Annotated in this window: 24 protein-coding genes; 18 read left to right on the top strand and 6 right to left on the bottom strand. The window is 67.5% G+C overall.

The features are described from left to right. Positions 1 to 405 precede the first annotated feature (405 nt). From G5C50_RS29410 to G5C50_RS29380, 7 genes are all read left to right on the top strand, one after another. A complete protein-coding gene (locus G5C50_RS29410) occupies positions 406 to 1,509 on the top strand; it encodes a patatin-like phospholipase family protein (protein ID WP_165074916.1) in 1,104 nt (367 codons plus the stop codon). An 88-nt stretch (positions 1,510 to 1,597) separates the two neighbouring features. Next, entirely contained in the window at positions 1,598 to 5,392 is a 3,795-nt protein-coding gene (locus tag G5C50_RS29405; protein ID WP_165074914.1) for a hypothetical protein, read from the top strand. Positions 5,393 to 5,602: 210 nt separating this feature from the next. Then, entirely contained in the window at positions 5,603 to 6,940 is a 1,338-nt protein-coding gene (locus tag G5C50_RS29400; protein WP_240907412.1) for a glycosyltransferase family 4 protein, read from the top strand. Between the two features lie 245 nt (positions 6,941 to 7,185). Next, entirely contained in the window at positions 7,186 to 8,622 is a 1,437-nt protein-coding gene (locus tag G5C50_RS29395; RefSeq protein ID WP_165074911.1) for a hypothetical protein, read from the top strand. Between the two features lie 41 nt (positions 8,623 to 8,663). Continuing rightward, the gene (locus G5C50_RS29390) at positions 8,664 to 9,836 is read left to right on the top strand and encodes a glycosyltransferase family 4 protein (RefSeq protein ID WP_165074909.1); all 1,173 of its coding nucleotides are present in this window, start codon (positions 8,664 to 8,666) and stop codon (positions 9,834 to 9,836) included. Between the two features lie 215 nt (positions 9,837 to 10,051). Continuing rightward, positions 10,052 to 11,233: a glycosyltransferase gene (locus G5C50_RS29385; protein ID WP_165074907.1), complete on the top strand. Its 1,182-nt coding sequence runs from the start codon at positions 10,052 to 10,054 to the stop codon at positions 11,231 to 11,233. 344 nt (positions 11,234 to 11,577) lie between these two features. Next, positions 11,578 to 12,492, top strand: coding sequence for a glycosyltransferase family 2 protein (locus G5C50_RS29380; RefSeq protein ID WP_165074905.1), 915 nt, complete (start codon positions 11,578 to 11,580; stop codon positions 12,490 to 12,492). Positions 12,493 to 12,507: 15 nt separating this feature from the next. Here G5C50_RS29380 and G5C50_RS29375 read toward each other — a convergent pair whose 3' ends face one another. The 3 genes from G5C50_RS29375 to G5C50_RS33060 all read right to left on the bottom strand — a co-directional run bounded on the left by G5C50_RS29375 (position 12,508) and on the right by G5C50_RS33060 (position 16,657). Beyond that, positions 12,508 to 13,356: a hypothetical protein gene (locus G5C50_RS29375; RefSeq protein WP_165074903.1), complete on the bottom strand. Its 849-nt coding sequence runs from the start codon at positions 13,354 to 13,356 to the stop codon at positions 12,508 to 12,510. A gap of 168 nt (positions 13,357 to 13,524) precedes the next feature. Beyond that, a complete protein-coding gene (locus tag G5C50_RS29370; protein WP_165074901.1) occupies positions 13,525 to 14,241 on the bottom strand; it encodes a PEP-CTERM sorting domain-containing protein in 717 nt (238 codons plus the stop codon). A 214-nt stretch (positions 14,242 to 14,455) separates the two neighbouring features. Further along, positions 14,456 to 16,657 carry a mechanosensitive ion channel family protein gene (locus G5C50_RS33060; protein WP_165074899.1) on the bottom strand — a complete coding sequence of 734 codons (2,202 nt, stop codon included), beginning with the start codon at positions 16,655 to 16,657 and terminating at the stop codon, positions 14,456 to 14,458. Between the two features lie 284 nt (positions 16,658 to 16,941). Between G5C50_RS33060 and G5C50_RS29360 the strand changes: the two genes are divergently transcribed. From G5C50_RS29360 to G5C50_RS29320, 9 genes are all read left to right on the top strand, one after another. Then, the gene (locus G5C50_RS29360) at positions 16,942 to 17,487 is read left to right on the top strand and encodes a hypothetical protein (RefSeq protein ID WP_165074897.1); all 546 of its coding nucleotides are present in this window, start codon (positions 16,942 to 16,944) and stop codon (positions 17,485 to 17,487) included. A 45-nt stretch (positions 17,488 to 17,532) separates the two neighbouring features. Next, the gene (locus tag G5C50_RS29355; RefSeq protein WP_165074895.1) at positions 17,533 to 18,009 is read left to right on the top strand and encodes a hypothetical protein; all 477 of its coding nucleotides are present in this window, start codon (positions 17,533 to 17,535) and stop codon (positions 18,007 to 18,009) included. A 437-nt stretch (positions 18,010 to 18,446) separates the two neighbouring features. Next, positions 18,447 to 21,686: a carbamoyl-phosphate synthase large subunit gene (gene carB, locus G5C50_RS29350; RefSeq protein ID WP_165074893.1), complete on the top strand. Its 3,240-nt coding sequence runs from the start codon at positions 18,447 to 18,449 to the stop codon at positions 21,684 to 21,686. 104 nt (positions 21,687 to 21,790) lie between these two features. Further along, positions 21,791 to 22,153 carry an endonuclease domain-containing protein gene (locus tag G5C50_RS29345; RefSeq protein ID WP_165074891.1) on the top strand — a complete coding sequence of 121 codons (363 nt, stop codon included), beginning with the start codon at positions 21,791 to 21,793 and terminating at the stop codon, positions 22,151 to 22,153. A gap of 1,027 nt (positions 22,154 to 23,180) precedes the next feature. Further along, a complete protein-coding gene (locus G5C50_RS29340; protein ID WP_165074889.1) occupies positions 23,181 to 23,573 on the top strand; it encodes a hypothetical protein in 393 nt (130 codons plus the stop codon). Positions 23,574 to 23,767: 194 nt separating this feature from the next. After that, entirely contained in the window at positions 23,768 to 25,609 is a 1,842-nt protein-coding gene (locus tag G5C50_RS29335; protein ID WP_165074887.1) for a glycerophosphodiester phosphodiesterase family protein, read from the top strand. A 113-nt stretch (positions 25,610 to 25,722) separates the two neighbouring features. Next, positions 25,723 to 26,412 (top strand): GntR family transcriptional regulator, encoded by a 690-nt coding sequence (locus G5C50_RS29330; RefSeq protein WP_165074884.1) that lies wholly within the window; start codon positions 25,723 to 25,725, stop codon positions 26,410 to 26,412. Positions 26,413 to 26,447: 35 nt separating this feature from the next. Next, entirely contained in the window at positions 26,448 to 27,524 is a 1,077-nt protein-coding gene (locus tag G5C50_RS29325; protein WP_165074882.1) for an SDR family oxidoreductase, read from the top strand. 48 nt (positions 27,525 to 27,572) lie between these two features. Continuing rightward, positions 27,573 to 28,613: an aldo/keto reductase gene (locus G5C50_RS29320; RefSeq protein ID WP_165074880.1), complete on the top strand. Its 1,041-nt coding sequence runs from the start codon at positions 27,573 to 27,575 to the stop codon at positions 28,611 to 28,613. A gap of 233 nt (positions 28,614 to 28,846) precedes the next feature. Here the strand turns inward: G5C50_RS29320 and G5C50_RS29315 are convergent, their stop codons facing one another. The 3 genes from G5C50_RS29315 to G5C50_RS29305 all read right to left on the bottom strand — a co-directional run bounded on the left by G5C50_RS29315 (position 28,847) and on the right by G5C50_RS29305 (position 34,493). Continuing rightward, entirely contained in the window at positions 28,847 to 30,202 is a 1,356-nt protein-coding gene (locus tag G5C50_RS29315) for a hypothetical protein (protein WP_165074878.1), read from the bottom strand. A gap of 326 nt (positions 30,203 to 30,528) precedes the next feature. After that, positions 30,529 to 32,073 (bottom strand): hypothetical protein, encoded by a 1,545-nt coding sequence (locus G5C50_RS29310; protein WP_165074876.1) that lies wholly within the window; start codon positions 32,071 to 32,073, stop codon positions 30,529 to 30,531. Positions 32,074 to 32,987: 914 nt separating this feature from the next. Continuing rightward, on the bottom strand, positions 32,988 to 34,493 hold the full coding sequence (locus G5C50_RS29305) for a rhamnulokinase (RefSeq protein ID WP_165074874.1): 1,506 nt from the start codon (positions 34,491 to 34,493) through the stop codon (positions 32,988 to 32,990). A gap of 223 nt (positions 34,494 to 34,716) precedes the next feature. Between G5C50_RS29305 and G5C50_RS29300 the strand changes: the two genes are divergently transcribed. Together G5C50_RS29300 and G5C50_RS29295 are read left to right on the top strand one after the other, a co-directional pair. Then, positions 34,717 to 36,030, top strand: coding sequence for an L-lactate MFS transporter (locus G5C50_RS29300; RefSeq protein WP_206107910.1), 1,314 nt, complete (start codon positions 34,717 to 34,719; stop codon positions 36,028 to 36,030). Between the two features lie 364 nt (positions 36,031 to 36,394). Further along, positions 36,395 to 40,372 carry a serine/threonine-protein kinase gene (locus tag G5C50_RS29295; RefSeq protein WP_165074872.1) on the top strand — a complete coding sequence of 1,326 codons (3,978 nt, stop codon included), beginning with the start codon at positions 36,395 to 36,397 and terminating at the stop codon, positions 40,370 to 40,372. The last annotated feature ends 377 nt before the right edge of the window (positions 40,373 to 40,749 follow it).

The following is a 40,749-nucleotide window of genomic DNA, read 5'->3' as shown; positions in this document are numbered from 1 at the left end:
AAGGTCCTACTACGTCGATGCCGCCACCATATCCAGTGGTCCCCCCTCCGCAACGCCGCGGACGAGTCTAATCGTCCGGTCGACTTGCCGGCCATCGCCGGCTGCGCCTTCATCGCCGGGGCCGACTCCCACGAAACCGTCGCCGAGCACACCCGGCCCCGGGCGCTCCTCTCGATGCGTGCGACGGCCGCACCCAGCCTGTGGGAAATTCGGACGTCGTTCCGTTGCCTCGACGGTCGCCGATGTCCAGTGCGCCGAGCCGCCTCCTCAGCAAGCGTGGACGCGCAGATTCGACGTCACAAAACTTTTTAATGGCGAGCACGCAAATTAGACCATAAAACAACCATATAGGCCTTATCCACAAAGGCATCCTATGGCCCATTTACTGGCACAAGGAGGCAACCGATGGCTCTTCCCAACCCCGCGACGGGCGGTTGGAGCCCCGTTCGGGTTCGCGACGAGTTCGGGCTTAAGTTGAGCTCGACCGAGCGGGAGACAATCAGGGCGAAATTTCCGAAAAGCTCTTCTCCCGAACCCGGCGTCTTCCTGGCCGACGGGGTCTTCGAGGGAGGCGGGGTGCTTGGGCTGGCGTTTCTGGGAGCCGCCAGGTGCTGCGCCGACATCGGGATCCGCTGGATGGGGCTGGCGGGGACTTCGGCGGGTGCCATCACGGCCTCGTTGATGGCCGCCATCCCCGATATCGATGAGCTCGAGAGGCTCTTCGGATCGGTCGACTTCAAGGATTTCATCGGCGAGAAATCGAGCCCTTTCATCGTCGACTTCGATCCGACGAAGGACCTGGACCACCCGGCGCATATGCTTGTGAAGCTGCTCGTCGCCGGACGACTGGGCCAATATTCTTCAGCCCCTTTCCTGAACTGGATCCAGAACTCGCTTAAGGACGCTGGCGTATCTACTTTCGCCGACGTTAGCGTCGGGAACTCGGAACGCCAGCTGAAGGTGGTGGTTTCGAACCTCACGCGCGGGCAGATGCTCGTCCTTCCGGACGACCTCCCGGAGAAGGAACGGGATTCCTTCCCGGTCGCCGAGGCCGTGCGGCTGTCGATGAGCATCCCGCTTTTCTTCGAGCCGGGTCAGTTGAACGGCGATTGCATCGTCGATGGCGGCATTCTGAGCAACTACCCGGTGTGGATCTTCGACGAGGAAGATCCGCTGAAGGAACCTCGATGGCCAACGTTCGGCTTCCGCCTCTTCAATTCGCGGGAAGAAAAGCCCCTGCGGATCAATACGGCGCCGGACATACTCAAGGGCATGTTCAAGACAATGATGTGCGCCCATGATCGTCACAATTTGAGCCGCGCCAAGCGCACCCGGACCATCAACGTAGACGTCACGATGGCGGGCGTCTCGACGACCCAGTTCGGCCTGTCCGACGAACACAAGGACGTACTCTATCGGCACGGCTACGAGAGCACAAAGCGGTACCTGCTCGAGGAGTGGAGCTGGGAAGTCCAACTCGAATCGCGCGGCTTCGCAAACGCGTCGTAGACGATCGTGTCCCGCCCCGGCGTGATGATGGTTGCCGGTTCCGAGCGCCGAAGCTCTGCGCGTTGCGACCTCAGAGTGGATGGGAGCCATGCCCGAGACCGATCGCAGATCGTCCCCAAGTTTATGGATGCTGATCCTCTTCATGCTCGGGCTCTACACGATCCCCCGAGGCTCGTCCGACGCCCCCCCGCCCGGCGCTTCGAAGGAGGAAAGTAAGCCGTCGGACTCGGGAAACCGCCGAGATTCTGATGCGACCGAGGATCTCGTGGGGGCGAGGACGGTGGATGGGCTCCTGCTCGACTACTTCTCTAACGGCAGGCGAAGCGTCCCCCGGAAACCGTCCGAGGGTCCGTCGCAACCCCGATCCCTCGACGAGGTCCTCGGAGAAGATGTCCCAGCGGAGGGACGGTCGCGGATCCGCTGCCTGATCGCCACGCTCGCCGACCCGATCCACACCACCAGCGACTACCACTTCGACGAGGCGTTGACGGCAATCCTTCGCGGGATCGAGGCGTCGGATTACGTCCTCGACCGCTACTTGCTCCCCTGGCAACCGGGCTCCTCCGCGAAGGTCCCCGAGCCGCCGACCTCCGGCCAGTCCGGCTTGCTTGTCTGCCGCCATGCGTTGAAGCCAGGCGACTACCCGCTGCTGCTGGTTTTCCTCGTCCCCGAGTCTCCAACCTCAGGCCTCGACAAGGTCGCGCTGGCCGAGAGCCTCAAGTGGTCCGAAGCGCTCGACGATCGACAGCCTTGCAACCCGTGTGCCTCCGCACCGTTCAATATCCTGGGACCGGCTTTCTCGGGCTCGCAGGCGTCGCTGGAGCAGGCGCTCCGGGTCTGGATCGCTCAGAGGCCGCCCGATACTCCGACACCCTGCTTCGATGTCGTGTCCGGCTCGGCGTCAGCGATCGACGCCGGATCTCTGGAAAAAAGCGTTGCACCGGGTCGCGCTTGTCTCCGTTATCGAACGACGGTCCACGGCCAGAATGTCGTCGAGGTCGCGATGCACAGATTCCTCAAGGGCCAAAGCAAGGCAGAGGGGCGGGTGGAGGTCGCCTTACTCTATGAGTCGAACACTGGCTTCGGGCAGTTGTACTTCGATAAGACGAAGCCCGATAAGGAGAATGCCAATAAACCCGAGGGTCAGGGCTTCGTGGCTCACTACTATTCATTTCCGCAGAACATTGCGCGAATCCGGTCCATGTACGAGGGGCAGGAGAAATCGGGCGGCCCCGCTCAATTCCTGCCGCCGAGCGAGCGGCTGGTCCCGGGTTCGGACGTCGTGAAACGGCCGTTGGACCTGATCGCACCGCAGACGCCCAAGTATACGACGCCGCTCGACGAACTGATCGTCGACGAGATCCTGATGGACATCAGCCATCGAGAAATCCGGACCATCGGGATCACCGCCACCGATGTGCGCGACGTAATCTTTCTCGTGGGCAAGATACGTCGCATGATCCCCGACGCCCGGATCTTCACGACTGACAACGACTTGGTCTTCACGCATCCCGAGCACATCGCCGATCTTCGGGGGATGTTCGTCGCCTCCACCTATCCGCTCTTGCCGCGGAACCAGTCGTGGAGCACTGCTCCCCAGCTCGATAACAAGGACCGAAGCTGGGACAAGCGCATCTTCTTCTCGAGCAATGATGCACAGGGCATTTACAACGCCTCGGTCCTTCAACTCCACAACGTGCTCGACGTAGTTGCGACCGACGCAGTCTTCACAAGGCATCTCATCGAGTACGGACGTCCGTTCCAGCAGGCGCGCGCCGACGAAGAAACGCCCCCAGTGTGGATCGGCGTCGTCGGGAACCACGGGATTTATCCGCTCCACGTCGATAAGGCCGCTCCTGCCCAGGACGCCCCCATCTACCCCGCGCCAAAACCCACGGGCGGCAATGCCGAACCTGCGTCCGACGGGAATGACGGCGCACAGCTCCAGCCCACGTTCCGCAGGGGCTGGCTCTTTTTTTTCTCCGGGCTTTGCATGGTTTGCGTTGCGCTGGCGGGGTTGGCGATTTTCCAGCTCGGTTGGGACCGCTCGGCCAGCAGGGGCGTGGAAGCGCCGGTTGCCGCGAATCGGCTGTCCCTCCCACGGCTGGCGGAGTGGCTGAATTGGATTCCAGCTAGAGGATCGACCAGGCGAGGACGCCTTGACGGCCCCCGCGGCTATCTCCTAGTCGCCTTGCTCTTCATGATCGCCGTCCTCCATATGGCGGCCCGCCCGATCTTGCGACTCCGTGCGATCGCAGTCGTCCCCTGGGCCCCCGGCGGTTGGGCCTCCCGCCTGATCGTCGTCGCCGTCGCCGTCCAGATCCTCATGGCAGTCGGGGCGGCCGCAGCCCTGGTCGTCCTTTGCGCTGCCCCGAGGACCGGCGCGGGCGAGTCGCCTCGACCGCCGGTGGATTCCGAGAATTCGCCCCGCCGTGGCGAGGGGGACCGATTCGCGCGCCTCCTCGCAGCGGGTTTCACAGCCCTGCTCATCCTCCTCGTCGCCGCCGTGGTCCTGTATGGCGGAGGCCGAGCCGTGGGAGTACAACCTCTGGACGTGGGATCTCAGGACGAGGCGTTAAGCCAGACCGACGACCTCTTGGCGTTCTATCGTACAAACGCTCTCTCGAGCGGCGTCTCGCCCGTCTTCCCGCTCCTGTTCCTGAGCCTCGCCTGGCTCGGCTGGGTGCTCACACGCCTCTACAGCCGCTACCTGCAGAAGCAGGCCACGCCGCGGAGCCCGATGCTGGAACGCCCCGTCGGCGCATTGCCACCGGAGTCCTGCCCGAACTTCGGGAGATTCATGTCTAAGCCTTGGCGGTGCCTCCTCGAGCGACGCCCTATCGCCCTGGCCATGATCCTGGCCTTTGATGCGTACATCCTAGCCGCCCCAATCTCGCAGCCGTTCTTGCAGCCCGCACTCCCTTCCGTGGACGAGCCGCTGTTCGTATGGGGGCTGTCCATCCTGTTCGCCCTAGTGTTGGGGAGCCTGACCTTCGAATGGCTCCAGCTTCTGCTGCTCTGGCAGGAGATGCGCAGGTGCCTCCACAAGATCGAGCGGCTGCCCTTCGTTGGCGCGTTCGACCGGCTCCCCCCTCGCGTAGCCCGCTGGGTCTATGAAGCCCCCAAACCGAGGGGAGGGCGGTACGAAGCGGTCAGGCGTCAGGCGGAAGCCCTGTCTTCAACGAGCACGGATGCCATCCCAGTCGAACTCTGCCAAGCGGGCGTCATTGTAACCGCCGAGGAATGGTCCGATATGAAGGCCCGCCTGCTCGAACTCGATCCCTCGATGAGGAACGCTCCGCTCACGCGACTTTGCGAGATCCTCTTTCGCTACCGGCATGAGCAAACCCCGGTTTCCAGACCCGACGAACCGCTTGAGCCCGAGGCGACCAAGTCGGTCGAGAAAAAAGGGGGTTCGCGGCGGAGGAATTCAAGATCATCGATTCAGGAGCATCCGGGACCAGACAAGGCCCTCCCCCAGTGGATCAAGGCATCGGAAGACTTCCTCGCCTTGGTAATCATCCGCTGGCTAGCCGCCTGGTTCTCGCAGATCTGGTTGAAGATCGGGTATCTGGTCAGCGGCACGCTCTGCGCCATCCTCGCAGTCAGCTCATATCCGTTCCCGTGGCAGGCGCGATTGATTACGGGCCTTGGGTGGCTCGCGCTGCTGATCGTCACCACGATCATCTTCGTCGTGTTCGGGGTGAATCGAGATGAGGTCGTCAGTCGAGTCGCCGACACCACCCCAAACCGGATCACGGTCGACCAACCGTTGATGGCGAACCTCTTCAGCTACGTCGTTCCACTCCTGGGTAGCCTGGCGTTCCTCTCCTTCGACGTCTCGGACGTCCTCCGCACCTGGTTCGACCCTCTCATGCGATAGATGGCCCGACTTTACGGGACCATCCGCCGCCGAGGGACGCCGAGTTCGGAGCCCCGTCCACGCGCGGACAGCCTTCAGCGGGCGGCTACCTATCCGGCCACACTGCTCAAGCGTTGCCTCGGGCTTGCTCCTCGGGGCGACTTCTGGTCTACTTCGACGTGACGACTAGAGACGAGCCACCAGGGAAGGTCGGTCGGAGGCGCCATGGACGTGCCGTCTTGGATATATCGGGATTCCGTGGTCGTGGCCTGCCCGGACGCCCGTCCCCCCGCCTATCAGGCTGTCGTCGGGCTCGCCCGCGCGGGGATGCTGCGGCGGTTCGTGACCTCGTTCTATCACGACCCCGACGGCCTGAGCACCGCGATGGCTCGTCGGCTGACGCCCCGGTTGTACGACCGCTGCCGCCGGTTCCTGGAGCGTCGGCACCATGAGGAGATCCCGGCCGACCGCGTCGTCGGCGTGCCGAGCGTCGACCTGGCGTTGAAGCTGGAATCCCGCCTGGCGGGCTCGCGACCGCAGCTCAAACGCCTCGCGGCTCGGGCTCGAACCCACTGGTTCGACCGCCGCACCGCCGGCGAGTTGGCGGGCTCTCGACCCGAGGCGCTGCTGGCCTTCAGCGACGTGGCCTCGGCCGTGGCGTTGCCCTACTGCCGACGCCGGGGGATCGCCACGATCTTGAGCATGGTCCACGGCGACGTCCGCGAGGAGGCCCGCGTCCTCCGCGACGAGGAGGCCCACGCGCCGGACTTCTTCCCGCTCTACCTGGGCGACGCCAGCCTCGACCGCGAGGAGATGGACTGGCTCCACGCCCGTCGCCTCCGCGACCTTGAGCAGGCCGACCGAATCCTCGTCCCCTCGGAGCACATCGCCGCGACCCTGGAACGCGAGGGGATCGCCCGCGACCGGATCCGAGTCATCCCCTACGCGGCCGACTGCCGCCGCTTCCACCCGCTCACCCAGCGTCGGTCGGACGACTCCTGCACGTTCCTCTTCGCCGGCGGGGTCAGCCAGCGGAAGGGGATCAAGTATCTTCTGGAAGCCTGGGCGAAGGTCCGCCGCCCCGGTTGGCGGCTGCAATTGCTCGGCCCCATGCCGCGCCGGCTGGGACCGATCCAGGGACTCATGGAAGGCGTGGAACCCCTCGGCCGGGTGGGGCACCCGGAGGTCCCCTCGCACATGGCGGCGGCCGACGTCTTCGTGTTTCCGTCGCTCTTCGAGGGCTCGGCCGTGGTGACGTATGAGGCGCTCGCCTGCGGCCTGCCGTCGATCGTCACGCGAGAGGCCGGCTCGGTCGTCCGCGACGGCGTCGAGGGCCTGATCGTCCCGGCGCGGAGCGTCGACGCCCTGGCGGCCGCGATGACCCGGTTGGGAACCGACGCCGTCCTCCGCGCCCGGATGGCCGCAGCCGCCAGAGGCCGGGCGATGGACTTCGACTGGCCCCGCTATCACGTGAGCGTCGTCGAGGCCGTCGCCGGACTCGTCGAAGCCCGCCGCGCCGAGGCTCGCGCCGGCGGCGCATCACCGATCCTGGCTCCGGCGGGGGGATGAGGCGTACTGGATGGAGGATCATAACGGCCTTCCCCCCTCGCGGGGGAAGGTGGCCCGAAGGGCCGGATGAGGGGGGATCGGCTTCGCGTTGAGGACGAAACGTCGGACGGACATCCGACGCCGATCATCCCCCTCATCTGATCGCTTCGCGATCTGTCTTCCCCCGCGAGGGGGGAAGACGAAGTTCATCGAAGACTTGCACCAGGGAAGGCACGAGAGGGGACGCGCGGAGAGCGTCGAACATCATGGACGAATTCTTTTACGTCTACGCGACAGCCGGCTTGATGGCCGCGTACTTCGTCTGGCAGGTCGCGACGAAGCGGTTCGACCCGTTCGCGCCGGTCTGGATGTTCTTCGTCGGGTACATCCAGGTGTACGTGATCCAGCCGATCTCGTTCCACGACTGGGCGGTGAACGTCCGCGGGGTGGAGTTGGTGACGCTGGCGAACTACCGGGCGTTCCTGGCGCTGGCGTGGTTCCTGCTGGTTTACCATTCCGGGATCGGGGGCCTGATCGCCCGCCGACTTCCGGAATCGCCGCGCGGGTGGTCGACCGAGACGGTCGCGCTGATCAGCCCCGTGCTGATCGTCTGGGGCATGTTCTGCGCGGGGGTCTTCGGCGGCGGCGTCCCGGCCGAGGAGCGTTCCGCGGAGGAGGCGCTGCTCCGCTCGTTCCCGTTCGTGATGATGACGGCGGCCGTCCTGCTGATGGCGACGGGCCGGCGGGCGGACTCGCCGCGGCCGGCCTATTTCTACGTCGGGCTGATGACGGCGGCGGCCTACGTGGTCATCTGGATGTTCAACGGCAAGCGCTCGCATTCGTTGATGGGCGTGCTGGCGACGGTCGCCGTGATCTACACCACCAAAGGGAAGCGGCCGTCGTGGAGCGTCCTGGGCGGGACCGCGTTCGCCGGGGCGCTCGTCGTCACGCTGGCGATCGGCTGGCGGAACAACCCGGACTACGAGCGCTCGTTCTCCGGCTTCGTGGAGTACGTCGGCGATTTCGACCCCGCGAAGATGCTCGTGAGCATGGACGTCGTGGGCGAGTACGACGATCCCGACGCCTCCTACGAGACCAAGGAGTACGGCGGCTACCTGCTGATGCTGGCCACCGTCCCGGAGAAGGCGGGCTACGATTACGGCCAGAGCTACTTCCGGGTCGTCTCCACGTTCATTCCCCGGATCGTCTGGCCGACGAAGCCGCTCTTCGGCCGCGACCAGTGGCGCGCCGCCTGGGTCGCCGGCTCAGAGTACGACCGCGAGGAGGACTTCGCCGGGCCGGCCATCGGCATCCTGGGCGCGGCGCAGCTCAACGGCGGCGACCTCGGCACGATCCTCGTGATGGCCGGCGTCGCGATCTTCCTGCGGCTGCTCTACGACTACTTCCTGCTCTACGCCCACACGACCTGGGCGCAGTTCTTCTGGTCCATCTTCTTCTTCAACGCCTGGTTCATGGTGGTCACCGACGACCCGATGGTCTGGTTCTACTACAACTGGGCCTTCTCCGCCTTCCCGGTCGTCGTCTTCACCTGGATCGTGGCCCGCTGGTGCCGTGCGCCGCAGGTGCAGCCGCAACCGCAGGCCGCCGCGCCGCAGGGGTTCGGCTGGGCCGGCGCGCCGGCGGCCGGCTTCCCCGCTCACTCCATGAAAGCCTCGCACGCCCCCACTGGCGTGAGCCTCTGAGAGACGTTGAAAGAGACGTCGGGACGCCCGGAGACCTCAACTTGAAATACGCCGTCTGCTTCACCAACTTCGGCCCGTACCACCTGGCGAGGCTCCGCGCCCTGGCCGCGAGGCTCTCGGCGCGGGGCGACCGCCTGATCGCCTATGAGACGGCCGGCGGCGAGCGTCTTTACCCCTGGACCCGCGCCGAGGGCGAGGAGCCGTTCGACCGCGTCGTCCTGTTCCCCGGCCGGGCGCTCGAGGACATCCCCGCCGGCGCCTGCACCGAGGCGATGACCGAGGCCCTCGACCGCGACCGTCCCGACGCCGTGGCCGCCGTGGGGTACGTCCGGCCCGAGTCGCTGGCCCTCGCCCGTTGGGGCCGCCGCCGACGCATCCCGACGATCCTCATGTCCGAGTCGCAGGCCGTCGACCGCCCCCGGGCCTGGTACAAGGAGATCATCAAGTCGCGACGGCTCCGGCTCTTCGACGCGGCCCTCTGCGGCGGGCCCTCGCACCGCGAGTATCTCGTCGACCTGGGCCTCCCCGCCGATCGGATCGCCCTGGGTTACAACGCCGTCGACCACGACTTCTTCGCCAATCAGGCCGACGCCTGGCGCAGGCTGCCGGGCTCGCGGGCGGAGATGCCGGAGGGGCCCTTCTTCCTCTCGGTCAGCCGGTTCGCCCCGGAAAAGAACCTGCCGAAGCTGATCGAGGCGTTCGGCCTCTACCGCGCCCAGGGAGGCTCATGGGACCTGGTCCTCTGCGGCGACGGTCCCCAGGCGAATGAGGTCGCCGAGTCGATCGCGAAATCAGGCTGCGAGGGATCGATCCACCGCCCAGGCTTCCTCCAGGCCGACGCCCTGGCGCGCTGGTACGCCCACGCGGGGGCCTTCGTGCTGGCGAGCGTCTCCGAGCCCTGGGGCCTGGTCGCCAACGAGGCCGCCGCCGCCGGTTTGCCGCTCTTGCTCTCCTCGCGGTGCGGCTGCGCCCGAACGCTCGTCCCCGACCCGCAGGGAGAGACCGGCGCGCGGTTCGACCCGAACGACGCCCGCGACATCTCCGCCAAGCTCGAATGGGCCGCCACACTCTCCGAGCCCGACCGCCAGACCGTCGCCCGCCGCTCACGAGAAGTCGCCGCTGAGTGGGGCCCGGAGCGCTTCGCCATCGGAGCGACCGAAGCCTGGGAGATCGCCGCGAGCCGGCCGAGGCGACGGAGGTTCGCAAGGGTTTAAGCAAGCGAGAAGCCCCCGCAATCGTCCCTTCTCCCCTTGTGGGAGAAGGTGGCCGCAGGCCGGATGAGGGGGGTCTCGAAGTCCACCGGCGGTTATGGCCCCCTCATCCGCCCCTGCGGGGCACCTTCTCCCACAAGGGGAGAAGGGAGGAGATGAGCCTCCCGAATGAGTTGCAACAGTTGATCTGACAACACGCTTCACGGAAGGAGCCCCCGATGACAACCGCAACCGCGACTCGCTCCCAAACGACGCCGCGCGCGGCCGCCGCGCGTTGGCTCCACCTTTGCAACGGGCTGGACCCGGTCCGCGACGGCGGCATGGTCCCCAGCATCCTGGGGATGACCGGGGCGCTCCGAAAAGCCGGCGGCGACGTCCGGATCCTGACGCCCACCGAATCGCGACACGACCTGTTGAACGCCCCCGAAGACCTGCCCATCGACGGCCCCGACGCCGACCTGGAGGCCGCCGTCCGCTCGGCGCAGGTCGTCCACATGCACGGCCTGTGGCAGGGGCACTCGCGACGCGGCGCGGCGGCCGCTCGCAATGCGAAGGTCCCCTACGTCATGGCCGCGCACGGCATGGCTGAGCCCTGGGCCCTGCGACACAAGCGCTGGAAGAAAAAGCTGTACCTGGCGCTGGTGGAGTCGAAGAACCTGCGGCGAGCGTCTTGCCTGCACGCGCTGTCGCGGCCCGAGATCGGCCACCTCCGCGACCTGGCCCCATGGGCGCCGGTTTGCTTCGTCCCCAACGGCGTCGACCTCTCGGCGTTCGACGACCTGCCGCCGCGTGAGGCGCTGGAGGCGGAGCACCCCGAACTGAAGGACAAGTTCGTCCTCCTCTTCTACGGCCGGGTCCACGCCAAGAAAGGGCTCGACCTGCTAGCCGAGGCCATGGGCCGCCTCGCCGCCGACTTCCCCCAGCTCCACCTGCTGATCGCCGGCAAGGACGACGGTGCGCTCGCGCCGTTCGCCGCGAGGGTCGGCGAACTCGGCCTGAACCGCCGGACGACGTACGTCGGCCACGTCGCGGGCGAGCAAGCCCGACGCGTCTGGGCGGCGGCCGACGCCTTCACGCTGCCCAGCTACAGCGAGGGCTTCAGCATGGCGATCCTGGAGGCGATGGCGCGGTCGCTCCCCTGCGTCTTCACCACCGCCTGCCACTTCCCCGAAGCCGCCGCCTCCGAAGCAGCCGTCGTCGTCGATCCCGAAGCCGACGCCCTCACCCAGGCCCTCCGCGACCTGCTCGAACGCACCCCCGACCAGCGCGCGACCCTCGGCGCCAACGGCCGCAGGCTCGTCGAAACCAACTACACCTGGGAACAACAAGCCGCCCGCCTGACCGCCGTGTACGAGTGGCTCGCCGGCGGCGGAACGCCGCCGGAATGCGTTATTCCGTGAACGAATTTCGGAGAGCCCATCGAACGCGAACCAGACCATAACGGCCTTCCCCCCTTGAGGGGGAAGGTGCCCCGAAGGGGCGGATGAGGGGTGGGAGATCCAGAAGGCCGTGGCCTCGAAGCGTTTTCAGATGCCCGCCGCCGGTCGTCCCCCTCATCTGACCGCTTCGCGGTCTGTCTTCCCCCTCCAGGGGGGAAGACGATTATGCCTCCGACTCGCTCCGTCCGAAACGCGACAACCCTCATCCGCCCCTTCGGGGCACCTTCTCCCGGGGGGAGAAGGGACGACTTCATCGCCCTGCGTGCTGATCCATCAAAGTCATCCTTCCCCGTGAGCCCCCACCCATGACCGTCCTCGACCAGACCCGGACCACAAGACGCGACGCCCCGACGACCGCCAGGGCGCCCGTCAGCGTCATCGTCCCCGTGAAGAACGAGGCGGAGAACCTCCGCCGCTGCCTGCCGGCGCTGGCGTGGGCGGACGAGGTCTACGTCGTCGACAGCCGGAGCACCGACGAGACGGCCGCCGTCGCCGCCGAGCACGGGGCGCAGGTCGTCCAGTTCGCGTTCAACGGGGTCTATCCCAAGAAGAAGAACTGGGCGCTCGACAATCTGCCGTTCCGCAACGAGTGGGTCCTGATCGTCGACGCCGACGAGATCGTCGTCCCCGATCTGGCCCGCGAGATCGCCGCCAGGATCGAGGCCGACGAGGCCGAGGGATACTACCTCAACAGCAAGTACTTCTTCCTCGGCCGGCGGATCAAGCACTGCGGCTATTCCGAGTGCTGGAACCTCCGCCTGTTCAAGCACAAGCTCGGCCGCTACGAGCGCATGCCCGACCACTCCGGCGGGCGCTCCGGCGACAACGAGGCCCACGAGCACGTCGAGCTGCAGGGCCGCGTCGGCCGGCTCACGCACGAGCTGGACCACCACGCGTACCCGACCATCGCCGCCTGGGTCGAGAAGCACAACCGCTACGCCGTCTGGGAGGCCGCCCAGTACGAGCGGTTCCTCTCGGAGCCGATCCCCACGACCATCGGCCGAGGCAAGCGCTTCAAGCGAATGCTCAAGAAAGTGTATCTCCGCCTGCCGATGCGTCCGGCCGTGCGGTTCCTCTACTCGTACGTCGCGCGCCTGGGCTTCCTCGACGGCAAGCCGGGGCTGGTCTTCTGCACCTTGCTCTCGTTCTACGACTTCCTGTCGTGGGCGAACGTCTACGAGCGGAAGGTGACGGAGCAGGGGGGACGTTCGGATCGCTGATCGACGCCCCGCGTCTCACGGGGCTGCGGGCAAGAGGCCGGGGGCGACGTCGATCAGGCGATAGCCGACGATCTTGCCCGACTGCGTGTCGAGGAGTTCGAGGTAGCGGCCGTAGGACTCGTTGCCGTACACGATCAGGTGGTGGTCGTCGACTTCCAGATTGATGCGGTTGCTGTATTGCGAATGGTTCCCTTGGGGTGTGGTCCAGAGGGCCGTCCTCCAGAGCAGCTTCCCCTCCGTCAGGTCGTAGGCGAGTACGGTGCATCCAGCGCCGTGGTCGCTGAAGTCGGGATAATAGAGCACGTCGCGGGCGACGACGAAGACCGAGTAATCATGCCCTCGCCAGGAATAGACGTCCTTGCCCTCGCGGGTCAGGGTGATCGTCGGGATCCGTGAATTCTCCTGGATCGGCTCGATCCGCGCCTGGTAGCCGCCGCCCAACTCTCGCACGCTGGTCTTCGCCAGGGCCCGTTCGTCGGACCAGCGCCAGGGCATCTCCTCGGCGGCGGTCTGGTCGCGGAGACGGGAGGTAAATTCGAACCTCGGGGACCGGTGTCCCTGTTGTTGTCCCAGGGCTTGCCGCGGACGGCCGGCCTCGGGATCGCCTTCCAGTTCGCCCAGCAGCGCCCGGGCCCGCGCCAGGCTGGACTCGGTGCTTTGGAGCTGGCGGCGTTGCTGTTCGGCGTTGATCTCCAGTTCCGCGACCAGCCCTTGGATCTCACGGATCGTCCGCGAAGGGCCTTGCTCGCGCGCCGGGCCCCCGGGTCGAGCCGGGGGTTCCTGCGCGAGGACGCCTCCATCCCCTGCGAGAACCATCGCGGCCGCCGCGACGAGAACTGAAATGCCGGAGATTCGCGTGGACATGCCTCGACTCCCGGATGACGGAGCGATCGGAAACTACGACAAGTGTCGAAGTCGATTATATCGACGCCTCGGCGCGAGGTCTTCATCGGCCGCGGGAGTGTGAGGATTCGGGAAGTGACTCGAAGGAAGCGCCGGGGAGGAAGAGGAGATCCCCGGGCTCGCTGGAAGTCAACGGCGGGAGCGAGCGAGGCGGGCGCGGAGGGCGAGGACGCCCAGCGGGGCGAGGCCCAGCAGGACGATCGAGGAAGGTTCGGGGACGGCGGTCGCCGTAACGCTGCCTGTGAAGCTCGTGGCGGTGTAAACCTGGGTGGAGGAGTCGTAGTAGTCGCTGATCCGGAACGTGCCGCCGCTACCGATGGCGCCGCCGTTCGCCGCCACCGGGTTGGAAAGATTGACGACGAACCGGATCACCAGGCTGGAGTAGACCGTCAGGTTCAGGTTCAGCAGGGTGTTGACGTAATCATTGGTCGTCTGAGTCAGGGTTGCAAACGTCGTGAAGGCGCCGCCGTCCACCGAGATGTTGACGTTCACCGAGCCCGGCCCCGTGGCCGAGGTTCGCGTCGCGATGTAGAACTGGTCCACGCTCGCCACGTAGCCCGAGTCCACGTTGAACCCGAACTGGACGTAGTCGATGCTGGGGTCGAGGCTGTTCCAACCCGTCGAGGTGAACGTGTTGGCCGCGGTGGTCGTGGTCAGCCCGGAGCCCCGGGTCATGTCCAGGCCGGCAACGCCCGTGGCGGTCGTCGTCGGCGAAAACGTCGCCTGGTTCCCGGGCTGCCCGAGTAGTTCATAGGCCACGATCGGGTCCGCCCACGCCCGCCCCGGCGCGAACGCCGCCGCGAGGCAGACGACGGCGGCCGTCCAAATTCGTCTCGTTCGAGACACTTCGCTCCTCCATTGAGTACTTCAAGGACGTCGATTCGTCGCGAACGGTCCGTCCCCGTTCGCGGGAAGTCCTCGAAAGATAGCAGGCCGGCCTCGACGAATCCAATGAAGATTGCTTGATGACGCCTGCAAAAGTTCTCAACGGTTGGCGAGCCCAGCCTCGCCAGGAAGCCGGAGGGGGGCGCGGTCGCCCGACGCCCCCCACGGCGGGAATTCAGGAGCGGACGGCCTGGAGAATCCGAGGTTGGCCCTGGACCTGGTCGGACAGAGGCCCCTGGCCGGCCTGGTCGCTGTGGTAGAAGACGGTTCGCTGGGGGAGGGGGATCTGGATGCCCAGCTCGTCGAACCGGTTCTTGATCCGGCGGAGCATCTCGCGCTTGACGCTCCACTGCTGGAGCGGCCGGGTCTTGATGTAGAACTTGATGACGACCGACCATTCGGCGAGGGCGTCGACGCCGAGCATCGTCACGTCCTCCAGGATCATGGGCCCGTACAGCGGATCGTTCCGCATCTGCTGGGCGAGCGCCGTGACGACCGCGATGACGTGGTCGACGTTCTCCCGGTAGTCGACGCCTAGCTCGAAAAGAGCGCGGGACCAGCCGTGGGTGAAGTTGGTGACGGCCGTCACCTGGCCGTTGGGGAGGAAGTGGACCCGCCCCTCCAGGTCGCGGAGGACCGTCATCCGCAGGGTGATCTTCTCAACCTGGCCGGAAAGGTCGCCGATCTGGACGACGTCGTTGAGCTTGTACTGGTTCTCCAGCAGGATCACGAAGCCGTAGAAGTAGTCTCGGATGAGGTTCTGGGCGCCGAAGGCGACGGCCAAACCGAAGACGGCGGCTCCGCCGAGCAAGGGGGCGATGGGGATGCCCGCCTCCTGCAAAAGCATCATCCCGCCGCCGACGATGACGGCCACGGAGACCGCATTGTGAAAGACGCCCACCAGCGTCCGGGCGCGGGCCTCGTGCTCGACGCTGGAGCCCCGGACGCCGCTGTGAGCCAGCAGCCGGATCACCCGCTCGGCGAAGAACCGCGAGAGCACCTGAGCGAGAGCCATCACGGCCAGCACCACGAGCATCCTGGGGCCGTGGTCGACCAGCCAGAGCATGATGTTGTGCAGGCTGAACGGATTCTCCAGGCGACGGATGGCGTCCTCCGCCTTCACCACCTGCTCGCGGGCGGTCTCGGCCTTCTTCAGTGTGGCGATGCGTTCAGCCTGAAGCTCGGCGCGCATCGAATGGATCTCGTTGACCCGATCGGTGTGGTCGCCGACGTCCTTGACGGCCGCCTTGAGCCGCTCCTCGACCTCATGGACCTTGGAGAGGAGTGAGTCCAGCTCCTCACGAGGAGCGCCGGCCAGCGAGCGCTCGCGGAAGGCGGCGGTCAGCGCGGCGCGGCTCTCGGTGGCGTTCTCGCGGCGTTTGCGGGCCGTCTCCAGCATCTTCTGTTCGAAGGCAAGGTCTTTCTCAAGGCTCGCCAGCCGGTCGGTGATCGAGCGAGCCTCGGCCTCGGCCTCCTGGGAGGCCTTGGCCTTCACCTGGACGTCTTCCCGGGCCTCCACAAGCTCCTTGTCGACGGGCTTCTTCGGGTCGCCGGCCGCCGCCGGAGCGGGGGACTCGGTCGTCGCGGGGGCGGGCGTCGTCCCCAGGATGCCCGGCAGGGCGGGCGTCGCGGCGGCCTCCGGCGCGGGCGCCGGTTGGGCGGCGGGAGCGGCCGCCGGGGACGAGGCGGGCGCCGCGGCCGGCGGCGATCCCCCAAGAGCCGGTGCGGGCGCCGGCTGAGCGGCAGCGGCGGGGGCCGCCCCTTCGGCGGTCGTCCCTTCAAGCTTCGCCAGCGCCTGGCGGTCGCGTTCGAGCTTCTGGGTGAGGTTGGCGATCTGCTCGATGGCCGTCCGGCGGTCCTCGATGGCCAGGTCGAAGCGGTTCTTGGTCAGCTCGCGGGCCTTGCGCAGACGCTCGATTTTGGCCTCGAGTTCCGTACGCTTCGCCTGATCGCCGTCGCCCAGCTTGCCGAGTTCTTCCTGGGCTTCCTTCAGGGAAGCGTCGACCCCGGTGAACGTGGCCTCGGCCTCGGCGTACTCCCCTTTGGGGTCGTCGCGCTCGGCCTTCAGCTCGGCGAGACGCTTCTCGTCCTTCTCGATCGACTTCTGGAGGAGGGTGATGCGCTCGGCGACGGATTCGCCGGGGACCTGCGGATTAGCCTCGGCCGGCGGGGACGGCTGAGGTTGAGGTTGAGGCTGAGATTCAGACCCCAAGGGCGTCGGCGGCGGGATCGGAGCCGCGGCGCCGCCCGATTTCGGAGCGGCGGGCTGGGAACGACCCACGCCCCACGTAGGTGTAGGCGAGACCAGGACGAGACAGGCGATCAACGACGACCAAATGGCTTTCGTCTTCCAATTAAAGATCAATTTCAAATTCAAAGCCGATCTCCCGGATCATAGGACGGGATTCCGTCAGGCCTTCGAGGCGGGGACGTGGGCCGACTCCTCGGGTTATGGAGGAATCCTCAAGATGCCTCAACCCCATTTCCTGATCCGAAGCGGCCTCGTCGAGCCGAGAATCACCTCCTCTCGCCCCGAGCGACTTCGGCCGCCATGGATGGCAGGCGACTTCGGCGGCCATGGAATGTTACGATCATCGAGAGGTGTTGACGTCCACGGGGCCGTTCGACTCGACGGCGATTCCGACCAAGGAGGCAACCATCATGCCCAGGATTATCGCCAATGGGACGAGCACGCCTCCGGCGAGAGTGCAGAGGCTCGTCTCCGAATTGTCACGAGAGCTGAGAGAAAACCACGAGTCCGGCCAGCCCGTCATCCGTGAGGATCATTACCCAAGAACGGGGATGCGGCGGGTTACCGTCGTATGGGACGAATGGAAGGATGTTCCCCACGAAGAGCGAGTCGACGTCGTCAGACGGGCTTATCAGGAGGTTGAAGGGCAAGAAATCGCGGACAAACTGGCGTTGATCCTGGGCCTGACCTATCCCGAGGCCTACGAAGCCGAGATGCTCCCCTGCGAAGTCGTGCCGCTCCTCCGGAAGGGAGACCCCGTCACCGAGGAGGAATGCTTGGCGGCGATGAGGGCCGAGGGGGCTTCGCTTCTCTTCCCCGGCGGTAAGCCGCGACTCCTGTTCGCCTCGAGGCAGGAGGCCGACGCTGCTTTAGGACGTCTCGTCGAGCAACTGCCCAGGAGCAAGGCTGTGTGGACGATCATGATCCCAGCGACACTCCTTGAGTCGGCGATGTGATCGCGTCGCCTGAATTCTCCGGCCGCGAGACATGGTCGTCGACTCATGCCCAAGCCACTCCCCGATCGATTTCAAGACGACAGTATCAATGAATTCCGGTTGGCCGCCCGTCAGCGAGCGGCGGATGCGATCGTACTCCAGGCGTCGAACCGTCGGACAGCCGCCATCTATCTCTGGGGGTACGTCGCCGAGATGACGCTCAAGGCCGCCTTCTTCGATGTATCCGGTTTTGATAAAAACCAGCCCATTACGAAAAGCGACTTGAGGGCGGCTCTGAAGGGCAAGGGGTCTTTTCACCACCTGGGCAATTGGGCTCAGGCCCTGGTCGATCTTCGGTTCAGTTCGCCGCAACTCGCCTACCCTGACCCCGCCTTCGGCAGCATCGTGACCGCCAAGGCCTATTCCCTCTACAACATCTGGAGGGAATGGATCCGCTACCACAAGAACGTGGCCTATCCCCACGAGGTCGCTCTCGCTCGGCGAGAGGCCGAATGGCTCCTCTCCCATTCCCTGGAGTTGTGAGGACCGACCCGTCGACCCGTTTCGCAGAGCCCTCGCCCTTGCCGGGGGCCTTCGAAAATTGCTAAGATCGGGAAATTTTCCGGGCCGCGCCGCCTCGCGAGAACGTCCGAGGCCGAGCGCGGCCCGATGCGCGTCTCGTGCGTGCCTCGAAGGAGTATCCTCGCCCGTTTCCCACCCTCTGGCTGGAAGGTCGATCCTGATCGGGTGCCATGGCCACGCTTGCGTGGCCATGCGATCGGCGACGGATCCAGGCCAACCCACGCCGGTTCATGGTCACGCAAGCGTGGCCATGGCACCCCGAGCGAACCTCCGGTGGAAGCGAGCGAGCAAGCCTCCGACAAGATCCACGCGACGCGAAGCCGCCGGACGGTTCGACCGACCGCCCGGCCCGATCTGATTCCCCCCGACCCGAACGACGCGAGAGCGAGCGACCAGCCGTGCCCAAGCGAACCGACATCAACAAGATCCTGATCCTCGGCGCGGGGCCGATCGTCATCGGCCAGGCCTGTGAGTTCGACTATTCGGGGACGCAGGCGTGCAAGGCCCTGCGCGAGGAGGGGTACGAGGTCGTTCTGGTCAACTCGAACCCGGCCACGATCATGACCGACCCCGAGATGGCCGACCGGACGTATATCGAGCCGGTCCTCCCCGAGGTCGTCGAGCGGATCATCGCCGTTGAGAAGCCCGACGCCGTGCTGCCGACCCTCGGCGGTCAGACCGGGCTGAACGTCGGCATGGCCCTGGCCGAATCTGGCGTGCTCGCCCGCCACGGCTGCTTCCTGATCGGCGCCTCCGCCGAGGCCATCCGCAAGGCCGAGGACCGCGACCTCTTCAAGAAGGCCATGGACGAGATCGGCCTGGAGAGCGCCCGTTCCGGCCTGGCCGAGAGCCTCGACGACGCCCGCCGGATCCGCGACGAGATGGTCGGCCTGCCTTGCGTCCTGCGGCCCAGCTTCACCCTGGGGGGCTCCGGCGGCGGCATCGCCTACAACCGCGAAGAGTTCGACCGCATGGTCAACTACGCGCTGGAGATCAGCCCGACGCACTCCTGCCTGATCGAGGAATCCCTCATCGGCTGGAAGGAGTTCGAGATGGAGGTCATGCGCGACTCGGCGGACAACGCCGTGATCGTCTGCTCCATTGAGAACCTGGACCCGATGGGCGTCCACACCGGCGACAGCATCACCGTCGCCCCGGCCCAGACGCTCACCGACAAGGAATACCAGCGGATGCGCGACGCCTCGCTGGCCGTCCTCCGCAAGATCGGCGTGGACACCGGCGGGTCGAACGTCCAGTTCGCCATCAACCCCCGCGACGGCCGGATGGTGGTCATTGAGATGAACCCCCGCGTCAGCCGCTCCAGCGCCCTGGCGAGCAAGGCAACGGGCTTCCCGATCGCCAAGATCGCCGCCAAGCTGGCCGTGGGATACCGGCTCGACGAGATCCGCAACGACATCACCCGCGAGACCCCCGCCTGCTTCGAGCCGACGATCGACTACGTCGTCACCAAGGTCCCGCGCTGGGCGTTCGAGAAGTTCCCCGAGGCCAACGCCGTCCTCACGACCCAGATGAAGTCGGTCGGCGAGGTCATGGCGATCGGCCGGACGTTCAAGGAGTCGCTCCAGAAGGCGCTCCGGGGTTTGGAAGTGGGCCGGTTCGGCATCGGCTGCGACAAGAAGGACCTGTGGGGGACGCCCTCCCAGCCCAGCGAGGACGACATCATCGCCAAGCTGGCCACCCCCAACATCGACCGCCTCTGGTACCTCCGCTACGCGCTCCTCTCCGGGATGAGCGTCGAACGGGTCCACGAATTGACGAACGTCGACCCGTGGTTCCTGGCGAACATCGCCGAGCTTTGCGAAATCGAGGGCCGGCTCCGACAGGTCGAGTCGCTCGATGAGGCGTCCGACGAGCTGATCTTCGAGGCCAAGCAGGCCGGCTTCTCCGACCGGCAGCTCGCCAACCTCTGGCACTCGACCGAGAACGAGGTCCGCCGCGACCGTCGCCGCCGGGGGATCGACTCGGTCTTCAAGCTGGTCGACACCTGCGCCGCGGAGTTTGAGGCCGTCACGCCTTACTACTACTCGACCTACGAGCGCGAGGACGAGGCCCGCGTCGGCGACCGGCCCCGGGTCATGATTCTGGGCGGCGGGCCGAACCGGATCGGGCAGGGGATCGAGTTCGACTACTGCTGCTGCCAGGCGGCGTTCGCCCTCAAGGCCGACGGCTACGAGGTGGTGATGGTCAACTCCAACCCGGAGACCGTCAGCACCGACTACGACACGTCCGACCGCCTCTTCTTCGAGCCGCTGACCGTCGAGGACGTGCTTGACATCTGCGAGCGCGTGCAGCCGACGGGGGTGATCGTCCAGTTCGGCGGCCAGACCCCGCTGAACCTGGCCAAGGCGCTGGAGGCCGCCGGCGTGCCGATCATCGGCACCAGCCCGGACAACATCGACGTGGCCGAGGACCGCGAGCGGTTCCGCCAGGTCATCGAGCGGCTGGGCCTGAAGCAGCCCCCCAACGCATCGGCCACGCAGAACGAGGAGGCGCGGCGGATCGCCCAGCGGATCGGCTACCCGGTGGTCGTCCGGCCGAGCTTCGTGCTGGGCGGGCGGGCGATGGAGATCGTCTACGACGAGACCAGCCTCGACCGCTACATGACCGAGGCCGTGGAGGCCAGCCCGGACCGGCCGATCCTCATCGACAAGTTCCTGGAGGACGCCGTCGAGGTGGACGTCGACGCGGTCTCCGACGGCGAGCGGACGATCGTCGGCGGCGTGATGCAGCACATCGAGGAGGCCGGGATCCACTCCGGCGACAGCGCCTGCGTCATCCCGCCTTATTCGCTGCCGGCCGAGATCGTCGACCGCCTGAAGGCCCAGACCTACGCCCTGGCCGACGCCCTGGGCGTGCGCGGGCTGATGAACATCCAGTTCGCCGTGAAGGACGGCGAGGTCTACGTTCTGGAGGTCAACCCGCGGGCCTCGCGGACGGTGCCGTTCGTCTCCAAGGCGACCGGTCTGAACCTGGCGCAGGCGGCGGCCCGCGTGATGACCGGCAAGACGCTGGCCGAGCTGGGGATCACCGAGGAGCCGACGCCGAACTACGTCTCGGTGAAGGAGGCGGTCTTCCCGTTCGCCAAGTTCCCGGGCGTGGACATCGTGCTGGGCCCGGAGATGCGCTCCACGGGCGAGGTGATGGGAATCGCCGTCGACTTCCCCACGGCCTTCGCCAAGGCGCAGCTTGGCGCCAGCAGCCGGCTGCCGACCGAGGGTAACGTCTTCGTCAGCGTCGCCGCGAGGGACCGCAAGGGGATCGTCCCCATCGCGCGGAAGCTCGCCGAGATGGGCTACAAGCTGATGACCACCAGCGGCACCGGCGCCGCGCTGACGGCCGAGGGGATCGAGTTGGAGGTCGTCCGCAAGATCCAGGAAGGCCGGCCGAACCTGCTGGACCACCTGGCCAACGGCGCCATCGCCCTGATCATCAACACCCCCAGCGGCAAGGGCGCCCGCACCGACGAAGGCCGCATCCGCGCCAGCGCCGTCAGCCACGGCGTCCCCTGCATCACCACCCTCGCCGGCGCCAGGGCCGCCGTCGCCGCCATGGAACGCCTGCAAGGCGAAGCGTTTGACGTCTACGCGTTGCAGGACCTGCTGAAGAAGAAGGCCTGATTCGGGCCCACAACGGCCTTCCCCCCTCGCGGGGGAAGGTGGCCCGAAGGGCCGGATGAGGGGGGCGACACCAGGAGCTTATGGCTTATCTCGAGGACTGACCGATGCCGCTCAGCCCCGATCCTTCCAACGATCCCCTCACCCGCGCCCGGCGATTGCGCCGCGACATGACCCAGCCCGAGCGAGCCCTCTGGCGCGAGCTTCGAGACCTCCGCCGACTCGGCCTGAAGTTCCGCCGTCAGGTGCCGTTCGACCCGTACGTCGTCGACTTCTACGAGCCGGCCCGTCGCCTCGCGATCGAACTCGACGGCGAGAGCCACGTCGGCCGATTTGAATACGATGACGCTCGGCAAAAATGGCTGGAATCCCAGGGCCTCCACGTCCTACGGCTCGCGAACGACGACGTCGTGAAGGACGTCGGTGCGGTCGTCGAGGCGATCCTCGCGTATCGAGAGCGAATGGTATGAATCCCAAATCCGAGACCACAACGGCCTTCCCCCCTCGCGGGGGAAGGTGGCCCGAAGGGCCGGATGAGGGGGGCGCGACCAAAAGCCTGCGACGAACCCGAATGAGCCACCTTGAAGGTCGTGCAGGCGAGGGGCGGCTACAATTGGGGCAGCTGCCAGAGGAGGGATTATGCGTCTACCTCTCCACCGTGCTTGGGGTGACGAAACACCGATCGCCTGGTGGGAATGGCTTTTCACGCCGGTGGTCATGCTCGGCCTCTTCCTGTACGGCGTTTGGATCAGCCTTTACTTCGTCATCTACCCAGAACGTCAGGCTTTCGATTGGGATTTCGGGACGGAGCGGCAGAGGGAGGTCATGGATCGGTATCGACGCCAATCAAGCCGTGTGCCTGTCCGACAAAGGCTTGTTCGAGTCTTCACGCTGTATTGGGTTCGCTGTAGGTTGGCCAGGCAAATTCGACGACGATCATCGGCATGATTCCGTCCAGGCAGCTACGGATCAAGACTCTCATAAGCCGTTCATGAAATGGTCCCGAAGCTTTTGGTAGCGTCCCCCTCATCCGGCCCTTCGGGCCACCTTCCCCCGCGAGGGGGGAAGGCCGTTATGGCCCCAGACTGACGCGCCGTCAGCCACTGCCGCACTCAATGCCATGGATCTATGATGATGCTTCTTCACGGCACCGAGTATTATTGCGTGGTCCCTCCTTACGGGTTGGAATTCCGCGACATGGACTCATGGCTCTCCCTCTGGAGCGAATCTTTTCCGGGGACGCATCGTTTCTGGAGCGGGTTCGCCGGGGGTGGGGTCTTGGCGATCCCTCTGGAAATGTCTAGAGATGAGCGATTTGACCGACTGGGTGGTGAAGGCGTACTCCCTCGCAGACGCTCCTTCCGTCGCAATCCAATTTACGGGACCGTCCTGGGCAACGAGGCCGGTGAATACCTCAATCAATCCGTAAGCTGCGCCATTCCTGACAGTCCGCCCGCATTCGCGGTCAGGCTGGGGCTGGCCGAGTTTGTCCCAGAGATGACGGTCGCGGTGACCGCCGAACATGCGGGCAGCCTCGGCGACGATCGCCGGTTGTTGATCGTCCCCAAGGCGGATCGCCGCCGTCCCCTGAAGCTGATGGAACGGCTCCCTGAGTGGTTCGCGACGTTCGGCGTATCGCTTGATGCGAACGCCGCCCAAGCGCCGGAGCCGCTGCAGGCCGAAATCCAGGACTGGTTCGGCGATCGGACCCGGCCCATGTTCGCCCTGCCGATGAGCGGCGGCGAGCCGAACGCCGCATGGCAATTGGCCGTGGCCTGTTATGTCGGGCTGTACTGGGAGACTCAGGCGAAAGGGCTCGACTCGATCCACTTCGTGGCGAGCATCGACGGCGGGCCGAACTTCCGAAAGAACTGGACGTCGAACCGATAGAGTCGTCTGGCTTCTCCGGCTCGCGTTCGCGTGGGAGAATGGGTCCTGGCGAAGGCCAGGAGAGCGTTGCGGTCGATTCGGATTCGAGGGTGAATCTCGAAAACCCGACGCCGATCCCCCCTCATCCGGCCGCTTTGCGGCCACCTTCCCCCGCGAGGGGGGAAGGCCGTTACGGTCTCGGATCGGGGCACCCCATGAGCGATGCGACGACGCCCGCCGTGAACATGGACGCACATGAGAGCCCGATCTCGCTCATCCTCCGGCGGATCTGGCGGCGGCTGGGGCCGTTGACGACGTATTCGGTGGCGTTCTCGCTGATCGAGGCGGCGGTGCTGGCGCCGACGGCGGCGGGGGTGTTGCGGCTGGCGTTGCAGTCGTGGGGGCGGTGCTCGGTCGGCAACTTCGAGATCGTCGCGTTCTTCCTGTCGCCGGTGGGGCTGGCGGGGCTGGCGCTCCTGACGGCCTTGCAGCTCACGACGTTCCACCTGCGGACGGCCGGCGTGATGGGGGTGCTCGCGGGCGACGGCCCCGGCGTCTGGCACGCGTTCGACGCCGCCAAGCGACTGCCGGCCGTGCTCAAGGTCGACCTCCTTCAAGCCGTGCTGTACCTGATCCTGGGGATCCCTTTCGCGGCGACGGGGGCCCTGGCCTACAGGTGGCTCTGGGGTCCGCACGACCTCAACCGGCTCGTGGTCGATCGCCCCCGCGAATTCTGGGAGGGAGTGATCGTCGTCGGCGCGATCGCGCTGGTGTATGCGGGGCTCGCCGTCTGGCTCTACCTGCGATGGCTGTTCGCCGTGCAGGCCGTGATGTTCGAGGAGGCCCGGCTCCCCTGGACGGCGCTCCGGGCCAGCGCGGCGAGGACCTCGGGAAGGCTGCGCCGGCTGGCCGTGATCGTGCTCGGCGGGGGCGCGGCGACGATCGGCGGCTGGTTCGCGCTCTCGGCCGGGCTGAGCGTGCTCAACGGTTACATCCTCGACCACGTCGGCCACGGGCCGAGGACGGCGGTGGCGGCGACGACCGGGCTGCTGGCGTTCGACGGTCTGGCGCTCGCCGCATTCTCGGCGACGGCCTCCGCGATCCTGGCGGCGCTCGGCATGGCGGAATACCGCCGGGCCGGCGGGGCGATCCGCGAGACGGTCGTCTCCGAACCGAAGGCCCGATGGTGGACCACGGCCGCGTTCGCCCTCTCCGCCGCCGCGCTCGTCCCCGCCGCCCTCACGGCCGACGCCCTCATGGACGATATCCCCGTCGTCGAGCGCGTCGAGATCACCGCCCACCGCGCGGGCGCCTTCCACGGCCCGGAGAACTCCGTCGCCGCCCTGCGAGTCGCCGCCCAGGCCGGCGCGGAGTGGGCCGAGATCGACGTCCAGCAGACCAGGGACGGCCACCTCGTCATCGCCCACGACGACGACCTGATCCGCATCGCCGGCTCGCCGCTGAGGATCACCGATTCGACCCTCGAACAGCTCCGAGCGGTCGACATCGGCACCCCCTTCGATCCCAAGTTCGCCGGCGAGCGGATCGCCACGTTGGAGGAGTTCCTGGAGGCGTCCCACAACCTGCCGATTCGCCTGAACATCGAGCTGAAGGCCAAGAACGACGCCGAGGCCGTCGCGCTGGTGGAGCCGGTCGTCGAGGCCGTCCGCAAGGCCCAGGAAGTCAAGCGCGTGCACATCTGCGGCCAGTCCGTCCCCGCGCTGGCGAAGATGCGGAAGGTCGCCCCCGACATCGACGTCGGCTTCATCTCCGGCGCCGTGATCGGCGACCCCACGCGGCTGGACGTGGAGTTCCTGATGATGGAGGCCCGCCTGGCCACTCGCACGTTCGTCGACCGCGCCCGACGCCGAGGCAAGGCCGTCCACGCCTGGACCGTCAACAGCGCCGACCGCGTCCCGTCCCTCGTCGACGACGGCGTCCTCAACATCATCACCGACGACGTCCTCGCCATCCGCGCCCGCCTCGACGAGATCGCCCAGCTCGACCCGCTCGAACGGATCATCCTCCGCGTGAGGCACGCCCTGGCGCGGCGTTAGCATCCGGAACGAACTCACACACCCAACCTACCGGAACCGACCCGTAGCCTCGCCGCGCCCCTTGACATCGATTATCGATAATATACGATTCGTCGTCGGAGGGAGAGACGGCCATGGGCTACGAACGAAGCTGCCTGAGCGACCACATCCGGCGCGAGCTGGCGAGGCGGATCCTGGACGGGACGCTGCAGCCGGGGGAGCGGTTGGTGGAGTTGAAGATCGCGGCGGAGTTCGAATCGAGCCAGACGCCGGTGCGCGAGGCGCTCCGGGAGTTGGAGTCGCTGAGGCTCGTGGAGTCGTCGCCCTACAAGGGGACGCGAGTCCGCGACGTCGGCGAGCGCGAGACGGCCGAGGCTTACGCCGTGCGCGGGGCCCTGGAACGGCTGGCCGCCGAGTCCGCCGCGCCCAGGGTCACGGGCTGCGATCTGAAGGAGTTGCGGGAGTCGGTTCGCGAGATGGTCGCCGCGGCTCGCAAAGACGACCGCGAGGGCTACGCCCGCCACGACCTGGCCTTCCACCGGGCGATCGTCCGGGCGGCGAACAACGGGACGCTCATGCAGGTCTGGGAGTCGCTGGCCTTCGAGACCCGCACGCGGATCACGGTCGCCCGCCGCAACCTCGACTGGCCGGCGATCGCCGCATGGCACGACCAGGTCGTCGACGCTCTGGAAAAGGGTGACGGCGCGACCGCCGGCCGGCTCCTGGAAGAGCACGCGCGGTCGTTCATCGAGGCCCCCGTCGAAGTCGAGCCCGCGAAGCCGACAGTCGAGAAGAAGCCGAGGCCCAACCCGAAGAAGGCGTGACGGCCGACCGGGGATTTCGAGTAGAGGGATTCATCATGTCAACACGCGATCGCAGCGTCGTGGTCGCCGGGGCGCAGGGGGTGATCGGCCGGGCCGCGGCGGAGCACTTCGCGAGGCAGGCGGGGACGACGGTCTACGGGCTCTCGCGACGGCCGGTGGACCTGCCCGGCGTCCGGCCGATCTCGGTCGACCTGCTCGATCCAGCGGACGTCCGCGACAAGCTCGGCAGCCTCTCGGACGCCACCCACCTGGTCTTCGGCGCGTACGTGGAGAAGCCGACCGCCGCCGAGAAGAGCGCGGTGAACTCCGCCCTGCTGAACAACCTGCTGGACGTGCTGGAGCCGACAGCTCCCGGCCTCCGCCACGTCACGCTGTATCAGGGGGGTAAGGCGTACGGGGCCGACCTCGGCCCGTTCAAAACGCCGGCCCGCGAGGACGACCCTCGGCTGATGCCGCCCAATTTCTACTACGACCAGGAAGACATCCTCCGGCGTCGGAGCGAGGGGAAGGCGTGGTCCTGGACGGCCCTCCGCCCGGAGGCCGTCTGCGGCTTCGCCGTGGGGAACCCGATGAACCTGGCGATGGTGATCGCCGTCTACGCCACACTGTCCAGGGAGTTGGGGCTGCCGCTGCGGTTCCCCGGCCCGTTGGGGGCGTATCGAGCCCTCTACCAGGTCAGCTCGGCCGACATCCTGGCGAGCGCAGCCGATTGGGCCGGGACGACCCCGCAGGCCCGCGGCGAGATCTACAACATCACCAACGGCGATTATTTCCGCTGGGAAAACCTCTGGCCGCGGATCGCCCGGATGTTCGACATGGACGTCGCCCCGCCGGTCCCCTTCAAGCTGGCCGAATACATGGCCGACAAGAACCCGCTCTGGGATGACACCGTCAAGAAGTACGGCCTGGAGCCGATCCCCTATGAACAGGTCGCGTCGTGGGCCTTCGGCGACTTCATCTTCCACTCCGAGTTCGACAACATCACCAGCACGATCAAGGCCCGCCGCCACGGCTTCCACGACTGCATCGACACCGAGGATATGTTCGGCGAGTTCTTCGACAAACTCCGCGCGGCGCGGGTGATCCCGCCGCTCGCGCGGCCCCGATCCTGAAGACGTTTTGGTTGACTGATCATCAAGAAACCCGAGGATGAACGCATCATGGAATATCGACGTCTCGGCGCGTCCGGCTTCCGGGTCCCGGCCCTGACCTTCGGCACGGGGACCTTCGGCGGCAACACGGAGATGTTCAAGGCCTGGGGCGAGACCGACGTCGCCGAGGCCAGGCGGCTGATCGACGTCTGCCTCGACGCCGGCCTCAACATGTTCGACTCGGCCGACGTTTACTCGAAGGGCGCGGCGGAGGAGATCCTCGGCCAGGCGATCGAGGGCAAGCGCGACCAGGTCTTGATCTCCACCAAGGCGACGTTCCGCCGCGGGACCGGCCCCAACGACGTCGGCTCGTCGCGGTTCCACCTGATCGACACGATCCACAAGGCGCTCAAGCGGCTGAAGACCGATTACATCGACCTCTTCCAGCTCCACGCCTACGACGCCGAGACCCCGCACGAGGAGGTCCTCAGCACGCTCGACCAGCTCGTCCGCGAGGGAAAGATCCGCTACGTCGGCTGCTCCAACTTCTCGGGCTGGCACCTGATGAAGGCGCTCGCCACGTCCGACAAGTACGGCTGGCCGCGGTACATCGCCCACCAGGCGTATTACTCGCTGATCGGCCGCGACTATGAGCATGAGCTGATGCCGCTCGGCCTGGAAGAAGGCGTCGGCGCGGTGGTCTGGAGCCCGCTGGGCTGGGGGCGTCTCACGGGCAAGATCCGCCGCGGCCAACCCAGGCCCGCCGTCAGCCGACTGAACACCAAGGCGGCCGTCGACGCCGGCCCGCAGGTCGAGGACGAGTACCTCTACAAGGTCGTCGACGCCCTCGACGAGGTCGCCGCCGAGACCGGGAAGTCCGTCCCGCAGGTCGCCCTCAACTGGCTCCTCCAGCGCCCGAGCGTCGCCACCGTCGTCATCGGCGCCCGCAACGAGGAGCAGCTCAAGCAGAACCTCGGCGCCGTCGGCTGGAACCTCACCGCCGAGCAGGTCGCCAAGCTCGACGCCGCCAGCGCCCAGCCGTTGCCGTACCCGTACTGGCACCAGAAGGCCGCCTTCACCGAGCGGAACCCGTTCCCGGTGTCGGTCTGAGACGAGACGCAGGATGAAAACGGCCTTCCCCCCTCGCGGGGGAAGGTGGCCGCGAAGCGGCCGGATGAGGGGGGATCGGCTCGGTGCCAAAACCGAACCGTCGGACGCGAATCCGACGCCGGTCGCCCCCTCATCTGATCGCTTCGCGATCTGTCTTCCCCCGCGAGGGGGGAAGACCGTCATGGTCCCGGATCAGGAAAATTGCAGCAGCGCTGGCATTTCCGAGATCCGATTCACCTCGGCAGCACCTGACCCGGCAGCAGTTCGGGAGTGCCGGGGATGGGCCCGGGGTTCTTCATCTGGCGGCGGACGTCGGCCAGGGCGGGGGAGACGTCGAAGTCGTCGAGGTTGAAGTTGTAGCGCTGGGTGATGCCGGCGCCGCTGTAGCGCAGGAAGGTGACGTTCAGGATCACGTCGCGCTGGTTGTGCTGCGGGAGGAGTCGCGTCTGGGTGTACTGCAGGGCGCCCAGCAGCGCCAGGATCGTCATCGCCGCGAACGCCCGGCGCTCGCCGGCGAGGGTCCGGAAGCCGATCGCCGCGCCCAGGTAGAGCAGGGGGAGGAACGGAAAGATCAGCCCCGCGTTGCCGGCGAAGATCAGGAACGAGAACGCCCACGACGGCCCGACCCAGAGCGTCGCCAGCAGAAGTTCACGCCAGTTGGAAGGCCGCAGCACTTTCGCCAGGCCGACCACGAACGGCGGGATCGCCAGGATCGAGCCCCAGGCCAGGAACAGGCCGTACTTCACCATGTTGCGCAAAAGGCCCTCGAACAGGCCGCGGCCGAACAGGGAGAAGCCCGCCTTGTCCCCCTCGTGCTTGGCCTCGACGCGGCCCAGGTAGACGTCGACGCCCCCCAGGATCCAGGCGGTGCCGAAGAACCAGCAGCAGCAGCAGGCCGCCACGATCGCGCCGCCGATCAGCCACTGCCGGATTGACGCCCGGCCCAGCAGCAGCGAGCCCGCCCAGAGCGGCCCGCCGAAGGCCAGCAGGTCGGGGCGGAGGATCGTCCCGATCCCGAGCGCGAGGCTCACGCCGATCAGGTCGCCCGTGCGGCCCTCACGCTGATAGCGGAGGCCGAACCAGCCGATCGCCGGCAGCACGGCCAGCCAGACGGGGTAGCTGGCGATCGCCCCGCCGTGCCACCAGACCATCGGATTGCACGTCATCGCCAGCGCGGCGGCTGCGGCCAGCGGTCGGGAAACCACCAGCGTCCCGAACAGATAGGCGAACGCCGCCCCCACGATCGTCAGGCCGACGTTCACCGCCAGAAAGGCCGTCACCGGCTCGGCCCAGAAGGCGTTCGCCAGCTTGCCCAGCAGGACGTAGCCGATGTTGCCGGGCATCGGCACGTTGAAGCTGGCGTCCAGCTTCAGGGCGTTGACGTAGAGCGGCCCGTCCTTCCCCATGAAGTCGAACGTGTCGAAGTACGGCGCCCGGCCGGCGATCACCACCAGGGCCAGCGCCAGGATCGCCGCGACGTCGAACCGCCGCGCGGCGCGGGCGTCGGCGTCGTCAAGAGCTGCGGGCGCCGCGAGGTCCAGTCGCCTCGCCGCGAGTCCGTCCATGTCGGCCGAGGTCGTCGAGCTCATCCGTGGCTCCTTCGGGGTGTCGTGCTTCGGGGTCGGTTCAGAATCTGTTTCGGGAGGAGTGCCTGAACAGTTTGCTCATGGGTTGCAGACTGGCTAAGTGCCTGGCGGCCGGTGGTCCGGGCGGCCCGCCCGGACGTCTTCAATCCCAGGCTTGCGACGCCCGGGCGGGCCGCCCGGGCCACCCTCTCAACCGAGGCTTGCGACTACGTTCCCCCGGCTGAAAACGGGGAACCGGCAACCGAGAACTCCTTGGCGGTCTTCCCCCTCATCTGATCGCTTCGCGATCTGTCTTCCCCCTCCAGGGGGGAAGACGCCGGACAGTCCGCTCAGCGAGCGAGAGCCGTGGAAACGTCGGGCGAGGTCAACACGTGGAAATATTTCCAATCTTCGCGTTCGACGTAGCCGGCCTGGCGGGCGAGCGAGAGCAGGTAGTCGTTTTCGGGTTCTGCGACGATCACGCGGAAGTAGCGGGAGAGCACCTGGCCTGCAACGCCGTCGCCCTTCAAAAGGCCCCGCTGGGCGGCTGGGCGATGGAAGAACGGCTCGTCGTCGAAGTTGTAAACGGGGAACGGCAGGCCGAGCGTCAGCCCGGAGAGGGCCGGCTGGCAGTAGACCGGGCCGTCGGCCTTCTGAAGCAAGCCCCGGGCCCGGTCCAGTTCCGCCCGGCGACCGACGTCGAAGCGGTCGTGGACCAGGTCGAACCTCGACGGCGCGACGACCCGGACGACGTCCTGCGCGGTCGCCCCCAGCCCGGCCGCGGCGACCGCCGCCAGCGCCCAGACGTGGCCGCGCTCGGCGACGACCTCCACCAGCCGACGCCCCAGCACGACGGCCAGCAGACCGGCCACGGCGTTGAACTCGAAGAAGTAGTTCATGGCCGAGCCGTTGCGATAGCAGGCGGCCAGGCCCCCCATCAGGGTCGTCCCGGCGCAGCAGGCCAGGGCGGCCTTCTCGTCGGCCCGCAGCCAGGACGCGCCCCGGAGGCCCGCCAGGGCCAGGGCCGCAATGGTCAGCGGCAGGATCCCCTTGATCGCCAGGTGGATCGAGAGGTTCGTGATGTTGTGGAAGTCGAACCCCGCCAGCGAGACCGCAAACATCGTGTTGTAGCGGTAATCCGGCCCCAGCAGGAGGTTCACGCCGGCGACCGTCGCGACCAGTGGCGCCGCGACCGCCGCCGCGAACCGCCAACGCCGCATGACCAGGGCCGACAGCATCAGCCCCCCCCAGGTCAGGATGCACGACTGTTTGAACGTCCATGCGACGGCCAGCGTCGCGCCCGCCGCCAGCCCGGCGAGGATCTCGCGACGGGGGCCGATCGCCAGGGCCAGCGTCAGGCCGACCGCGGCGAACGCCGCCCCGCCGATGTCCGGGCGGATCGAGACGACCCACCAACCGGGCAGCCCCCCGAACCACGTCGCCAGCGCCGCCAGGACCATCGTCGGGGCGACCCAGGGTGAGTCGAGCCGGGGATCGCGGCGACGGAGGTCGATCAGGCCGTAGGCGAGCGCCGCCCCCAGGCCCATCGCGGCCAGAGCCAGCGTGAACAGGCGAGCCCCGCGCGCCAGGTCCTCGGCGTCTGACCCCAGGGTCGAAACCGCCCAGGCGTAAGCCTTGTAGAAGCCGATGTTGTGCATCGCCAGCGGATAGAACGGCGGCTCGACGGGATGATCGTACAGCGGCAGCCCGCGCTGAAGCTTCATCACGTTGAGAAGCTGAACCGATTCGCCGCTGGTCGTGGTGTCGAGAAAGCCCAGCGGGCCGACGACCGTCGCGACGCGAAGCCCGAGCACGCCCAAAGACGCCGCGGCCGGGATCAGGAAGAGCAGCATCGCCAAAACGCGACGCCATTGCCGACTTCGACTCGCATCCATGATCGAGTCCCCATCCATGATGTCATAACCTGGGTGTCCATTCCGGCGGCGATCCTACCGAATTCGGGCCGATCCCGCAACCGCCTGCGCTTTCGGGAAAACATTGACGATTTGGTCGTACTATCAGGATAGAGACAGTCGCCCGGGGAAGGCTCTTTGACAATCCGGTGGGATCGGGACAGGCCTGACAGCGGGCAAAGGCGCATCGTCCGATGCGCGTTTTCTCGCCGATCGAAGCCAATTCTCCGGACCGATGTTTCGATGTTTAAATCGATACTGCTTGCGATGTTGCGACAGACGGCTTCGATCATCGACCGTTGCGAAGGAAGCCGATTGGCGGAGTTGACACAAGTCCCCTCTCCCCCCGGGAGCGGGCAGCCGCGCAGCGGCCGGTGAGGGTTGGCGGATTTCGGATCGAGCGTCGCGGAGGGGCAGTCAAACGGTCTTCCCCCTCTCGCGGGAAGACAGACCGCGAAGCGGTCAGATGAGGGGGACGACCGGCTTCGGATCCAGGTCCAAAGCACGACTTTCAAAGCGACGCTGATCCCCCCTCATCCGGCCCTTCGGGCCAATACTGTTCGGCACGGGAATTGAGCTTCAGAAGAAGCGATGGAAACCTCCCTTCTCCCCTGGTGGGAGAAGGTGGCCGAAGGCCGGATGAGGGGGATCCCAACGTCCGCCGACGGTTATGACCCCCCTCATCCGCCCCTACGGGGCACCTTCTCCCACCAGGGGAGAAGGGAGGCAATCGCCTCCGATGGCTTATATGCAAGTCGTGCCGAACAGTATTGGCCCGGAGGGCCACCTTCCCCCGCGAGGGGGGAAGGCCGTTATGGTCCGGATCGCGACCCGAGATCCCCTGCGAAATCGGATGACCCTCACCCGGCGAGATGCGGCCGTTCAACCGACGGCGCTCAGGACTTCACCAACTCCTGGAACCGACCGTGGGCGTCGTCCCAGGCGGCGGAGGAGCGGGGCTCGTAGACGGTGACGGGGAACGAGCGGGCGACGATGGAGCGGAGTTCGGCCAGCGAGCCGATGCGGCCTCGACCCAGGGCCTGCATCAGGATGTTGCCGATGGCGGTGGCCTCCACGGGGCCGGCGTGGACGGGTCGGCCGCAGGCGTCGGCGGCGAACTGGCAGAGCAGCGTGTTGTTGGAGCCGCCGCCGACGATGTGGATCGTCTTGATCTTCGTCTTGCAGATCGACTCCAGCCGCTCGATCGTCCAGCGGTACTTCAACGCCAGGCTTTCCAGGCAGGTGCGGATCACGGCCCCTTCGGACTCCGGCGCGGGCTGGCCGGTCTTCTGGCAGTAGGCGACGATCCGCGCGGGCATGTCGCCGTGCGAGAGGAACGACGGGTCGTCCGGGTCGATCAGCGCGCCGAACGCCGGCGAGGCCGAGGCCATCGACATGAGCTGCGGATAGCTCAGCTCGTTGCCGGCCCGGGCCCAGGTCCGGCGCGATTCCTGCACCAGCCAGAGCCCCATGATGTTCTTCAGCAGGCGGGTCGTCCCCAGGACGCCCCCCTCGTTGGTGAAGTTGTAGCGGTAGGTTTCCTCATTGATGACGGGCTGGGGGACCTCGACGCCCAGCAGCGACCAGGTGCCGGAGCTGAGGTAGCACCAGTCGGGCGGGAGGTCCGTGCCGACGGTCTTGCTGGCGGTCGGCACGGCGACCACGGCGCTGGCGGTGTCGTGGGTCGGCGGGGCGATCACCGTCACGGGCTTCGCCAGGCCGACTTCCTCGGCCACCGAGGCGCGGAGCGGGCCCAGCTCGCTGCCGGGCTCGATCAGCTCGGGGAGGATCGACGCCGGCAGCCCCAGCGCGTTGCAGATCTCGTCCGACCACCGGCCGGTGCGGGGGTCCAGAAGCTGGGTCGTGGAGGAGTCGGTGCGCTCGGCCCTGCGGACGCCCGTCAGCAGCCAGCCGAGGACGTCCGGGACCATCAGCATGGTCTCGGCCACGTCCAGCAAGGGCGAGCCGGATTCCTTGAGGGCCAGCAGTTGATAGACGGTATTGAACGGCAGGAACTGGAGACCGGTGATCTCGTAGATCCGCTCCTTGGCGATCTTCGCGAAGGCGGCGTCCATCATGCCGTTGGTGCGGGGGTCGCGGTAGTGGACGGGGTTGCCCAGCAGGGTGTCGTTGCGGCCGATCAGGCCGAAGTCGACGCCCCAGGTGTCCACGCCGACGGCGTCGAGCGAGGCCTTGGACGCAACCGTCTTGCGGATCGCGTCCTTCATCTCGTCGAAGAGGCGGGGGAGGTCCCAGTAGAGGGTGTCGAGCATCCGGACGGGGCCGTTGGGGAACCGATGGATCTCCTCCAACCCCAGCCGATCGCCGTCGAACCGGCCGAGCATCCCCCGCCCACTCTCAGCGCCCAGGTCGAGCGCCAGATAGTCCGTCGTCTTCGCCATCGCGTCGCCTCTTCAAGATCCTGGACGGAAGCCCGGACGCCCAGTCGCACGACCCCAGGCCGAAGGTTCCGCCGCCTCGCAGAGAGACGATGATAAGGCCTGCGTCTCAGCCCCTCAAGCGACCGACGACGCCGACTCGTTGATCCGCCCCCTTGCCTCGGCCTCTCGCGACGGTCATGCTGCGACTCTTTCATATGAAGGATCCAGGCGGGGAGTTACGCTCGTGGAACTGGAAACCGAAGACGCGACGCAGGTCCCGGCGAAGGCCTGGGGGGTGACGTTCGCCGGAACGGCGGTGAATCTCTGCCTGGGGATTCTCTACGCCTGGAGCATCTGGAAGGGGAAACTCGTAGGGGACAAGGCCCACCCGCCGGGCTCGGCGATGGCCGCCCCCAACGAGGGCTGGACGTACCTGACGGACGCCCAGGCGACCTCGGCGTACGCGGTCTGCGGGATGATCTTCGCCCTGATGATGATCCCCGGCGGGCGCATTCAGGACCGCTGGGGGCCTCGCACCGGGGCGACGCTCGGCGGGCTCTGCCTGGCGGCCGGGTGCCTGCTGGCGGGGGCGATGAAGTCGTACGTCGGGCTCCTGCTGGGGTTCGGCGTGCTGGGGGGGATCGGGATGGGCTTCGGCTACGCGGCGGCGACCCCCGCGGCCGTGAAGTGGTTCGGCCCGCATCGCCGGGGGCTGGTGGCCGGAATCGTGGTGGCCGGGTACGGAGCGGCGGCCATCTACATCGCTCCGCTGGCCAAGTCGATGATCGCCCACCACGGGATCTCCGGGAGCTTCTACGGGCTCGGCCTGCTGTTCGCGGCGGTCGTCGTGGTGGCCTCGAGCTTCCTGGTCTTCCCGCCGGCCGGCTACGTCCCGCCGCCGCCGAAAGGGCCCGTGAGGGCCAAGGCCGCGACCAACACCGCCGACTGGTCCGTGAGCGAGATGCTCCAGACCTGGCAGTTCTACGCGTTGGTCTTCATGTTCATCGGTGCGGCGCAGTCGGGCCTGCTGGTGATCGCCAACGCCGCCCCCTTGCTGAACGCGACGGCCGGCGGGCTGGCCTTCTTCGCGGCCAACGCCTGGCTGCTGGCCTCATACGGCGGGCTGGTGAACGCCTCGGGACGGGTGGGAACGGGGTTCTACTCGGACGTGATCGGCCGGTCGAACGCCTACCTGATCAACGCGGTGGTCTCAGCGACCTGCCTGTTCCTGATGCCCCGGATCATCGCCTCCGGCAGCGTGCCGATGCTCTTCCTGGCCGTGGGCGTGGCCTACTGGCAGTACGGCGGGGCCCTCGCCCTGATGCCGGCCTTCACCGCCGACTTCTTCGGCCCCAAGAACCTCGGCACCAACTACGGCTTCGTCTTCCTGGGCTGGGGGATCGCCTTCTTCGTCCCGCAGCTCGCCGGAATCCTCAAGGACGCCACCGGCGGCCTCGACGCCGCCTTCACCCTCTCCGGCCTCCTGCTGCTCGCCGCGGCGATCCTCAGCCTCTTCCTGAGGAGACCCGAGCGGCCGACGACGGCAGGCGAGGTGTGAGGAGCCTTTGCATCAACCGAGTTCGGACCATGACGGCCTTCCCCCCTCGCGGGGGAAGGTGGCCCGAAGGGCCGGATGAGGGGGCGACCGGCGTGGGATTGATCGTCCGATCATCGACCGCGGAGCCGACGCCGGTCGTCCCCCTCATCTGACCGCTTCGCGGTCTGTCTTCCCCCGCGAGGGGGGAAGACCGTTTCTGCCCCCTTTGGAAAAGAAACACTCCCCCCAGAAAGGCGCTTCTCGACCGAAGGCGGCCGTCATTACAATGACGCGTTCATGCTTCGATGGTGCGAGGTCTCCGGGGGTTGGTGCGTGCCCATCCCCGGCGTGACGCCCCCGTGGTCCGCTGTGGCGCGAGGTGACGATGGACGCCGACCGCGACCTCCTGTTCAGCTTGTTGGCGTTCCAGACCGGGGCGATCGACGCGGATCAGTTCTCTGAAACCTGCGCCGACACCGACCCCGGCGCCCCCGCCGGCGGGAAGCCGCCCCGCTTGCAGGGCGAGGCCGACACCCTGGCCCAGGGGGGAACGCTCACCGACGAGCAGAAGTCGGAGCTGCAGCGAGACGTCGAGGATCTGGTCGCCCGTCACGGCGGCGACGCCCGCGCGGCGCTGGCCGCGACGCTCGACGAACGCTCTCGCGAAGTGCTGCGGCGGGCCGCCCCGGGAACGCTCGCGGCGACGGAAAAGGGGACCGAGGACGGGACCATCGGCGTCGACGCGCCGATCGCCCGGGTCCTGATCTCCTCCCACCCCGAAACCCACGAAGGCGAAGGCCGAGACCCTCGCTACACGCTCACCCACCTGCACGCCAAGGGGGGGATGGGCCAGGTCTGGAGGGCCCACGACGCCGCCCTCAACCGCGACATCGCCCTGAAGGAGCTGCGGCCGGAATCCGCCGGCGACGCCATCGTCTGGTCCCGGTTCCTCTACGAGGCCAAGGTCACCGCCCGGCTGGAGCACCCCGGCGTCGTCCCCGTCTACGAGATGGCCGGCGGCGAGGCCCCGTACTACACGATGCGGTTCGTCAAGGGCCGCACCCTCAACGAGGCCGTCCGCGCCTTCCACAAGGACCGAGCCGCCGGGCGCGTCGACGACGTCGAGCGGGTCAAGCTCCTCTCGGCGTTCGTGTCCGTCTGCAACGCCGTCGCCTACGCGCACTCGCGGGGGATCATCCACCGCGACCTCAAGGGCCAGAACATCGTCCTGGGCGACTACGGCGAGGTCATCGTCCTCGACTGGGGCCTCGCCAAGCAGATCGGCGAGGACACGCTCGCCGATCCCGACGCGCTCCCGATCACGATCACCCCCGCCGCCGACTCCGAGGCCTCCACCTTCGGCGCCGGCGACCAGGCCACCCAGGCCCTCGACCCCGAAGCGCCGGCCCGCGCCGACCTCGCCGACACCCTCGCCGGCCCGCCGACCATCCCGCCCGAGGCCGAGGCCACCATCCCCCCGGGCGTCGATCCGTCGAAGGGGTCCGGGAGTTCGGCTTCCGGATCCGGATCGGGGTCGGGATCGGGGCTGGGAAGCTCGTCGCCGTCTCGGGCGAAGGGGAAGGAGTCGGGCGCGGGGCCGGACGGGACCATGCAGGGGCAGCTTCTGGGGACGCCGGCCTACATGGCGCCGGAGCAGGCCAGGGGCCTCCACGAACAGGTCGACTTCCGGACCGACGTCTACGGCCTGGGCGCCATCCTGTACGAGATGCTGACCGGCCAGCCGCCGTTCCTGGGCAGGAAGACCCCCGAGATCCTCCGCAAGGTGGTGCAGGACGCTCCCGCGCCGCCGCGTTCGATCGTGGCCGACGCGCCGATGGACCTCCAGGCGGTCTGCCTGAAGGCGCTGGCCAAGAACCGGGAGGATCGCTACCAGACCGCCGCCGACCTGGCGAAGGACGTGCAGCGGCATCTGGCCGACGAGCCGGTGACCGCCTACTCCGAGCCCTGGACCCGTCGCGCCTCGCGATGGGCGCGCAAGCACCGGTCGACGGTCGCGGCCGCGGCGGGGCTGCTGGCCGCGACGGCGGCGGCCTCGGGCGTGGGGGCGCTCGTCGTCAACCACTGGCGGGGAGTAGCCGAGGACCAGGAGCGGATCGCCCGGACGACGGTCAACGACATGTACGGCCGCCTCGGCGAAGGCTGGCTGGAAGACCGACTCGACCCGATCCAGAAGGACTTCCTGGAGAAGACGATCGCCTACTACGAAGGCCAGACCGGCCTGACCTCGAACGACCCGGCCGTTCAGTTGGAACACGGCGAGATGCTCCGCCGGATGGGGAACGTCTACGCCAAGTTCGGCCGTCGCGAGGACGCCGAGAAGACCTACGCCCGCGCCCTGGCCTTGCTCCAGCCGCTGGCCGTTTCGCGTCGCGAGGATCCCGAGGTCCGCCGCACCCTGGCCTCGACCGCCACGCGATACGCCGAGGCCCTCTTCCGCGACGACCGCCTCGACGAGGCCGTCCCGCGGTTCGCCGAGGCCGAGCAACTGATGCGCGCCGCCGCCACCGCCGACTTCGCCTCCGTCGACGATCGCCGGACCCTCGCCCGGACCCTCCGCTGGAAGGGCCAGGCCCTCCGTCGCAAGGGGGACCTCGCCGCCGCCGGCCCCGCCTACGCCGAAGCCCGCGACCTGCTGGAGAAAGCCCGCGAAGCCGCCCCCGACTCGCCCGAGGTCCTCGGCGAGCTCGCCCAGGCCGAGGACTTCCTTGCCCGCCAGTTTCGCGAGACCGGCGACAAGGCCACCGCCGAGGCCGCCTCACGCCGCGGCTACGATCTGCTCGACAAGCTCGTCGCCCAGTACCCGACGATCCCCCGCTATCGCGAGGGCCTCTTCAACGCCGCCAACGAGCTGGGGGCCTTCGCCTACGACCGCGGCGGCCTGGAAGAAGCCGCGACCTTCTGGGGACGCGCCTGGCGCGAAGCCTCGCGACTGACCGAGGACTTCCCCGACCGCCCCGAGTACACCGTCCACCTCGCCGCCGCCTCCACCAACTACGGCGGCGTCCTCGTCGACCTCGACCGGATCCGCGAGGCCGAGCCGATCCTCAAGAAGGCCGTTGAGATCGACGAAGCCGCGCTCGCCAAGACCCCCGACGACACCCTCGTCCGCTTCCACCTGGCCAAGTGCCACGGCAACCTCGGCTACCTGAACATGAAGCGCAACCGCGCCGCCGACGCCGTGGTCGAGCTGGAGAAGGCCCGCGACCTCAACGCCGTGCTCGTCAAGGACCTCCCCGACGTCCCCCGATACGCGCACCTGCAGGCGACCTACCTGCAACGTCTGGCGGAGGCGCTCGACGGCTCCGGCAAGACTGGCGGCGGACCGGCCCTTCGCGAGGCCCTCGCGCTGCTGGAAGGGGTGACGGCGAAGCATCCGGACAACGTCCCGTACACGCTGGATCTCGCCCGCTGCTTGATCTCGCTGGGGAACCGCAAGCTCTACACGTCCAAGCCCGACGACGCCGCCAAGGACTTTCAGGCCGCCGTCGACCGCCTGCTGCCGCTGATCCCCAAGCAGGGCGAGCCCTCGATCACGGTCCTCCGCCAGGCGTCCATCGCCCTGAGCAACGTCGGCAACGCACTCCAGCAGGCCAAGAAGGACGGCGAGGCGCCGATCCGCCAGGCCATCGACATTTCCCAGAGCCTGGCCCGTCGCGACCCTCCCGCGCCGGCGGACGTGCAGTCGCTGTCGGTCGCCCGCGCCACGCTGGCCGAGACGCTGCTGGATCGCGACCCGGCCTCGAAGGAGGCCCGCGACCTGCTCGACCAGGCCGTCGAGGCGATGCACAAGCTGACCGAGGCGACTCCGACGGACGCCCTGCGCCATTTCTTCCTGGGCTCGATGGCCGGCACCCGCGCGAAGACCCGGAGCAAGCCCGAAGACGCGAAGCCCGACCGCGTGCTGGCTCTCGCCCAGGGAAGGCAGGCCTCGGAGCTGGCCGGCGGCAAGAATCCCACCTACCGCTTGCTGCTGGTCGACTCGCTCAACGAGCTGGCCAGCCTCGAGGTGCAGCTCGGCGGCTACGAGGCGGCCCGGAAGCTGGCGATGGAGATCCCCCGCCGATCCGATCCCCTCGCCCCCGGCTGCATCGCGGGCGCCCGCGTGCTGGTGAAGCTCGCCGCCGCCGCCCGCAAGGACGACCGGCTCGCCGCCGCCTCCCGCGACGAGACCGAGCGCGAGGCCCTCTCCAACGCCGTCCTCCTCCTCCGCGAGGCGATCGACGCCGACCCGACCCTCGACGCCGAGGTCCGCAAAGACCCCGACTTCCAGGACGTCCTCAACCGAGCCGAACTCAAGTTCATCCTGGGACGACTCGCCGAACCGGTCGCCGTCCGGCAGTGATGTCCGTCAATACGCCTTTCTTTCCCAGGAAGGCAGCCCGCGCAGCGGCGTGTGAGAGTTGGTGGATTTTAGAGGGCACGACGGACGAAATCCGGGACCATAACGGCCTTCCCCCCTTGAGGGGGAAGGTGCCCCGAAGGGGCGGATGAGGGGCGGAGATCCAGGAACTTCTGGACCCGAAGCGTATCTGGAAATCCGCCGCCGGTCGTCCCCCTCAACTAACCGCTGCGCGGTCTGTCTTCCCCCTCCAGGGGGGAAGACGTCCTCGACCCCTTGCTATGCGTACGAGCCCGACGACCCTCACCCGGCCCTTCGGGCCAATACTGTTCGGCACGAGGTTTTCTTTACGCGGGCGCGTGCGGGGTGGGGGATTTGTT

The sequence above is a fragment of the Paludisphaera rhizosphaerae genome (assembly GCF_011065895.1).
GTDB lineage: Bacteria > Planctomycetota > Planctomycetia > Isosphaerales > Isosphaeraceae > Paludisphaera > Paludisphaera rhizosphaerae.
Note: the sequence above shows the minus strand (reverse complement) of the source record. Positions and strands in the feature narration are given on the sequence as shown.

Excerpts from the sequence above, each read along its gene's own strand:
- G5C50_RS29355 (WP_165074895.1), top strand. The coding sequence starts at position 17,533 with ATGCCCAAGCCACTCCCCGATCGATTTCAAGACGACAGTATCAATGAA.
- G5C50_RS29410 (WP_165074916.1), top strand. The coding sequence starts at position 406 with ATGGCTCTTCCCAACCCCGCGACGGGCGGTTGGAGCCCCGTTCGGGTT.
- G5C50_RS29310 (WP_165074876.1), bottom strand. The coding sequence starts at position 32,073 with ATGGATGCGAGTCGAAGTCGGCAATGGCGTCGCGTTTTGGCGATGCTG.
- G5C50_RS29395 (WP_165074911.1), top strand. The coding sequence starts at position 7,186 with ATGGACGAATTCTTTTACGTCTACGCGACAGCCGGCTTGATGGCCGCG.
- G5C50_RS29345 (WP_165074891.1), top strand. The coding sequence starts at position 21,791 with ATGCCGCTCAGCCCCGATCCTTCCAACGATCCCCTCACCCGCGCCCGG.
- G5C50_RS29315 (WP_165074878.1), bottom strand. The coding sequence starts at position 30,202 with ATGAGCTCGACGACCTCGGCCGACATGGACGGACTCGCGGCGAGGCGA.
- G5C50_RS29380 (WP_165074905.1), top strand. The coding sequence starts at position 11,578 with ATGACCGTCCTCGACCAGACCCGGACCACAAGACGCGACGCCCCGACG.
- G5C50_RS29295 (WP_165074872.1), top strand. The coding sequence starts at position 36,395 with ATGGACGCCGACCGCGACCTCCTGTTCAGCTTGTTGGCGTTCCAGACC.
- G5C50_RS29375 (WP_165074903.1), bottom strand. The coding sequence starts at position 13,356 with ATGTCCACGCGAATCTCCGGCATTTCAGTTCTCGTCGCGGCGGCCGCG.
- G5C50_RS29330 (WP_165074884.1), top strand. The coding sequence starts at position 25,723 with ATGGGCTACGAACGAAGCTGCCTGAGCGACCACATCCGGCGCGAGCTG.
- G5C50_RS29325 (WP_165074882.1), top strand. The coding sequence starts at position 26,448 with ATGTCAACACGCGATCGCAGCGTCGTGGTCGCCGGGGCGCAGGGGGTG.
- G5C50_RS29305 (WP_165074874.1), bottom strand. The coding sequence starts at position 34,493 with ATGGCGAAGACGACGGACTATCTGGCGCTCGACCTGGGCGCTGAGAGT.
- G5C50_RS29360 (WP_165074897.1), top strand. The coding sequence starts at position 16,942 with ATGCCCAGGATTATCGCCAATGGGACGAGCACGCCTCCGGCGAGAGTG.
- G5C50_RS29340 (WP_165074889.1), top strand. The coding sequence starts at position 23,181 with ATGACGGTCGCGGTGACCGCCGAACATGCGGGCAGCCTCGGCGACGAT.
- G5C50_RS29335 (WP_165074887.1), top strand. The coding sequence starts at position 23,768 with ATGAGCGATGCGACGACGCCCGCCGTGAACATGGACGCACATGAGAGC.
- G5C50_RS29405 (WP_165074914.1), top strand. The coding sequence starts at position 1,598 with ATGCCCGAGACCGATCGCAGATCGTCCCCAAGTTTATGGATGCTGATC.
- G5C50_RS29320 (WP_165074880.1), top strand. The coding sequence starts at position 27,573 with ATGGAATATCGACGTCTCGGCGCGTCCGGCTTCCGGGTCCCGGCCCTG.
- G5C50_RS29385 (WP_165074907.1), top strand. The coding sequence starts at position 10,052 with ATGACAACCGCAACCGCGACTCGCTCCCAAACGACGCCGCGCGCGGCC.